This is a genomic window from Pseudoxanthomonas gei, assembly GCF_010119615.1.
Taxonomy (GTDB): domain Bacteria; phylum Pseudomonadota; class Gammaproteobacteria; order Xanthomonadales; family Xanthomonadaceae; genus Pseudoxanthomonas_A; species Pseudoxanthomonas_A gei.
The window spans coordinates 112,866-169,921 of record NZ_QOVG01000007.1 but is presented as its reverse complement, the minus strand read 5'-3'; the positions used below and the strand labels follow the sequence as shown (position 1 = coordinate 169,921).

Annotated in this window: 47 protein-coding genes, 1 tRNA gene, 1 pseudogene and 1 riboswitch (1 of these 50 only partly in view); of the genes and pseudogenes, 18 read left to right on the top strand and 31 right to left on the bottom strand. The window is 67.5% G+C overall.

Annotated elements, in window-relative coordinates; all coding sequences use genetic code 11:
• Positions 1-77 precede the first annotated feature (77 nt).
• The 6 genes from icd to DT603_RS11685 form a co-directional block, all read right to left on the bottom strand.
• The gene (icd, locus tag DT603_RS11710) at positions 78-1,406 is read right to left on the bottom strand and encodes an NADP-dependent isocitrate dehydrogenase (RefSeq protein ID WP_162350071.1); all 1,329 of its coding nucleotides are present in this window, start codon (positions 1,404-1,406) and stop codon (positions 78-80) included.
• 145 nt (positions 1,407-1,551) lie between these two features.
• Complete coding sequence (locus DT603_RS11705; RefSeq protein WP_162350070.1) at positions 1,552-2,034, bottom strand: hypothetical protein; 483 nt, start codon at positions 2,032-2,034, stop codon at positions 1,552-1,554.
• Positions 2,035-2,290: 256 nt separating this feature from the next.
• Entirely contained in the window at positions 2,291-2,773 is a 483-nt protein-coding gene (locus tag DT603_RS11700) for a hypothetical protein (RefSeq protein ID WP_162350069.1), read from the bottom strand.
• 50 nt (positions 2,774-2,823) lie between these two features.
• Positions 2,824-3,123 carry a LysM peptidoglycan-binding domain-containing protein gene (locus DT603_RS11695; protein WP_162350068.1) on the bottom strand — a complete coding sequence of 100 codons (300 nt, stop codon included), beginning with the start codon at positions 3,121-3,123 and terminating at the stop codon, positions 2,824-2,826.
• 109 nt (positions 3,124-3,232) lie between these two features.
• Complete coding sequence (gene queF / locus DT603_RS11690; protein ID WP_162350067.1) at positions 3,233-4,048, bottom strand: NADPH-dependent 7-cyano-7-deazaguanine reductase QueF; 816 nt, start codon at positions 4,046-4,048, stop codon at positions 3,233-3,235.
• A 170-nt stretch (positions 4,049-4,218) separates the two neighbouring features.
• A complete protein-coding gene (locus DT603_RS11685) occupies positions 4,219-5,535 on the bottom strand; it encodes an amidohydrolase (RefSeq protein ID WP_162350114.1) in 1,317 nt (438 codons plus the stop codon).
• Between the two features lie 150 nt (positions 5,536-5,685).
• Between DT603_RS11685 and DT603_RS11680 the strand changes: the two genes are divergently transcribed.
• Complete coding sequence (locus tag DT603_RS11680; protein ID WP_162350066.1) at positions 5,686-6,471, top strand: TSUP family transporter; 786 nt, start codon at positions 5,686-5,688, stop codon at positions 6,469-6,471.
• A gap of 8 nt (positions 6,472-6,479) precedes the next feature.
• Here the strand turns inward: DT603_RS11680 and DT603_RS11675 are convergent, their stop codons facing one another.
• Together DT603_RS11675 and DT603_RS11670 are read right to left on the bottom strand one after the other, a co-directional pair.
• Positions 6,480-7,811, bottom strand: a complete 1,332-nt coding sequence (locus DT603_RS11675; RefSeq protein ID WP_162350065.1) for an amidohydrolase — start codon at positions 7,809-7,811, stop codon at positions 6,480-6,482.
• Positions 7,812-7,860: 49 nt separating this feature from the next.
• On the bottom strand, positions 7,861-8,856 hold the full coding sequence (locus tag DT603_RS11670; protein WP_162350064.1) for an aldo/keto reductase: 996 nt from the start codon (positions 8,854-8,856) through the stop codon (positions 7,861-7,863).
• Positions 8,857-8,985: 129 nt separating this feature from the next.
• Here DT603_RS11670 and DT603_RS11665 point away from each other — a divergent pair, with 129 nt between their 5' ends.
• Positions 8,986-10,329, top strand: a complete 1,344-nt coding sequence (locus tag DT603_RS11665) for an APC family permease (RefSeq protein WP_162350063.1) — start codon at positions 8,986-8,988, stop codon at positions 10,327-10,329.
• A gap of 679 nt (positions 10,330-11,008) precedes the next feature.
• On the opposite strand, the gene purU is transcribed toward DT603_RS11665, so the two are convergent.
• The 6 genes from purU to DT603_RS11635 form a co-directional block, all read right to left on the bottom strand.
• A complete protein-coding gene (gene purU / locus DT603_RS11660; protein WP_162350062.1) occupies positions 11,009-11,860 on the bottom strand; it encodes a formyltetrahydrofolate deformylase in 852 nt (283 codons plus the stop codon).
• 145 nt (positions 11,861-12,005) lie between these two features.
• Positions 12,006-13,274, bottom strand: a complete 1,269-nt coding sequence (locus DT603_RS11655; protein ID WP_211368410.1) for a serine hydrolase domain-containing protein — start codon at positions 13,272-13,274, stop codon at positions 12,006-12,008.
• A gap of 96 nt (positions 13,275-13,370) precedes the next feature.
• Complete coding sequence (locus DT603_RS11650) at positions 13,371-14,921, bottom strand: S1C family serine protease (protein WP_162350061.1); 1,551 nt, start codon at positions 14,919-14,921, stop codon at positions 13,371-13,373.
• A 170-nt stretch (positions 14,922-15,091) separates the two neighbouring features.
• Positions 15,092-16,111, bottom strand: coding sequence for a ribonucleotide-diphosphate reductase subunit beta (locus tag DT603_RS11645; RefSeq protein ID WP_162350060.1), 1,020 nt, complete (start codon positions 16,109-16,111; stop codon positions 15,092-15,094).
• An 11-nt stretch (positions 16,112-16,122) separates the two neighbouring features.
• A complete protein-coding gene (locus DT603_RS11640; RefSeq protein WP_162350059.1) occupies positions 16,123-16,344 on the bottom strand; it encodes a hypothetical protein in 222 nt (73 codons plus the stop codon).
• A gap of 19 nt (positions 16,345-16,363) precedes the next feature.
• Complete coding sequence (locus tag DT603_RS11635) at positions 16,364-18,712, bottom strand: ribonucleoside-diphosphate reductase subunit alpha (protein WP_246191799.1); 2,349 nt, start codon at positions 18,710-18,712, stop codon at positions 16,364-16,366.
• Positions 18,713-18,964: 252 nt separating this feature from the next.
• Positions 18,965-19,172: riboswitch (cobalamin riboswitch) on the bottom strand.
• A 222-nt stretch (positions 19,173-19,394) separates the two neighbouring features.
• On the opposite strand from DT603_RS11635, the gene DT603_RS11630 reads away from it, so the two are divergent.
• Positions 19,395-20,831 (top strand): RNB domain-containing ribonuclease, encoded by a 1,437-nt coding sequence (locus tag DT603_RS11630; RefSeq protein ID WP_162350057.1) that lies wholly within the window; start codon positions 19,395-19,397, stop codon positions 20,829-20,831.
• 93 nt (positions 20,832-20,924) lie between these two features.
• Here DT603_RS11630 and zapE read toward each other — a convergent pair whose 3' ends face one another.
• From zapE to DT603_RS11615, 3 genes are read right to left on the bottom strand one after another with little or no spacing between them, the layout of a single operon-like run.
• Entirely contained in the window at positions 20,925-22,025 is a 1,101-nt protein-coding gene (gene zapE / locus DT603_RS11625; protein ID WP_162350056.1) for a cell division protein ZapE, read from the bottom strand.
• Positions 22,022-22,726, bottom strand: a complete 705-nt coding sequence (locus DT603_RS11620) for an alpha/beta hydrolase (protein WP_162350055.1) — start codon at positions 22,724-22,726, stop codon at positions 22,022-22,024. The genes zapE and DT603_RS11620 overlap by 4 nt, the downstream gene beginning before the upstream one ends.
• A 49-nt stretch (positions 22,727-22,775) precedes the next feature.
• Positions 22,776-23,525 (bottom strand): GntR family transcriptional regulator, encoded by a 750-nt coding sequence (locus DT603_RS11615; protein WP_162350054.1) that lies wholly within the window; start codon positions 23,523-23,525, stop codon positions 22,776-22,778.
• 136 nt (positions 23,526-23,661) lie between these two features.
• Between DT603_RS11615 and zwf the strand changes: the two genes are divergently transcribed.
• The 4 genes from zwf (at position 23,662) to DT603_RS11595 (ending at position 28,437) form a co-directional block, all read left to right on the top strand.
• Positions 23,662-25,155 (top strand): glucose-6-phosphate dehydrogenase, encoded by a 1,494-nt coding sequence (gene zwf, locus DT603_RS11610; RefSeq protein WP_170295412.1) that lies wholly within the window; start codon positions 23,662-23,664, stop codon positions 25,153-25,155.
• Positions 25,156-25,227: 72 nt separating this feature from the next.
• Positions 25,228-25,950 carry a 6-phosphogluconolactonase gene (pgl, locus tag DT603_RS11605; protein ID WP_162350052.1) on the top strand — a complete coding sequence of 241 codons (723 nt, stop codon included), beginning with the start codon at positions 25,228-25,230 and terminating at the stop codon, positions 25,948-25,950.
• 146 nt (positions 25,951-26,096) lie between these two features.
• Entirely contained in the window at positions 26,097-26,615 is a 519-nt protein-coding gene (locus tag DT603_RS11600) for a c-type cytochrome (RefSeq protein ID WP_162350051.1), read from the top strand.
• Positions 26,616-26,715: 100 nt separating this feature from the next.
• The gene (locus DT603_RS11595) at positions 26,716-28,437 is read left to right on the top strand and encodes an ExeM/NucH family extracellular endonuclease (protein WP_162350050.1); all 1,722 of its coding nucleotides are present in this window, start codon (positions 26,716-26,718) and stop codon (positions 28,435-28,437) included.
• A gap of 102 nt (positions 28,438-28,539) precedes the next feature.
• Here the strand turns inward: DT603_RS11595 and DT603_RS11590 are convergent.
• A tRNA-Arg gene (locus tag DT603_RS11590) sits at positions 28,540-28,616 on the bottom strand.
• A gap of 74 nt (positions 28,617-28,690) precedes the next feature.
• Between DT603_RS11590 and ubiA the strand changes: the two genes are divergently transcribed.
• Both ubiA and DT603_RS11580 read left to right on the top strand, forming a co-directional pair.
• Positions 28,691-29,584, top strand: coding sequence for a 4-hydroxybenzoate octaprenyltransferase (gene ubiA / locus DT603_RS11585; RefSeq protein WP_162350049.1), 894 nt, complete (start codon positions 28,691-28,693; stop codon positions 29,582-29,584).
• Between the two features lie 115 nt (positions 29,585-29,699).
• Entirely contained in the window at positions 29,700-30,137 is a 438-nt protein-coding gene (locus DT603_RS11580) for a hypothetical protein (RefSeq protein WP_162350048.1), read from the top strand.
• A gap of 50 nt (positions 30,138-30,187) precedes the next feature.
• On the opposite strand, the gene DT603_RS11575 is transcribed toward DT603_RS11580, so the two are convergent.
• Positions 30,188-30,892: a ComF family protein gene (locus DT603_RS11575; protein ID WP_162350047.1), complete on the bottom strand. Its 705-nt coding sequence runs from the start codon at positions 30,890-30,892 to the stop codon at positions 30,188-30,190.
• A 61-nt stretch (positions 30,893-30,953) separates the two neighbouring features.
• Here DT603_RS11575 and bioB point away from each other — a divergent pair, with 61 nt between their 5' ends.
• From bioB to bioC, 4 genes are all read left to right on the top strand, one after another.
• Entirely contained in the window at positions 30,954-32,006 is a 1,053-nt protein-coding gene (gene bioB, locus DT603_RS11570) for a biotin synthase BioB (RefSeq protein WP_162350046.1), read from the top strand.
• Positions 32,007-32,051: 45 nt separating this feature from the next.
• On the top strand, positions 32,052-33,251 hold the full coding sequence (gene bioF / locus DT603_RS11565) for an 8-amino-7-oxononanoate synthase (RefSeq protein WP_162350045.1): 1,200 nt from the start codon (positions 32,052-32,054) through the stop codon (positions 33,249-33,251).
• A gap of 10 nt (positions 33,252-33,261) precedes the next feature.
• A complete protein-coding gene (gene bioH, locus DT603_RS11560; protein ID WP_162350112.1) occupies positions 33,262-34,032 on the top strand; it encodes a pimeloyl-ACP methyl ester esterase BioH in 771 nt (256 codons plus the stop codon).
• Between the two features lie 94 nt (positions 34,033-34,126).
• The gene (gene bioC / locus DT603_RS11555; RefSeq protein ID WP_162350044.1) at positions 34,127-35,011 is read left to right on the top strand and encodes a malonyl-ACP O-methyltransferase BioC; all 885 of its coding nucleotides are present in this window, start codon (positions 34,127-34,129) and stop codon (positions 35,009-35,011) included.
• Between the two features lie 91 nt (positions 35,012-35,102).
• Here the strand turns inward: bioC and DT603_RS11550 are convergent.
• From DT603_RS11550 to DT603_RS11540, 3 genes and pseudogenes are all read right to left on the bottom strand, one after another.
• A pseudogene (locus DT603_RS11550) lies at positions 35,103-35,522 on the bottom strand (ketosteroid isomerase-related protein); the annotation flags it as partial.
• A 122-nt stretch (positions 35,523-35,644) separates the two neighbouring features.
• The gene (locus DT603_RS11545) at positions 35,645-36,271 is read right to left on the bottom strand and encodes a YdcF family protein (protein WP_162350042.1); all 627 of its coding nucleotides are present in this window, start codon (positions 36,269-36,271) and stop codon (positions 35,645-35,647) included.
• Positions 36,256-37,218 carry a pyridoxal-phosphate dependent enzyme gene (locus DT603_RS11540; protein ID WP_162350041.1) on the bottom strand — a complete coding sequence of 321 codons (963 nt, stop codon included), beginning with the start codon at positions 37,216-37,218 and terminating at the stop codon, positions 36,256-36,258. Before DT603_RS11540 ends, DT603_RS11545 begins: the two co-directional genes overlap by 16 nt.
• 149 nt (positions 37,219-37,367) lie before the next feature.
• On the opposite strand from DT603_RS11540, the gene DT603_RS11535 reads away from it, so the two are divergent.
• Positions 37,368-37,925, top strand: a complete 558-nt coding sequence (locus tag DT603_RS11535; protein ID WP_211368408.1) for a hypothetical protein — start codon at positions 37,368-37,370, stop codon at positions 37,923-37,925.
• Positions 37,926-38,336: 411 nt separating this feature from the next.
• Entirely contained in the window at positions 38,337-40,226 is a 1,890-nt protein-coding gene (gene mnmG / locus DT603_RS11530; protein WP_162350040.1) for a tRNA uridine-5-carboxymethylaminomethyl(34) synthesis enzyme MnmG, read from the top strand.
• Positions 40,227-40,370: 144 nt separating this feature from the next.
• Here the strand turns inward: mnmG and DT603_RS11525 are convergent, their stop codons facing one another.
• Positions 40,371-42,722 (bottom strand): Tex family protein, encoded by a 2,352-nt coding sequence (locus DT603_RS11525; protein ID WP_162350039.1) that lies wholly within the window; start codon positions 42,720-42,722, stop codon positions 40,371-40,373.
• A gap of 90 nt (positions 42,723-42,812) precedes the next feature.
• Between DT603_RS11525 and DT603_RS11520 the strand changes: the two genes are divergently transcribed.
• Entirely contained in the window at positions 42,813-44,138 is a 1,326-nt protein-coding gene (locus DT603_RS11520; RefSeq protein WP_162350038.1) for a sialidase family protein, read from the top strand.
• A gap of 71 nt (positions 44,139-44,209) precedes the next feature.
• Here the strand turns inward: DT603_RS11520 and DT603_RS11515 are convergent, their stop codons facing one another.
• The 6 genes from DT603_RS11515 to glyQ form a co-directional block, all read right to left on the bottom strand.
• The gene (locus DT603_RS11515; RefSeq protein ID WP_162350037.1) at positions 44,210-48,073 is read right to left on the bottom strand and encodes a translocation/assembly module TamB domain-containing protein; all 3,864 of its coding nucleotides are present in this window, start codon (positions 48,071-48,073) and stop codon (positions 44,210-44,212) included.
• On the bottom strand, positions 48,073-49,878 hold the full coding sequence (locus DT603_RS11510; RefSeq protein ID WP_162350036.1) for an autotransporter assembly complex protein TamA: 1,806 nt from the start codon (positions 49,876-49,878) through the stop codon (positions 48,073-48,075). Before DT603_RS11510 ends, DT603_RS11515 begins: the two co-directional genes overlap by 1 nt.
• Before the next feature lie 227 nt (positions 49,879-50,105).
• Positions 50,106-52,277 (bottom strand): glycine--tRNA ligase subunit beta, encoded by a 2,172-nt coding sequence (glyS, locus tag DT603_RS11505; protein WP_162350035.1) that lies wholly within the window; start codon positions 52,275-52,277, stop codon positions 50,106-50,108.
• A 112-nt stretch (positions 52,278-52,389) separates the two neighbouring features.
• Positions 52,390-52,755 carry a cupin domain-containing protein gene (locus DT603_RS11500; RefSeq protein WP_162350034.1) on the bottom strand — a complete coding sequence of 122 codons (366 nt, stop codon included), beginning with the start codon at positions 52,753-52,755 and terminating at the stop codon, positions 52,390-52,392.
• Positions 52,752-53,378 carry a glutathione S-transferase family protein gene (locus DT603_RS11495; protein WP_211368407.1) on the bottom strand — a complete coding sequence of 209 codons (627 nt, stop codon included), beginning with the start codon at positions 53,376-53,378 and terminating at the stop codon, positions 52,752-52,754. The genes DT603_RS11500 and DT603_RS11495 overlap by 4 nt, the downstream gene beginning before the upstream one ends.
• A gap of 11 nt (positions 53,379-53,389) precedes the next feature.
• Positions 53,390-54,313 carry a glycine--tRNA ligase subunit alpha gene (gene glyQ, locus DT603_RS11490; protein ID WP_162350032.1) on the bottom strand — a complete coding sequence of 308 codons (924 nt, stop codon included), beginning with the start codon at positions 54,311-54,313 and terminating at the stop codon, positions 53,390-53,392.
• Between the two features lie 73 nt (positions 54,314-54,386).
• On the opposite strand from glyQ, the gene DT603_RS11485 reads away from it, so the two are divergent.
• Together DT603_RS11485 and DT603_RS11480 are read left to right on the top strand one after the other, a co-directional pair.
• Positions 54,387-55,124 carry a glutamine amidotransferase gene (locus DT603_RS11485; RefSeq protein WP_162350031.1) on the top strand — a complete coding sequence of 246 codons (738 nt, stop codon included), beginning with the start codon at positions 54,387-54,389 and terminating at the stop codon, positions 55,122-55,124.
• 66 nt (positions 55,125-55,190) lie between these two features.
• Positions 55,191-56,069 (top strand): BPSS1780 family membrane protein, encoded by an 879-nt coding sequence (locus tag DT603_RS11480; RefSeq protein ID WP_162350030.1) that lies wholly within the window; start codon positions 55,191-55,193, stop codon positions 56,067-56,069.
• 44 nt (positions 56,070-56,113) lie between these two features.
• On the opposite strand, the gene tatC is transcribed toward DT603_RS11480, so the two are convergent.
• Both tatC and tatB read right to left on the bottom strand, forming a co-directional pair.
• Entirely contained in the window at positions 56,114-56,857 is a 744-nt protein-coding gene (tatC, locus tag DT603_RS11475; protein ID WP_162350029.1) for a twin-arginine translocase subunit TatC, read from the bottom strand.
• Positions 56,838-57,056, bottom strand: partial view of a Sec-independent protein translocase protein TatB gene (tatB, locus tag DT603_RS11470; protein WP_162350028.1) — the 3' portion only. It continues 195 nt past the right edge of the window; 219 of the gene's 414 nt are visible here — the last part of the coding sequence; its start codon lies beyond the right edge, outside the window — the gene reads right to left on this strand; it ends in the stop codon at positions 56,838-56,840. The genes tatC and tatB overlap by 20 nt, the downstream gene beginning before the upstream one ends.

Below are 57,056 nucleotides of genomic sequence, written 5' to 3'. Positions count from 1 at the left end.
GAAACATCGCACCTGCAAAAACACCAGGCAGAAAAAAGCCCGGACAAGCCGGGCTTTTTCCATCTCGCGGGGGGCCGTCAAAGCTGCTTGATGATCTCGTCGGCGAACTCGCTGCACTTCACTTCGGTGGCGCCTTCCATCTGGCGGGCGAAGTCGTAGGTGACGCGCTTGTTTGCGATGGCCTTGTTGATGCCGTCGATGATCGCGTCGGCTGCTTCGGTCCAGCCCATGTAACGCAGCATCATCTCGCCGGACAGGATTACCGAGCCCGGGTTGACCTTGTCCAGGTCGGCGTACTTGGGCGCGGTGCCGTGGGTGGCTTCGAACACGGCATGGCCGGTGACGTAGTTGATGTTGGCGCCCGGGGCGATGCCGATGCCGCCGACCTGCGCGGCCAGTGCGTCGCTCAGGTAGTCGCCGTTCAAGTTCAGCGTGGCCGACACGTCGTACTCCTTCGGACGCAACAGGATCTGCTGCAGGAAGGCGTCTGCAATGGCGTCCTTGATGATCAGGCCGGCGCCCGGCTTGCCTTCCGGGATCACCATCCACGGACCGCCGTCCAGCTCGACGGCGCCATAGAAATCGCGCGCCACCTGGTAGCCCCAGTCACGGAAGCCACCTTCGGTGTACTTCATGATGTTGCCCTTGTGCACCAGGGTCACGGACTTGCGCTTGTTCTCGATCGCATAGCCGATGGCGCTGTGGACCAGGCGCTCGGTGCCCAGGCGGCTGACCGGCTTGATGCCCAGGCCGACCTCCACGGTCATCTCGCGATGCGGCGCGCCGATGCCTTCCAGCGCCTTCTGCCACTCGTCCACTTTTTCCTGGGTGCCGAAGCGGATCTTGCCGAACGGCTGCGGGAATTCCTTGGCAATGAAGTCCAGCACCTTCTGCGACTCGGCGCTGCCGCCGGCCCATTCGATGCCGGCGTAGATGTCCTCGGTGTTCTCGCGGAAGATCACCATGTCCACGTCGCCCGGGCGCTTGACCGGCGAGGGCACGCCCTCGAACCAGCGCACCGGACGCAGGCACACGTACAGGTCCAGCATCTGCCGCAGGGCGACGTTGAGCGAACGGATGCCGCCGCCGACCGGCGTGGTCAAGGGTCCCTTGATAGAGACCAGGTAATCGCGGCAGGCCTGCACCGTGCTCTCCGGCAGCCAGGTGCCGTAGTTGTTGTTGGCCTTCTCGCCGGCGAACACTTCCAGCCAGTGGATCTTGCGCTCGCCGCCGTAGGCTTTCTCCACGGCCGCGTCGAGCACGCGCACCGAGGCGCGCCAGATGTCCGGGCCGGTACCGTCGCCTTCGATGAAGGGGATGATCGGGTGGTTGGGCACGGTGAGCTTGCCACCGGAAATGGTGATCTTCTCGCCGCCGGCCGGCGGGGTGAGGACGGGGTCTGCCATGGATTACTCCTGGATTTGCGGGGGAAGTCGCCGCGGAAAACACGGCTGGACAACCATTGTCGCCGCTAAGCACCTGCAGGGCAAAGGTGCTGGACAGCGCGGTAAGCGGGTCCGGGGATGTCTTCAGCCTGCCCGCCGACGCGCTTCATTGGCCGGAAGCGCAGTCGTTGGAACGGGTCTCGCAACGCGACGCCGCGCGTTGCAGTTGCGCCTCGTCCAGAGGCGATGCGCGCGCCACCGCTGTCTGGGTCTGTGGACGCATACCGGTGATGCGCTTGACACCCCACCAGGTTTTTTGCAGTCCCAGGTTGATGCCGTAGTTGATCAGTCCGCCATGCTCCAGCGAGATTTCCTCCAGCGAAGGGCCCGGCTTGTAGGCTTCGGCGAAACGGCTGGGCGCCACGACGACAGGATTCTGGAATCGGTACAGGTCGATGGCCTCTTCATCGGGCAGCTCGGCCTGCACCCGCTCCAGCGTGGGAACGCCGTCGGCCTCGGGCGTGCGGGCGTCTTCCTGCGCCTGCATGCCACCGGCCACGACCAGCAGCAATCCGCCCATGACCTGGGCGACGCGATGGGGCGCAGTGGGCTTCCTGGCGATGGACGCACAGCAGGCTGGCGCTGTCATGGGCGTGGCAGGCGATCAAATGAGCCGAAGGCAGAGGCCACGTTTCCCCCAACGCGATCTGAAGTAGAAAGGGCGCGGATTGCTCCGCGCCCTTGCTTGGTACCGTGCTGAAATCAAGAGCTGGATCCCCGCCCCCGACTACAGCACTCGAGGGCAAGCTCTTCGCGGGGATGACCCAAGATCAAAGTCCGTGGATCCCCGCCTTCGCGGGGATGACCCAAGCGCAAAGGCCCGCGCTAGCGCGGGCGCGCTTGGGTCACTTGACTTCGATTTCCTGGGTCATGCCGGCGGGCTGGCCGTTGACGGTGACGTCGACCTTGTACTTGCCGGTCGGCCACGGGGTGGCCTTGGTGAAGGTGATGTTGGTGGTGCCTGCGTCCTCGGCCTTGACGTTGGCGGTCTGCTGGCCGGCCACCTGGCCGTCCTGGTAGGTCAGCTTGGCGTCGATGGCCGCATTGGCCGCGGTGGCCGCGTCGGTCTTCACCGAAACGATGATCTTGTCCTGGGCGGCGAAGGTCGAAACGCCTGCGACCGACTTGTCGGCGCCTACGGTGTTGCCCACGGAAACGCTGGTGGCGGTGACCGGGGCCGGGGCCGGTTCCATCGGCGCCGGGGCCGGTGCGGGCTCGGTCACCACGGGCGGCGTGACCACGGCTTCTTCCTTCTTCTTGCAGCCGGCCAGCGCTACGGTGCCGGCCAGGGCGACGATCAGGGCGTAGGAAATGCGATTGAGCTTCATGGTGTCGATCCTTGAAAAGTATTGGGGATTTGAACGGTTGACCGATGCGGTCAGGCGCTGGTATCGGCCGGGGGCAACTTGATCACCTGGCCCGGGAAAATGCGGTCCGGATCATCCAGGACATCGCGGTTGGCTTCGAAGATCTGCTTCCACGCACTGGCGTGGCCCAGCTGTTCCTTGGCGATCTTGGACAGCGTGTCGCCCTTCTCGATCGTATAGGTGCGCTCGCCGATCACTTCCTCGGTGCTGTCGACCCTGGCAGTGACGTCAGAGAAATCCGCCGCCTTCTGCTCGGTGCTGTCGACCTTGGCGCTTACATCTGAAAAATCGGCTTTCTTTTCGGTGCTCATGCGTGGCTCCTCCCGAAGGGAGTTGGTGTTCTGGGAACCACAATCTACACAGGGGGTGTTAAGAATTCATGCCGTCCCGGTGAAGAGGGAACCGGGCCCGTCACCGGCTTTACTGGCGCAGTTCCCGCACCGCTTCGGGCACGTCACTGCCGGGTGTCGCGCGCCAGGGATTGATGTCCAGTCCGCCGCGCCGCGTGTAGCGCGCTTCCACCGAAAGCGATTGCGGGCGGCAGTACTCGAGCACGTCGCGGAAGATGCGTTCCACGCATTGCTCGTGGAAGCCGGCATGGTCGCGGAAGCTGACCAGGTAGCGCAGCAGGCCGGCACGTTCGATGCGTGGGCCGCGGTAGGCCAGCACCAGGCTGGCCCAGTCGGGTTGGCCGGTCACCGGGCAATTGGACTTCAGCAGGTGCGAGACCAGCGCCTCTTCGGCGATGTGCGCGCTGTCGGAGGACAGGTACTCGGGATTGGGCGGGCCGTAGTCATCGATCTCCAGGTCCTGGGCATCGATGGTTTCGCCGCCTTCGATGCGCTCCATCTCCGGCAACCCGAATGCGACTGCGACATCGGCGCCGGCGCGTACCGACAGGTCCAGGGCGATGCGCTCGCGCAGTGCCTCGTCGCTGTTGAAGCGCTCGGCGTTCAACGAGTTGAGGTACAGCTTGAGAGACTTGGATTCGATCAGGTTCGGCGACGTGCACGGCACCGCGAAAGTGGCGGTGGCCACGCAGGGCTTGCCGCGCGCGTCCAGCCAGCTGATCTCGTAGGCATGCCAACGGTCGTGGCCGATGAAGGGCAGCGCAGTGTCGAGCAGGCCGATCTCGGCGCGGCCGGCGGCGCGGGGGATCGGGAACAGCAGGCCGGCGTCGTAGTGCGAGGGATAGGCGACTTCGTGGCCCAGGCTGGAGTCTTCGACAGTATTCATGCGCCATATTTTAGCGGCGCGCAGGTTAGGGATTCGTAGGGTGGGCCCTGGCCCACCATTGCCATCGGTCGCCACCGACGCCAACAAAACGAAACCGCTTGGCCTGGTTGGTTCGCTTCGCCACCTGCCGAGGCGGCATTCGGCATGGCAATGGCGGGCCGGGGCCCGCCCTACGGCGCTGCGCCGTGCAGGTAGTCCAGGGTGACCTGCAGCAGCGAACGGAAACCGATGTCCAGCGACGACTCGTCCAGCAGGAACTTGGGCGAGTGGTTGCTGGGCGCGGTCGCCGGGTCGATGCCCTTGCCGGTCGAACCGACGAAGAAGAACAGCGACGGTACTTCCAGCGCATACAGCGAGAAATCCTCCGAGCCCATCTGCAGCGGTGGCTCGTACACATTGTCCTTGCCGACCACGGCCTGCAGGCTGGGCAGCATCCTGGCGGTCAGGGCCGGATCGTTGACGGTCGGAGGATTGCCGTCGTTTTCGTAGATGTCGGTCTGCGCGGTGGCGCCGTGGGCGGCGGCGGTGTGCGCGGCCACGTTGCGCAGGTCGGCGAATACCTGCTGGCGCATGGCCGGGTCGAAGGTGCGGATGGTGCCGACCATTTCCACGTCGTCGGGAATGATGTTGTAGCGGATGCCGCCCTTGATGGCGCCGAAGGTGACCACCGCCGGCAACCGGGCGATGTTGGTGCGGCGGCTGACGATGGTCTGCGCGGTGCCGATCAGGTCGGCCGCGGCCACGATCGGGTCGATGCCGTTCCACGGGGCGGAGCCATGGGTCTGGCGCCCGCTGACCTTGATCGCGAAGCGGTCCGAGGCCGCCATCAGCGGCCCGCCGCGCACCGCGATCTGTCCGGCCTGCACGCTGGAGAACACATGCAGCCCGAACACCGCTTCGGGCTTGAAGTCCTTGAACAGTCCTTCCTTCAGCATCAGCGCGGCGCCGCCTTCTTCCGGCGGCGGTGCGCCTTCCTCGGCCGGCTGGAAGATCAGCATCACCGAACCTGGCAGTTCATCCTTCATCGCCACCAGCGCCTCGGCCACGCCCATGAGGATGCCGGTATGGGCGTCGTGGCCGCAGGCGTGCATGACCCCGACGTTCTCGCCGCGATAAGTCGAAGTGGCCTTGGAGGCGAACGGCAGGCCGGTCTGCTCGGTGACCGGCAATGCGTCCATGTCGGCACGCAAGGCGATCTTCGGCCCCGGCTTGCCGCCGGTGATGATCGCGACCACGCCATGGCGGGCCATCGTGACCGGCTCCAGGCCCAGCGCGCGCAGGTGTTCGACCACCTTGGCGGAGGTGCGCTCCTCGCGGTTGGACAATTCGGGATGGGCGTGGAAGTCGCGTCGCCAGGCGGTGATCTTCGCGTCCAGCCGTTGCGCCGCGGCCGTGACCTCGCTGCGCTGCGACGGTGTTTCCTGCGCGTTGGCGTGGGAGGCAATGGCCAGCGCGGCGATCAGCGGGAGGATACGGACGGACAGCATTCCGGACGGCAAGGGCATCGAGGTACTCCAATGGGATGGCCCGATGCTAACCCGCGCCCGGGCTTGGCGTAGCGGGGCATCGGCTAACATCGGACCTGCATTCGGTGCGCGATCGGGCGCGCTGTCCCGTCACCGCCACCGGATGATCCCTTGGAAGACCCTGGCCTGTTGATCCTGCTGTTCCTGTTCGCAGCCGCGCTGCTGGCGGGCTTCATCGATGCCATCGCCGGGGGCGGCGGCATGCTGACCATTCCGGCGATGCTGCTGGCCGGCATTCCGCCGCTGCAGGTGCTGGGCACCAACAAGCTGCAGTCGTTGTTCGGTTCGGGCTCGGCCAGCCTGGCCTACGCGCGGCACGGCCACGTCGACCTGCGCAGCCAGTGGCCGATGGCGTTGACGGCTGCGGCCGGCGCCGCACTGGGCGCCCTGCTGGCCACGGTGGTGCCGGGTGACGCACTGAAGGCCGTGCTGCCGTTCCTGCTGATCGGCATCGCCGTGTATTTCGGCTTCAAGCCCGACGCCGGACACCTGGATCGGCACCGGCGCCTGTCCACCACGGCCTTTGCGCTGACCTTCGTGCCGGTGATCGGTTTCTACGATGGCGTGTTCGGTCCCGGCACCGGGTCGTTCCTGATGCTGGGCTTCATCGGCCTGGCCGGCTATGGCGTGCTCAAGGCCACCGCCCACACCAAGTTCCTCAACTTCGGTTCCAACGTCGGCGCCTTCGCGGTGTTCCTGGCCTTTGGCGCGGTGCTGTGGAAGGTCGGGCTGGTGATGGGCGCGGGGCAGTTCGTCGGCGCGCACCTGGGCTCGCGTTTTGCGATGAAGCAGGGCGTTCGCGTGATCAAGCCGTTGCTGGTGACGGTTTCGGTGGTGCTGGCGATCCGCCTGCTGGCCGACCCGGCGCATCCGCTGCGACTGTGGCTGGGGTTCTAGCAGCGCCGTCAGTCGCTACCTGCGCCCCACGTCCAACCCGGCGGCTGCTCCAGGTAATCCAGTGCCACCTGCAGCATCGCCCGGCTGCCGATCTGCAGTGCATGCTCGTCGAGCAGGAACTGCGGCGAATGGTTGATCGGTGCACTGGCCGGATCGATACCGGTGGCGGTAGAGCCGACGAAGAAGAAGAACGTCGGTGCGACCGTGGCGTACTGCGAGAAATCCTCGGCCACGGTGACCAGCGGCATCTCCACCACGTTACCCGCGCCCACTGCGGTTTCCAGCGACCCCCGTGCGCGTTGCGCCAGCGCCGGGTCGTTGACCGTGGCCGGCGCATTGTTCACCACCTGCAGCTCGGCGCTGCCGCCACCGGCATGGGCGAAGTCCTCGGCGGTACGCCGGAAGCGGTCGATGACGTCCTGGCGCACAAGCGGATCGAAGGTGCGCAACGTGCCCACCAGTTTGGCTTCGTCGGGGATGATGTTGAAGCGCACGCCGCTCTGGAACTGGCCAGCGGTCAGCACTACCGGGGTGGCCGCGATATTCACCTGGCGGGCGATGATCGACTGGGTGCCCAGCAAAATCTGCGCGCCGATGGTGATCGGGTCCACTCCGTCCCACGGCCGCGAACCGTGGGTCTGTTTGCCGCGCACGGTCAGCGTCCACTCGTCGGCGCTGGCCATCAGCGCACCGCTGCGGGTGCCGACCTGGCCCACCGGCAGCCCCGCCCATACATGCAGGCCGAACACGGCGTCGGGCTTGAAGTCGCTGAAGAGGCCCTGCTTCAACATCAGCGCGGCGCCGAATTCCTCGCCCGCGTTGGCGGGGCCTTCCTCGGCCGGCTGGAACACGAACATCACCTCGCCCGGCAACCCATCACGCATCGCCACCAGCGCCGAGGCCACGCCCAGCAGCATCGCCACGTGTGCATCGTGGCCGCAGGCATGCATCACCCCGACCGGTTGGCCGCGATAGGTGCCGGTGACCTTCGATGCGAACGGCAGGCCGGTCTGTTCGGTGACCGGCAGCGCGTCCATGTCCGCGCGGATGGCAATGCGTGGACCGGGCCTGCCGCCCTTGAGGATGGCGACCACGCCGGTGCCGGCAATCCCGGTCCGCGGCTGCAGCCCCAGGGCGCGCAGCTGGTCGGCCACCAGCTTTGCAGTGCGCACCTCATGCGTGCCCAGTTCGGGATGCTGGTGCAGGTCGCGTCGCCACTCGACCATCTTCGGCTGCAGCGCCTGCAATGCCTGCGCGGCATCGGCGGCGAGCGCGTTGGCGGGCGCAAGTGCGCAGGAGATGGCGGCAAGGGCGATCGACAGCAGGAAACCATGCTTCATCAGCGGCACTCGGTGGGCAGTGGCCGCGATGCTAACCCGGCGTCGCGATTCAACGCTGCAGCGCGCCCATGCCCGCGGCGGGATAGCGCGTGCCGGCGGCCGCGTCCAGGGGGAAGATCGCATCGATGCGCGCCAGTTCGTCCCGGTCCAGTGACACGTCCAGCGCGCCCAGGTTCTCTTCCAGGTACTGCCTGCGCTTGGTGCCGGGTATCGGCACCAGGTCATCGCCCTGCGCCAGCACCCAGGCCAGCGCGAGCTGCCCGGCGCTCACGCCCTTCTCGCGCGCCAGCGCGTGCACCTGCTCGACCAGGGCCAGGTTGCGGGCGAAGTTGTCGCCCTGGAATCGCGGCGAGGTGCGGCGATAGTCGTCGGCCTCGAAATCCTCCACCGACCTGATCGCGCCGGTGAGGAAGCCGCGCCCCAGCGGCGAGTAGGGCACGAAGCCGATGCCCAGTTCGCGGCACACGGCCAGCGAGCCGTTGCTCTCCGGCTCGCGCGACCACAATGAATACTCGCTCTGCAATGCGGTGATGGGATGCACGGCATGGGCGCGACGCACGGTGTCCGGCGCGGCTTCGGACAGGCCCAGGAAGCGCACCTTGCCCTGTTCCACCAGGCGCGACATCGCACCCACGGTGTCTTCGATGGGCACGCCGGGATCGACGCGATGCTGGTAGTACAGATCGATGTGCTCCACGCCCAGTCGCTGCAGGCTGCCTTCGCAGGCAGCGGCGGCATAGGCAGGGCTGCCATCGATACCGCGCGCGGTGGGATCGCCTGGATCCAGGCGGATGCCGAACTTGGTGGCAAGGAAGACCTGCGCGCGGCGATCGGCGATGGCCTTGCCGACCAGCACTTCGTTGGTGTGCGGGCCGTACATGTCGGCGGTGTCCAGCAGGGTCACGCCGAGGTCGAGCGCGCGGTGGATCACCGCGACCGCGTCGGCGTCGTCGCTGCGCCCGCCATAGAAGGCGCTCATGCCCATGCAGCCCAGGCCGAGGGCGGACACCTGCGGGCCGTTGGAACCCAGTCGTCGCATCTGCATCGGGCTGCTCCTGTGTGGGGGAGGCCAGGCTAACGCGGCGCGCGTTGCGGCCATGTGCTCATTCCATCCGGGCGCTCGCATTGTCCGCGATGGCGTGCGACGCTTCGGCGAATACTCCGGGAACACCCCATGGCAACGCAGACCGACCCTACCCCCAAGCCACTGGAAGGCGATGCGGCGCTGATCCGCGCGGTGGGCTCGTTCGCGCTGGCCGCGGCGGTGATGAACGTCATCGTCGGCGGTGGCATCTTCCGCATGCCGGCCGCGTTGTCGGGCCAGGTCGGCAGTGCCGCGCCACTGGCGCTGGTGGCCGGGGCGTTGGCCATCATCCCGGTGGCGCTGTGCTTTGCGGCGATCGGCAGCCGCGCCATCGCCACCGGCGGGCCGTACAGCTATCTGCGCGCCACCTTCGGCAATTTCGCCGGCTTCCTGGCCGGGGCGCTGATGTGGATCAGCAACGTGGCTTCCAGCGCCGGCGTGGCGGCGGCCTTTGCGGTGCAGATGGCCAACCTGGTGCCGTGGTTTTCCCAGCCCGGGCCGCGCGCCGGATTGCTCACGGCGCTGTACCTGCTGCTGTACGTGCTGAATGCCTTCGGTGTGAAGCTCGGCGCGCGCGCGATCACCCTGCTGGCGGGATTGAAGCTGACGCCGCTGTTCCTGCTGGTGGGCATCGGCCTGTTCTTCGTCGACTGGACGCTGGTGAGCTTCTCGCCCGGCGACGTGCCGTCATGGGCCGCGCTGGGCACCGGCATGGTGCTGGTGATGTTCGCCTACTCGGGCATGGAAACGGCGCTGGTGCCTTCCGGTGAAGTCCGCGACCCTTCGCGCAGCGTGCCCCGCGCGACCATGGTGGCGATCCTGCTGGTGGTGCTGCTGTACCTGGGCCTGCAGGTCGTAAGCCAGGGCTTGCTGGGTCCGGCGTTGGCCGGCAGCGGCGTGCCGCTGGCCGATACTGCGGGCGTGCTGTGGTCGGCGGGGCGCACGGTGCTGCTGGTGACCGCCTGCATTTCCATGGCCGGCTTCCTGCTTGGCAACCTGCTGGGTTCCTCGCGCCTGCTGTTCGCCTTGGGACGCGACGGTTACCTGCCGCATCACTACGCCCGGGTCAGCGCCCGCCATCGCGTGCCGCTGCTGGCCCTGGCCACGCATGCCGGCCTGGCCTGGCTGCTGGCCCTGGGCGGCACCTTCGACACGCTGGCGTTGATCTCGGGCGGTGCCGTGTGCCTGGTCTATGCCCTGGTCAGCGTCGCGGCCTGGCGCGCGCAGCGCCGCAACCTGCGCGAACGCGGTGATGCGCCGTTCGTGCTGTGGGGCGGCCCGCTGGTGCCGCTGATCGCGGCCGTCGCCATGGTGTTGATCGTGACCACGCTGACCGCCAAGGAATGGCTGGCGATCGGCGTGGCCCTGGGTGGGCTGGTGCTGGTCTATCTGGCCGTCACTGTCTTCAAGCGCACGGCCAGGCCAGCCTTGTAGCAACCAGGGTCGTAGCATCGGACCCGATTGGCAATCATGCGCCGCGTGCTTCGCGACTTGCGTCGCTCCTACGAAAGGGGCCGCGGATTCGTCCATGGGGCCGTGCTTGCGCGGTTGCCTTTCGACGCAGTTCAAGCAACGCCGGCGTGATCGCCTGGCAAGCGTTGTAGGAGCGACGCGAGTCGCGAAGCCAGGAAATCATGGGCCTCCTACCAACCGGCAATCACACGCTGCGTGCTTCGCGACTTGCGTCGCTCCTACAAAAGGCGGGGCCGCGGATTCGTCCATGGGGCCTTGCTTGCGCGGTTGCCTTTCGACGCAGTTCAAGCAACGCCGGCGTGATCGCCTGGCAAGCGTTGTAGGAGCGACGCGAGTCGCGAAGCCAGGAAATCATGGGCCTCCTACCAATCGGCAATCACACGCTGCGTGCTTCGCGACTTGCGTCGCTCCTACAAAAGGCGGGGCCGCGGATTCGTCCATGGGGCCGTGCTTGCGCGGTTGCCTTTCGACGCGCTTCAAGACGCGCCGGCATGGGCGACTGGCAAGGGTCGTAGGAGCGACGCGAGTCGCGAAGCCAGGAAATCATGGGCCTCCTACCAATCGGCAATCACACGCTGCGTGGTTCGCGATTTGCGTCGCTGCTACAAAAGCCAGGCCGCCTTCGCCCCCGGCGACGAGGTCAGCGGAACACCACCGTGCGGTGGCCGTTCAAGAGGATGCGGTGCTCCACGTGCCGCCGGACCGCGCGCGCCAGCACCTGCGATTCGGTGTCGCTGCCGACCCGCACCAGTTCCTTCGGGGTCATGGCGTGGTCCACGCGCGCCACGTCCTGCTCGATGATCGGGCCTTCGTCGAGGTCGCCGGTGACGTAGTGGGCGGTGGCGCCGATGATCTTGACCCCGCGCTGGTGGGCCTGGTGATAGGGCTTGGCGCCCTTGAAGCTGGGCAGGAAGCTGTGGTGGATGTTGATGGCCCGGCCAGCCAGCGTCTCGCACAGGGCCGGTGACAGGATCTGCATGTAACGCGCCAGCACCACCAGGTCGATGCGTTCGCTTTCCAGCAGCTCGCGGATCCGTTGTTCCTGGGCCGGCCTTGTCGTCGCAGTCACTGGCAGATGGTGGAAGGGCACGGCATAGGACGCGGCCAGCGCCGCGAAATCATCATGGTTGGAAACGATGCCGGCGATATCGACCGGCAGTTGCCCGCTGTGCGCGCGGAACAGCAGGTCGTTGAGGCAGTGGCCCTGGCGGCTGACCAGCACCAGCAGGCGCGCGCGCCGGCGCGCATCGTGGACCTGCCACTCCATGCGGAAAGTCTCGGCCAGCCCTGCCAGTCCTTCCTGCAGCAGGTCGGTCTCGCCCAGCGACGGCAATTCGAAGTGCACGCGCAGGAAAAAGCGCCGGGTTTCCTCGTCGCCGAATTGCTGGGCGTCCAGGATGTTGCAGCCCAGCTCGTACAGCAGCCCGGTCACCCGGTAGACGATGCCGGTGCGGTCGGGGCAGGACAGGGTGAGGATGTAGGCGGGGCGCATGCGGCGATACTAGCCGTTCCCCCGCGCCAATTAGCAGGGGCCGGGCTTGCCCGGTGCTGACAATGTGCGAGGGGCTTCAGCCCCGACGCTCTTGGCGAAGGGCCGTCGGGGCTGAAGCCCCTCCCACATGAGCAGGAGCGCGCGGTCAGAGGTCGTAGGACAGCAGGTCGTATCCCGTCGCTGCCCGCACGATACGCTGGTGGACGAAGGATCCGCTGCCGCCGTTGGTCAAGACCACGATGCCGCGCCGCCGTTGCGCATGGCCGACCGCGAAATTCTTGAAGATGTCGCCGTTGCTGCCCGAGTGGTAGAACACCGGCCCGTCCGCGGTCGCTTCCATGTTCCAGCCCAGGCCCTTCTCGGTCCAGCGCCCGGGCACCTTGATCTGCGGAGTGAGCATCGCCTGCCGCGTGGCTTCGGTGAGTTCCCAGGAAGCGCGCTGCCGGCGCGCCATCACCAGGGTCATGAAGGTCGCGTAATCCTGCACCGTGGTACGCAGGCTGGCCGCGGCGTTGGCGACGATGTCGCCCGGCCAGGTCACCAGTCCCGGCGGCGCCAGCGCCATCACTTCGGGCAACGCGCGCGCGGCATCTTCGTACTTCCATGCGGACAAGGGTTTGCCCCGGCGTTCCGCCACCTGTCCGGCGATGCTCCATTGCTCGCGGAACATCTGCGGCGGCATGCCGCTTTCCTGCTTGTCGTGGGCGCGATGTCCGTACACCGAACGCCCCGCCAGTTCCGCATTCCAGGTGTAGCTGCTGTCCTTCATCCCGGCCGGGCCGAAGAGATGCGCCTGCATCGCTTCGTCCAGGCTCTGGCCGGTGATCGTCTCCACCACCAGCTGCAACCAGAAAATGGCTTCGCCGGAATAATCGATGCGCGTGCCCGGCTGGACCATCGGCACCAGCTTCTCCGTCGCCGGCGACTTGCGCCAGTTGGGCAGGCCGGTGGAATGGCGCAACACGTCGCGCGCGGTGATCATCTCGATCCACGGATGATCGGCCAGGTAATCCGGGCGCCGGTAGCGCACCAGCGGAACATCGAGATCGATCGCTCCCTGGTCGACCAGTTGCAACACCAGGTAGGCGAACACCGGCTTGCTCAGCGACGCGTCCTCGAACACCGTGCGTGCGTCCACCGGCGTGCGGGTGAGCGCATGGGTCACGCCAAAGGGCCGGCTCCACACGACGTCACCGTCTTCAACCACGGCGATGCCCAGGCCGGGCACGGCGAAGGCTTCCATGAGCCGTGGCAGGCGCTCGAGGAATTCATCCGGAGGAATCCACGAAACCAGTCGGGTGCCGCAGGTGTCGGCCCATGCGGCAACCGGCGCCAGGCCGGACAAGCCCGCTACTGCGCCGGCAGCAAGAAAACGACGGCGTTCGGACGATGAAAGCGCGGGGCGGAAGGGCATCGCTGCATTGGATAGGTTTACGGCGCGGGCATCAAGTTTCGTGGGCCGATGCAAGAGGCGGATCGAACGGCCGCCCTCGTGTCGAGTCTGGCCGGCTCAGGGTGCAGCGGGCCACGGAAAGAGGCGCGCGTTGCCGCCATCGGCCTTGACCATGTCGGCCCAGCGATTGTCGATGGCTTCCTTCGAGGAATTGCAGAACTGCGCCGCCATCTGTGCACCGCCGAAGTGCTTGTAAGTGTTGCTGAAGCAGAAGGTCTCGCCGGCGAACACGCCGGAATTGTCGTGGCAGGTGACCGGCGGGAAGGCCGTCCACTTGGCGGGATGGGCCTGGATCACCGCGGCGATCAGGCGCGACACCGAGTCGCCCATCGCTGCCTGGCTGGCCTGGCTGGCGGGAACCTGCCAGACCGGCACGCGCAGCAGCAGCTGCTCCTTCGAGCGCGTCACGAACGCCGTGCAATAGCGGCCGGCGTCGGTAGTGGTCGCGGCAATCGCGGGAGCCGCAGGGAGCGCCGGAACAGGCAAGGCCGGGATCGTCGTCGCGGTTGGCGCGGGCACCATCCCGGGAATGGTCAGCGTGAGATCCTGCATCCGGCGTTGGCGCCAGACGCGCAGGGGCGCCTCGAAACCGGGACGCAAGCGGCCCACGATTGCAGTTACGTCCCCGTAAGCGTTGACCGCCTGGCCGGCGATTTCCACCAGTACGTCCATCGGCTTCAGACCCGCCTTCATCGCTGCGCTGCCGTCAGCGACTTCCACCACCCACGCACCTTGCGTGGAGGACAGGCCGAGGGCCTGGGCAAGTTCGGCATTGACGGCGCTTATCCGTACGCCGATGCCCTTTGCCGGCGAGGCGGCCTGGGGCGATGGAGCCGGTGCCGGCGTGGCCGGCGTCGCCGCAGCGGGGACAATCGCAGCCTCGCTCGGCGTCCATGCGACCTCGTCGAACTTCATGTTGAAGCCCTTGAAGTGCTTGCGGATCTGCTGCTGCTGGTACTCGGCTTCGGCCCGGGTGTCGTAGGGTGCGCAATCGCCGTTTTCCGGCAAACCGTGCGCGCGCACCTGCTGCTTGAACTGCAAGGTGTAGCGGGCGGCCATGTCGTAACCGGCCATCGGATCGCCACCAGGCAGGGTGCGCGCGAACACGGTCGTTGCCACGGTATGGCTGCGGCTGGGCAGTACGTCGGTGTCGACCTGGTAGCAGTAGAAGTAGCGGATCAGCTCCGCAGGCGCGGCGGCGGCCGCGGCCGGCGACCAGGCCGCGGGCTGCCACGCCACCTCACGCCAGTCGCCGATCTTGATGAAGTACAGGCGCTCGTTCCACGTCGCACGCTGTTCCTCGCGAAAGGCCGCCGCTTCCTCCCGGGTGGCCAGCACCACGCAGCTCTTGCTGCCCGTTCCCCCCAGGCTGGTCACGTGGGCCAGGAACTCGCCGGCCAGCTCCTGGCTGCGCTGGAAGCCGGCCGGGTCGCTGGACGCATGGGTCAGCGCGAACACCGGCGAGGCCCAGATCCTGGCCTGCGCGCTGCTGCTGTCGGTCACCGTGCAGAAGCCGAATCCCTGCGGCGCGGTGGTCGCGGTCTGTGCCTTCGCGCCCACGGAAATCAGACTGCCGGCGACCAGCGCCAGCCAGGCAAGACGGTGCATGGTGTTCCCCCTGTCGACGGCACCGGACCGGTGCCTGGCGTCGCCCCTGCCCCACCATAACGGACCGCTACATCCGCTGCCAATCGACCGGCAGTCGCGCCCGGCGCGACCTGCTTCCTTGCCTCCACCGTGATGGACCATGACTGCGCCCCAAGACCGGCGCAGGCAGATCAGAACGCGTGGTCGAAGCCGACCTCGCCCTGCACGCCGACCTGGTAGGCCGACACGCGACGCTCGAAGAAGTTGGTCAGTTCCTGCACGTCCTGCAGATCCATGAAGGGGAAGGGATTGCTGCTGCCGAAATGCTTCGGCATGCCCAGCTGGGCCATGCGCTGGTCGGCGCAGTATTCCAGGTACTGGCGCATGTCGCGGATCGACAGTCCGGCCACGCCGCCGCTCAGGGTGTCCTCGGCGAAGGCGACTTCACAGTCCACCGCCTCGGTCATCATCTGCACGACTTGGGCCTTGAGGTCATCGTCGAACAGGTCGGGCTCCTCCTCGCGCGCGGTGCGTATGACTTCGAAGGCGAAGGCCATGTGCGCGCTTTCGTCGCGGAACACCCAGTTGGTGCCGCTGGCCAGCCCGTGCAGCAGGCCGCGCGAACGCAGGTAGTACACGTAGGCGAACGCGCCGAAGAAGAACAGGCCCTCGATGCAGCCGGCGAAGCAGACCAGGTTGAGCAGGAACTGGCGACGCTGCTCGCGCGTCTCGATGCGCTGGATGCCCTGCAATGAATCGATCCACTTGAAACAGAACTCGGCCTTGCGCCTGATGGACGGGATGTTCTCCACCGCGGCGAAAGCCTTGGCGCGCTCGTTGGGGTCGGGCAGGTAGGTGTCCAGCAGGGTCAGGTAGAACTGCACGTGCAGCGCTTCCTCGTACAGCTGCCGCGACAGGTACATGCGCGCCTCGGGCGCATTGATGTGCTGGTACAGGTTCAGCACCAAGTTGTTGGAAACGATCGAATCGCCGGTGGCGAAGAACGCGATCAGGCGTTCGACCAGGTGCCGCTCGGCCGGGCCGAACTTGTTCTGCAGGTCGCTGGTGTCCAGCGCGAAATCCACTTCCTCCACCGTCCAGGTGTTGCGGATGGCGTCGCGGTACATCTCGTAGAACTGCGGGTAGCGCATCGGGCGCAGGGTCAGTTCGAAGCCGGGGTCGAGCAACAGTTGCCGGGGTGCGTGGGTCATGCAGGTTCCAGTTAGCGGACGTAATCGTCGGCGACGTGTCGGGAGATGTAGGTACTGAGTCCGCGGCCGGCCTGGGCCAGCCGCTTCATGGTTTCCACGTGGGCCTTGCCGGCGCTGGCATGGCTGTATTCGTAGAGGCGGTCGGAGCCGGCGAACTTCACCAGGATCGACCGGGCGGTGATGGCATAGGCCACCACGCCCGAATCGCCCGCCAGGTTTCCGTAGCGTTCCATCACCGCCTCCCGTTGCAGGTTATTGGCAGGCCTCGCAGCTCTCCGGATTCTCCAGCGAGCAGCTCACCGCTTCGACCGGCGTGTACGTCGGCGGCGCTTCGGCCGCCGCATTGCCCAGCGTGGTCTTGGCGATCCTGGTCGCCGGCCGCGAGCGCAGGTAATAGGTGGTCTTGATGCCCTGCTTCCAGGCGTACATGTACATGGACGACATGGCGCCGATGCTCGGGCTCTCCATGAAAAGGTTGAGCGAAGCGGACTGGTCGATGAAGGCGCCGCGGCCGGCGGCCATGTCGATCAGCGAACGCATCGGCACTTCCCAGGTGGTGCGGTAGATCTCGCGCAGGGCCTGCGGAATGCGGGCGATGTTCTGGATCGAACCCTCGGCCTGCTTGATCTCGTCGCGCACTTCCGGCGTCCACAGGCCCAGCTTCTTCAGTTCGACAACCAGGTAGCGGTTGACCTGCAGGAAGTCGCCCGACAGGGTCTCGCGCTTGAACAGGTTGCTGGTCTGCGGTTCCACGCATTCGTAGCAGCCGGCGATGGACGCGATGGTGGCGGTGGGGGCGATGGCGATCAGCAGCGAGTTGCGCAGGCCGCTTTCCTTGATGCGTTCGCGCAGGGTTTCCCAGCGATCGCCGTCGCCGGGCACCACGCCCCAGGCGTCGAACTGCAACTCGCCGCTGGCTGCGCGCGTATCGGCGAACGAAGGATGGCGGCCGCGTTCCTCGGCCAGCTCCACCGAGGTTTCCAGCGCGTGGTAGTAGATGGCCTCGGCGATCCTGGCCGACAGGGCGCGCGCACCTGCGCTGTCGAACGGCAGGCGCAGCTTGAAGAACACGTCCTGCAGTCCCATCACGCCCAGCCCGACCGGGCGCCAGCGCAGGTTGCCGCGGCGCGCGGTTTCGATCGGATAGAAATTCAGGTCGATCACCCGGTCCAGCTGGCGCACGGCCAGGCGCACGGTCTCGGCGAGCTTGTCGAAATCGAATGCCGGAGTTCTGTCGTCGAGGCTCTCCTCCAGGTGGTGGCTGAGGTTGATCGAACCCAGGTTGCACACCGCGGTCTCGCCATCGGAAGTGACTTCCAGGATCTCGGTGCACAGGTTGGAGAGGTGGATGACGTTGCCGGCCTTGGCGGTCTGGTTGCTGGCGCGGTTGCACTTGTCCTTGAAGGTCATCCAGCCGTTGCCGGTCTGGGCCAGGGTGCGCATCATCCGGCCGTACAGCTCCCTGGCCTTGATCGACTTCAGCGCCTTGCCCTGCAGTTCGGCCTGCGCGTAGGCGCGCTCGAAATCGGCGCCGAACAGGTCGGTGAATTCCGGCACCACGCGCGGATCGAACAACGACCAGTCGGCGTCGGCCTCCACGCGCTGCATGAAAAGATCGGGAATCCAGTTCGCCAGGTTGAGGTTGTGCGTGCGCCGTGCATCGTCGCCGGTGTTGTCGCGCAGCTCCAGGAATTCCTCCACGTCCGCGTGCCAGGGCTCCAGGTACACGCAGGCCGCGCCCTTGCGCTTGCCGCCCTGGTTGACCGCCGCCACCGAGGAATCCAGCGTCTTCAGCCACGGCACGATGCCGTTGGAATGGCCGTTGGTCGACCTGATCAGCGAGCCGCGCGAACGCACGCGGGTGAAGCTGACGCCGATGCCACCGCTGAATTTCGAGAGCTGGGCGATGTCGCCGTACTTCTGGTAGATCGACTCCAGCGAATCCAGGGGCGAGTCGAGCAGGAAGCAGCTCGACAACTGCTCATGGGTGGTGCCGGCATTGAACAGGGTCGGCGAGCTGGGCAGGTAGTCCAGGTTGCCCATGCGCCGGTACAGCGCCAGCGCTTCGGGCACGTCCTCGCTCAGCGCGCAGGCGATGCGCAGGAAGAACTGCTGCGGGGTTTCGATGACCTTGCGCGTATGCGGGTGGCGCAGCAGGTAGCGGTCGTACAGCGTGCGCAGGCCGAAGTAGTCGAAGCGCCGGTCCAGCGATCCATCCAGCGCATCGTTCAACTTGCGCGCGTTGGTCTGCACGAACTCGAGCAGGCGGTCGTTGATCAGGCCGACCTCGTGGCCACGCTGGATCGATTGCGAGAAGGCGTGGATTTCCTGGCCGGTGACTTCCTTGCCAATGGTGTCGGCCAGCAGGCGCGCGGCCAGGCGGCTGTATTCGGGTTCCTCGGCGGTCAGCAGCGCGGCGGTGCGGATGGAGAGTTCATCCAGCTCGCGCGTGGTGGCGCCGTCGTACAGGCCGGAGATGGTGCGCGTGGCCACGCGCATCGGGTCGATGGCGTGCAGGCCCTCGCAGTTGCGCTGCACCGCGCGCACGATCTTGTTGAGGTCGACCGGCTCCTGGCGGCCATTGCGCTTGGTCACGCTCATCGCGGTGGCGGTGGGCGGCGGGGTAAGCAGAAAAGAGGTGTCGTCAGTTGCCGCGGCGAGTGAATCGTCGTTGTGGGTCAAAGGGTGTCTCCCATCGTGATGCACGCAGCGGCCCGTCCCTCGCAGGCAGCGCAGGCCTCGTGCAATCGCAGGATGGGAAGACGGCGTCGCAGGCACCGCGACAATCGTCGCCATGCAGTGCGTCACCAGCCTTTCTCCCCCCGGAGATTCCGCGGCCGGCACCGCGCGGTGTGCTTCGCGCGGCTGTCGGCAGGTCTTCGGACTCGTGGACGCGAAAGGCCTGTGCCTTCCTCCTAGCCCGTCGCTTCCCAAGGTCGATGCCTCAGTGCCAATGACGGGTTCGTTTCCACATACCGCTGCGGGGCAGTGCCGGATTCGAACCGGCTTCCCTTTTCATCCGTTGATGCGAGCCAACAGAACCGACGACCACAACATAATGGGGTCGGCTGGATACGTCAACGCTACATATGGAAATAGCGCGGCTGTCCCAGATTCTGATTCCAAGGCCTGCGCCGGCCTTTCTGGTTTCACGCCAGCGTGCGCGCGGACCCTGGCCGTGGAACCGGAATGCGGCTCCAGTCTGCGGAGGTCTTGCCGGACCGCGACAGCGAAACCGGACCGCCCGACTAGAATCGAGGACAACCAGGAGCGGGACGCATCGATGACCACGACACGCCGGCTGCACCTGCCGACCCAGCAAGCGGCGCTGGCCAGCGGCATGGCCGGGCTGCAGCGTGAGCTCGGCCTGCCATCGGAGTTTCCGCCGGAAGTCGAGCAGGCGGCCGTTGTCGCTGCGGCCAACCCGCGCTGGCCGGACGAGGACCGCACCGGCATCGAGTTCGTCACCATCGATCCCCCCGATGCGATGGACCTGGACCAGGCCATGTTCGTCGAGCGCAGTGGCCAGGGTTATCGCGTGCACTACGCGATCGCCGATGTCGCCGCATTCGTCGCTGCTGGCGATGCGATCGACCTCGAAGCGCATCGCCGCGGCGAAACCCTGTATGGCGCCGACGCCAAGGTGCCGCTGCATCCCAGGATCCTGTCGGAGGACGCGGCCTCGCTGTTGCCGGACCAGGTGAGGCCGGCGCTGCTGTGGACCATCGAGCTGGACGCCAGCGGCGAGGGCGTCGCGGTCGACGTGCGCCGTGCGCGGATCAGGAGCCGGGCCAAGCTCGACTACGCCGGCGTGCAGCGGCAGATAGATGCCGGCACGGCCGGACCGATGTGGGCGGTGCTGCGCGAGATCGGCACGCTGCGCAAGCAGCGCGAACAACGTCGCGGCGGAGTCAGCCTGCCACTGCCGGAGCAGGAGGTCCGCGTGGAGGAAGGCCGCTGGACGCTGGAGTTCCGCGCGCGTCATCCGGTCGAGGACTGGAACGAGCAGATTTCCCTGCTCACCGGCATGGCCGCCGCACATCTCATGGTGGAGCACGGCGTCGGCCTGCTGCGCACCCTGCCCGACGCCGACCCGCGCGATCTGGCGCGGCTGCATCGCACGGCGCGAGCGCTGGGCGTCGACTGGCCGCAATCGCGCAACTACCCGGATTTCATCCGTTCGCTGGATCCGGCCAATCCGCGCGACGTGGCGATGATGACCGCATGCACCTCAGTGCTGCGCGGCGCCGGTTACGTGGCTTTCGACGGCGCGGTGCCGGAACACTCGCAGCATTCGGCGCTTGCCGCGCAATACACCCACGTCACCGCGCCGCTGCGGCGACTGGTCGATCGCTACACCGGCGAGACCTGCCTTGCCCTGTGCGGCGGCACGCCGGTGCCGCAATGGGTGCTGGACGCGCTGCCCGCATTGCCGGCGACCATGCAGGAATCCGCGCGCCGCGCCAGCCGCTATGAGAACGCGGTCCTCGATCTGGCCGAAGCAGCGGCGCTGGCTTCGCGGGTCGGCGAGGTCTTCGAAGGCGCGATCGTCGAGATCGACAGGAAAGAGCCTCGGCAGGGCGAGGTGATGCTGCGCGAGCCGGCGATCCTGGCGCGTGTCGATGCCACCCATGCGTTGCCGCTGGGCGAACAGGTCAGGGTGCGTCTGGTCGAAGCGGATCCGGCTACGCGCAGGATCCGGTTTGAACTCGCGGAGTGATTGCAGGCTCCCAAGGTTTTCCTTGCTAGGACCTGCAGCGAAGAAGAGGAACGCCGCGGGCAAGGCCCGCTCCTGCGTTCCGTCAGGGCACGCTCAGGCCTTGTGCTGCGAGGCCAGGTAGTCCGCGCTCTGCATCTCGATCAGGCGCGAGGAGGTGCGCTCGAAGGCGCCCTGCAGGCGCGCGCCGGAATACAGCGTGGTGGCTTCGTTGGCGGCGGTGCACACCAGGTTGACGTGGCGGTCGTACAGCTCGTCGACCAGGTTGACGAAACGCCGCGCGGCGTCCTCGTTGTTGCGGTCGAAAGCGGGAATTCCGCCCAGCAGCACGGTGTTGAACTCGCGCGCCACTTCGATGTAATCGCTGGTGCCGCGCGGACCCTCGCACAGGGCAGCGAAATCGAACCAGACGATGCTCTTGCCGCGCGCGCGCACCGGGATGCGGCGCGATTCGATCTCGATGTTGCCGCGTTTTTCCGCCAGGCCGCTGAGCTCATGCCAGCGTTCGCCCAGCCAGGCATCGGATTGGCCGTCCAGCGGCGTGCGATACACCGGCGAGCGGGTCAGCGCGCGCAGCCGGTAGTCTTCCTCGCCGCCGGCATGCAGCGGAACGCAATACTGCTGCAGCAGGGCGATGGCCGGTACGAAGCTCTCGCGCTGCAGGCCGTGCAGGTAGAGGTTTTCGGGTGCGGTGTTGGAGGTGGTCACCAGGGTCACGCCCTCTGCGAACATTTTTTCCAGCAGCCGCCCCAGCAGCATGGCATCGCCGATGTCGGTGACGAAGAATTCGTCCAGCACCAGCACGCGCAGCTCATCGCGCCAGTCCTCCACGATCCTGGCCAGCGGGTCGCTCTGGCCGGCGTGCTCGCGCAGGAGTTCGTGCACGCCGCGCATGAAGCGGTGGAAGTGGGTGCGGTACTTCTGCTGGATCGGCAGGCCGTCGTAGAACAGGTCGACCAGGAAGGTCTTGCCGCGTCCCACCCCGCCCCACAGATACAGGCCGCGCACCGGTCCGGGTTTCTTCCAGAAGGAAAGCCTTTCCCGCCAGCCCACGTCGCTGGCGTCCAGCAACGCCGCGTGGATGCGGTCCAGTTCGGCCAGCGCCGCATGCTGGGCCGGGTCGTCCTGCCACTCGCCGCGTTCCGCGCCCTGCGCATAGGCCTGCGAGGGCGTGGGCTGGCCTGCGGTGGCACTCACGCGAGCGGCAACCAGGGCCGGACGCCGTGCTGCAGCGCGCCGCGCAGGTCGATCAGCTTGCGATGGAAGAAATGGCTGGTGTCGGGCATGCGCACCAGTTCGGGTTTGCGCTTGAGCGTGTCGATCCAGGCATAGACGGCTTGCGGGTCGACGATCTCGTCGGTGTCGCCCTGGATCACCAGCCACGGGCAGGTAGGGGTGACGATGCTGTCGAAGTCCCAGCGGCCGGCCGGCGGCGCGATGGAAATCAGCGCATCCGGCTGCACGGTGTCGCTGGCCCGCAGCGACACGTAGGCGCCGAAACTGAAGCCGGCCAGCCACAGGTCGTCATCGGGCCGCTGCTGCCGTACCCAGGCGACCACTGCCAGCAGGTCGAGTTGTTCGCCATTGCCCTGGTCGAAGCTGCCTTCGGAGCCGCCGACTCCGCGGAAATTGAAGCGCACGGTATTGGCGCCCAGCTCGCGCAGGCTGCGCGCGGCCATGGTCACCACCTTGTTGTTGAGGCTGCCGCCTTCGGTGGACAGCGGGTGGCAGAGCACCACGGTCAGCGGTAAGGGCGCTACTTCGGCGTCGGGCCGGTCGACCGCCACTTCCAGGGCGCCGGCCGGGCCGGACAGGGTGAGGGTGGCCGAGGCGGTCGGGAAAGCGGCCGCGGCGGGTGCAGCCGGTGAAACCGGGGCGGGCGGAAGAGGGGAGGTCATGCCGGGATGATAACGCCGGCGCCCTGCACGCCCTGCGAGCGCCGCCGGCCTAGTCGCTGTGCAGTTCGGCCACGAAATCGTAGGCGTCGCCGCGATAGAACGAGCGGGTCGATTCCACCACCCGGCCGTCGCCGAGGAAGGCGCGCCGTTCGATCAGCAGCCCCGGGCTGCCGGCCGGCAGGTGCAGCAGCCGCGCGGTTTCCGCATCCAGGGCCACCGCGCGCAGGTGCTGCAGGGCGCGCACCGGGCGGTTGCCGTGGGGCTGCAGCGCCTCGTACAGGGAATCGACCACGCTGAGCGGATCCGGCAGCAGCGCATGCGGCACCAGGGTGCGCTCGACCGCCAGCGGCGAGTCGCCGCCATAGCGGACGCGGTGGATGCGGACCACGCCGCTGCCGGGGGACAGGTTCAGGGCCATGGCCTCGTCCGGGGTCACTTCGCCCACGCTGCGGTCGAAGAACTCCGAACGCGGATTGAGCCCGCGCTCGCGCAGGTCGTCGGTGAAGCTGGTCAGGCGCGAGAACGAGCGCTGGATGCGCTCGGCCACGAAACTGCCTGCGCCGTGGCGCTGGGTCAGCAGGCCCGCCTCGACCAGGCCGGACAGCGCGCGGCGTACCGTGACCCGGGACAGCGACAATTGCGTGCACAGGTCGCGCTCGCTGGGCAGGGCCTGGCCGGGCTGCAGCACCCCGCTTTCGATCAGGTTCTGCACCGCCTTGCGCAGGCGCACATAGGCCAGAGTGCGGGTGGTGTCGACGGCACCCAGGCGCTGGTATTCAAGGGAGAGTGGAGAGGTCATGTCGGGAAAGTACCAATGAAATACCACTTACGCAAGCACGGCCGACAATTGCCGCCAGCCATAGCGGTTGATGGCGAGCATGGTATTTCGGTGGTATTTTCCCTGTTCCGACCACTGCGCCTGCAAGAGACCTGACGTGACTGCCAAGACTGTCCCCGTCGAGACCTTTGACCTCGTTATTTTTGGCGGCACCGGTGACCTAGCGCTGCGCAAACTGCTGCCGGGTCTGTTCCGCCGCTATGCCGACGGCCAGATTCCCGAGGACAGCCGGGTGGTGGGCGTGGCTCGCGACACCCTGTCCGACGCCGAGTACCGGGCCCGGGTGAGTGAAGCGCTGGCTGCCGTCATCGGCAACGAGCCGGTGCTGCAGGCCAAGCTGGCCCCATTCCTGGCCCGGCTGGGCTACCACGCGCTCGACGCCACCAAGGACGAGGGCTGGCAGGGTTTCGCCGATGAGCTGCTGGCCCATGGCGACCGCATCCGCGTGTTCTATCTGTCCACCAGCCCCGGCCTGTTCGTGGACATCTGCAACCGGCTCAGGGCCCATGGCCTCAACGGCGGCAAGTCCCGCGTGGTGATCGAGAAACCGATCGGCAAGGATTCGGCCAGCGCCGCGGTGATCAACGATGCGGTCGGCAGCGCGTTCTCCGAAAGCCAGATCTTCCGCATCGACCATTACCTGGGCAAGGAAACGGTGCAGAACCTGATGGCGCTGCGCTTCGCCAACATCCTGTTCGAGCCGCTGTGGAATTCCAACTACGTCGACCACGTGCAGATCACCGTGGCCGAAACCGTGGGCCTGGAGAAGCGCGCCGGCTACTACGACACCTCCGGCGCCTTGCGCGACATGGTCCAGAACCACCTGCTGCAGTTGCTGTGCATGGTTTCGATGGAGTCGCCGGCGGCCATGCGCGCCGACGCGGTGCGCGATGAAAAGTTGAAGGTGCTGCGCTCGCTGCGCCCGATCACCGCCGAAGACGCCGCCGCACTGACCGTGCGCGGCCAGTACCGCGCCGGGGCCAGCAATGGCGGCGCGGTGCCCGGTTACGTGGACGAGCTGGCCGCGCTGGAGGCGGGCCGCACCGACTCGCGCACCGAGACTTTCGTGGCCCTGAAGGCCGAGGTCGACAACTGGCGCTGGGCCGGGGTGCCGTTCTACCTGCGCACCGGCAAGCGCCTGGCCGAGCGCGTGTCGGAGATCGTGATTGCCTTCAAGCCTGTGCCGCATTCGATCTTCGAACAGACCGCCGGCCCGGTCATGGCCAACAAGCTGGTGCTGCGCCTGCAGCCCGACGAAGGCGTGAAGCTGTGGCTGATGATCAAGGACCCCGGACCCGGTGGCCTGCGCCTGCAGCACGTGCCGCTGGACATGAGCTTCGCCGAGGCCTTCGGCGTGCACCAGCCCGAGGCCTACGAGCGCCTGCTGATGGACGTGGTCCGTGGCAATCCGACCCTGTTCATGCGCCGCGATGAAGTGGAAGCGGCGTGGAAGTGGATCGATCCGATCCTGGCGGCCTGGGAAACCATGCGCGATTCGCCGCGGCCCTACACCGCCGGCTCCTGGGGCCCAGGCGCCGCGGTGGCCCTGATTGAACGCGACGGCCGCACCTGGCACGAGGACGCGGCCTAGCGCGTCCACCGTTTCCATGTTCCGGAGCCGGCCTGCAATGCCCGCTCCTCCATCCCGTTCGGGGCAACCTAAATGACAGCATCCGAATCCTCCTCCCCCGTCGCCCTGCACGACTTCGCCGATCGCCTGGCGCTGGCCGGGGCCTTGGCCGCTGCGGTCGCCGCCGACCTTCGCGGCGCGCTGCTGGAACGCGACTTCGCCAGTGTCGCCCTGTCCGGTGGCACCACCCCGCGGGCGTTCCTGGAAGCGCTGGGGGTGCAGCCGCTGGACTGGTCGCGCGTGGTGGTGACCCTGGTCGACGAGCGCTGGGTGCCCGAATCCAGTCCGCGTTCCAATGCCGCCCTGTTGAAAGCGCACCTGCTGGACGGACCGGCCGCGCTGGCCCGGTTCGTGCCGCTGTACCGCCCCGCCGCCGGGCCCGAGGAAGCCTTGCCCGAGATCGAGCGCGCCCTGCAGGGCCTGCCCCTGCCGTTCGACGCGCTGGTCCTGGGCATGGGCGAGGACGGCCACACGGCCTCGTTCTTTGCCGGCGGCGACCGCCTGGCCGAAGCCCTGGACCCGGCCGGGACGCAGCTGGTGCTGCCGATGCGCGCCGCCGGTGCCGGCGAACCGCGCCTGACCCTGACCCTGCCGCCGATCCTGGCCGCCCGCCACCTGTACCTGCACATCGAAGGGGCGGCCAAGCGTGAAGTGCTGCGCCAGGCGCTGTCGGGCGAGGCCGCGGGCCTGGCCTATCCGGTTCATTCGGTGCTGGCGCGAACCGGCTCGCCGCTGCGCATTTACTGGACGGCTTGAGGCATCCACGCCCGCCCTGCTTATAATGGTGGCCTTGTCTGCGGCGCATGCGCCCGGATCCGTCCCTCGACACCGCATGCGGCAGCGCCGGGATCCCTGTTCTTCGTAGCCAAGCACGGCCCCGGCCGTGCTGCCAAAGGTGGAATGTGCGTAACTACGACCTTGAATTCCTGAAACATTTCTCCATGGTCATCGGCTTCCTGATGCTGGTGACCCTGGGCCTGATCGCCGGTGCCTTCTACCTGCACGGCACCATTCCGCCGGAAGTCTCGCCGGTTGCCGCGCGCAAGACCGAGGCGCGCATCGCGCCTACCGGCGCCGTCTACGCCGGCGCCACCGGGGCGGCGGCACAGGCCTCGGCCAAGGCCAGCGCACTGGCGGCCGCATCGGCGCAGGTCGCCTACGGCGGCACCACCGATGGCGCGGTGATCTACCAGAACCTGTGTGGCGCCTGCCACACCAATGGCGTCGGCAAGGCGCCGATGCTGACCGCCGCCGGCTTCGGCGCGCGCGCGGCCAAGGGCAAGGACACCCTGTACAAGCACGCCATCGAGGGCTTCGCCGGCCCGGACGGCGGCATCATGCCGGCCAAGGGCGGCAACCCGGCGCTGACCGACGAACAGATCCACGCCACCGTTGACTGGATGCTCGCCAACGTGAAGTAAGCTTCGGCCTCGCCGAAGCGCGCGACGCCGCCTCCGGGCGGCGTTTTTCATTGCAGCCCGATGCGTTCCGCGCGGATCGCTGCCTATCCTGGAGTCGTGCATGCCCGTATCCCGTTTCCACGTTTCGGTCGTGCTGGGGCTGCTCTGCGCCTGTGGCGCTGCTTCCACCCACGCGGCGGTCAAGCGCAGCGTGATTCCGATCGGGCGCGCGCAGGGACGTGGCGACCGCAGTCCGCTGGAAGGCCAGCAGGCGATCGTGCAGGGCGTGGTGACCGGCCAGTTCATCGAGGGCCTGGGCGGGTTCTTCCTGCAGGATGGCGGCGATGGCGATGCCGGGACCTCCGACGCGCTGTTCGTGATACCGGCCAGGACGCTGAAGACCAGGCTCCGGGCCGGCGACGCGGTGCGCGTGCAGGGGCGCGTGTTCGAAGATGCCGGCGACGGCAAGGCCGGCACCCTGACCACCCTGCAGGCGGACCGCATCGACAAGGTGGCGCTGCCCGCGCCCCTGCCCACCGTGCTGACCGGACCGCCGGAACGCTGGGAAATATTCGAAGGCATGCGGGTGGTGATCGATGCGCCGCTGAGCCTCAATGGCAGCGACACGCGCTATGCCGAAACCAGCGCCAGCTTCGGCGGGCGCCTGTGGACCCCGAGCGAAATCGCCGTGCCGGGCAGTGACCGCCTGCGCGAGGTCGAGACCTTCAACGCGCGCCGCCGGCTGTTGCTGGATGACGCCAGCAACCGTCGCGATCCGCCCGCGTTCTCCTATCTGCCCGCCGGCGTGCCGCGCAGCGGCAGCAGCGCCAGTGGCGCCCAGGGCATCGTCGACCAGCGCCACGGCAGCTATCGCCTGCAGCTGACCGCGCCGCTTGAACTGAAGCCCGCCACGCGTCCGGCCGCGCCGAAAGTCGCCGGCAAGCTGCGGGTGGCGGTCTTCAACATGGAGAACCTGTTCAATGGCGACGGCAGGGGCGGTGGCTTCCCCAACCTGCGTGGCGCCCGCACGCCGGCGCAACTGAAGGCGCAGACCGACAAACTGGTGGCCACGCTGAAGGCACTCAATGCCGACGTGGCCGCGCTGATGGAGCTGGAAAACGACGGCTACGGCCCGCAGTCCAGCCTGGCCCAGTTCGTGGACGCGCTGAACGCCGACGGCGGTGACTGGCGCTTCATCGATGCACGGCAAGGTCCGGGCAGCGACGAGATCCGGGTCGGCCTGGTCTATCGCGCCGGCCGGGTCATGCCGGTAGGGCAGCCGGCGGTGCTGGAGGGCGGGCCGTTCGGCGCGCGCAGCCGGGTGCCGCTGGCGCAGGCCTTCCGTCGGGGCAAGGGCGGCCCGGTGTTCGTGGTGGTGGCCAACCACTTCAAGTCGAAGGGATGTTCCGAAGCGACCGGCGCCGATGCCGACCAACGCGACGGGCAGGGCTGCTGGAATGCCTTGCGGGTGGACTCGGCCCGGCGCCTGGATGCATGGCTGAAGACCGACCCCACCGGCCAGCGCAGCGACAAGACCCTGGTGGTGGGCGACTACAACGCCTACGCCATGGAAGACCCGGTTCGGACCTTGCGCGAGCGTGGCTGGAAGGATGCCTTCGCCGTGGCCAAGGTCGCCCAGCCGTACAGCTATCTCTATGGCGGCATGCTCGGCCGCCTGGACCATGCGCTGCTCAGCCCGGCACTGGCCCGGCGCTTGCGCGGCGCGGCCGAATGGCACAGCAACGCCGACGAGCCCGAAAGCGAAGGCTACGCCGGCAGCGACGGCGCCGGTCCGTGGCGCAGCTCGGACCATGACCCGATGCTGCTGGGTTTCGACCTGTAACGGTGTGGCTGGCCCGCAGGCTGGCCACCGCGCAAGCGGAAACAACAACGGCGCCCAGGGGCGCCGTTGTCATGTGTGCGAAATCATGTAGCCGAAGTCTTGTGGTGCGCCCGGAGGGATTCGAACCCCCGACCAATGGCTTCGGAAGCCACTACTCTATCCGGCTGAGCTACGGGCGCACGGGACGCGCATTCTACCGGCAAACCGCGCCATCGTCTTTTTAACGCGGCAAGTGGCCTGCTAGGCTGGCGGCATGGGTTACGAACGCTTTCAATCAGCGCCGCACTGGCGCGAACGGCTGGGTCAATACTGGAAACTGGTGCGTGGCGACCGCCCGATCGGCGTGCTGCTGCTGTTGTGGCCGACCTGGTGGGCACTGTGGATCGCCAGCCAGGGCATCCCGCCATGGGGGACGCTGTTCGTCTTCACCGCCGGCGTGTGGCTGACCCGTTCGGCCGGCTGCGTGATCAACGACTACGCCGATCGCTGGCTGGACCCGCAGGTGGAGCGCACGCGTGGACGGCCGTTGGCGACGGGTGCGGTGTCGGGACGCGAGGCCCTGCTGGTGTTCGCGGTGCTGATGCTCGCCGCCTTCGCGCTGGTGCTGACCCTGAACCGGCTGACCGTGTACCTGAGCATCGTCGGCCTGTTCCTGGCCGCCAGCTATCCCTACCTCAAGCGCTACACCTACCTGCCGCAGGTCTACCTGGGCCTGGCCTTCGGCTGGGGCATTCCGATGGCCTTCGCGGCGGTGCAGGGCAGCGTGCCGCCGGTGGCGTGGGTCCTCTATGCGGCCAATATCCTGTGGGCGACCGCCTACGACACCTGGTATGCCATGGTCGACCGCGACGATGACATCCGCGCCGGCTCCAAGTCCACGGCCATCCTGTTCGGCGACCTGGACCTGGTCGCCCAGGGCGTGCTGTACGCGCTGGTGTTCGCGGCGTTGTGGATGGTGGGCCGGCAGGCGCAGCTGGGCCTGTACTACTGGGGCGCACTGGGCGTGGCGATGGTGCTGGTGGCCTGGGAATTCCACGTCGCCCGCCATCGCGAACGCGATGCCTGCCTGCGCGCGTTCCTGCACAACAACTGGATGGGCGCGGTGGTGTTCGCCGGCATCGCACTCCACTTTGCGTTGAGGGGCTGATGCGCGGCCGGCCTCGGTGCACGGTCGCCGCACGCGCCGCGGCCGGGCCGGGTGCAGCGCGCGTTCAAACCCCGGCAACTATGGTGGATCGGCTTTCCTTGCGCGCGGGCGTCCGATGAAACGAATGGTTGTGGCATTCAGCGGCCTGCTCTGCGCAGGCTCGGCAATCGCGCAGACGGCCGAGGCGCTGGACCTGCGCATCCCGGAACCTGCCTTCTACGCGGCCGAGCCGGCTTTGGCGGATCCGCCCGGCACCTACTACGGCGACACCAGCGGCACGCCTGCCCGCCGCGACGATGGTCATGAGCGGGGCGCCGACGACGGCAGGGCCAGGGTCTGGGGCAGCGTCGCCACCGGCATCGGCCACAGCAAGGGGTATGGCACCTCGCATTACAACGCCGCCGAGGTCAACGTCAGCAAGCCCTTAGGCGACGGCGATAAGCCCCGGAACCTCAACCTGCAGATCCGCGTCGAGCAGGGCGATGGTCCCGGTTTCGATGACCGCACACTGGATCCGCGGTATCGATCGGATCCGTATTTCCCGCCGCGTTAGCAGCGCGGGAAGCCGTTTTTCCCTTGTTCCACGGCACCTGCACCGCCCACTTACGGCACGCGTGCGCACACCCAGGCATCCACACGCGCCACCCCGGCCCGCCGCAGCGTGCTGGCCGCGGCCTGCAGGGTGGCGCCGGTGGTCATCACGTCATCGACCAGGGCCACGTGCGCCGGTAACTCCGCATTGGTGCCGACGGCGAAAGCACGCCGCAGGTTGCGCTGGCGCGCGCCGGCATCGAGTTCCGATTGCGCTGCGGTGGCCCGCGCCCGCACCAGCAGGTCGGGCAACAGGGGAAGCTGCAGCGTGCGGGCCAGCGGCCTGGCCAGTTCCAGGGCCTGGTCGTAGCCCCGCCGGCGCAGGCGCGAGGCGTGCAGGGGCACCGGCACCACCGCGGTCGGCAGGGTGACGGCGGCCAGGCCTGTGGCCATCAGCTCCGACAGCAGGCGTCCGGCGGCCAGGTCATGGTGGAACTTCAGGCGCGGCACCAACCGGTCGAGCGGAAACCCGTAGACGAAGACCGCATGGGTTTCGGTCATCGCCGGCGGCTTCTGCAGGCAGGCCCCGCAGGTTCCCGGAACCGGCAATGGCAGCGCGCAGCGCAGGCAGGCACTGTGGTTCCACGGCAAGGCAGCGACGCAGGCCGCGCACAGGTCGCGTCGATCAAGGCCGGGCTCGCCGCACAACAGGCAGCGCGGCGCAAACACCACGCGGGCGGCCTTGCGCAGCCACCCGTCAACTTGCAACGCATCCATGCGGTTGACAGCCTCGCTTCCGGTTTCCAGACTGCCCGGACTTTAACGCCGCGAGCCCCCGATGTCCGTATCCGCCACCCCTGCTGCCACCGTGTCTGTACCCGGCGCGCTTCGCCATGACTGGCAACAGGTTGAACTGCTGGCCCTGTTCGAGCTGCCGTTTCCGGAGCTGCTGCATCGCGCCGCCAGCGTGCACCGCCAGCACTTCGACCCGGCCGAAGTCCAGGTTTCCACCTTGTTGTCGGTCAAGACCGGCGGCTGCCCGGAAGACTGCGCCTATTGCCCGCAGGCCCAGCGCTACCACACCGGCGTGGACGCACAGAAGCTGATGAGCACCGAAGCGGTGCTGGAGAAGGCCCGCCAGGCCAAGGCCGCCGGCGCCTCGCGCTTCTGCATGGGCGCGGCCTGGCGTTCGCCCAAGGACCGCGACATCCCCAAGGTCGCGGCCATGATTCGCGAAGTAAAGGCGCTGGGGCTGGAAACCTGCGCCACCCTGGGCATGCTCAGCGCGCCGCAGGCCGATGCGCTGAAATCGGCGGGGCTGGATTACTACAACCACAACCTGGACACCGCGCCGGACTACTACGGCGAGATCATCCACACCCGCGACTACCAGGACCGCCTGGACACCCTGGGCCACGTGCGCGACGCCGGCATGAAGACCTGCTGCGGCGGCATCGTCGGCATGGGCGAATCGCGGGCCCAGCGCGCCGGCCTGCTGCTGGCGCTGGCCAACCTGCCCGCGCATCCGGATTCGGTGCCGATCAACCGCCTGGTGCAGGTCGAAGGCACGCCGCTGCATGGGACCGCCGAGCTGGACCCGTTCGAGTTCGTGCGCACGATTGCCATTGCCCGCCTCACCATGCCGCGCTCGATGGTCAGGCTGTCGGCCGGCCGCGAATCGATGAGCGACGAGCTGCAGGCGCTGTGTTTCGCCGCCGGCGCCAACTCGATCTTCCATGGAGAGAAGCTGCTGACTACCGGCAATCCGGACGTCGAACGCGACCAGGCCCTGTTCGCGCGGCTGGGCCTGCGGCCCATGGCCGTGCAGGTGGAAAGCGGCACGGTGCATGCCGATATCGTGGAAACTGCGGCCTGCGAACGCGCCGCCTGAGCCTGCGCGCCGCAGTTCCCATCGACCACGGAAGACCACGCCGCCATGCCACGTCCCGACCTGCACGACCGCGTCCATGCCCTGCGCAAGCTGCGCATTGCCCAGGGGCGCGTACGCGTGCGTCGCACCATCACCCGCCGCGATGGCGTGCGGGTGGAAGTGGAAGGACGCTGGCTGACCGAGTTCTGCAGCAACGACTACCTGGGGTTGTCGCAGCAGTTCGAAGTGGTCAGCGCCTTGCAGGATGCGGCCTCGCGCGATGGCGCCGGCGCCGGCGCCTCGCACCTGGTCAGCGGCCACCATGCCGCGCATGAGGCACTGGAGCGGGAAATCGCCGAGTGGCTGGGCTATCCGCGCGCGCTGTTGTTCGGCAGCGGCTTCCTCGCCAACCTGGCCGTGCAGCAGGCGCTGCTGCAGGAAGACGGCGATGTCTGCGTGCAGGACCGCCTCAACCACGCCAGCCTGCTGGATGCCTCCCTGATGGCCGGCTGCAAGCTGCGCCGCTACCCGCATGGCGATGCCGAAGGCGCGCTGCGCCAGCTCAAGAACGCCCCCGAGGGTGCCGCCATGCTGGCCACCGACGGCGTCTTCAGCATGGATGGCGATGTCGCCCCGTTGCGCGCACTGAGCCTGGTCGCCCGCATGCAGCAGGCGCTGCTGTACGTGGACGACGCCCATGGCGTGGGCGTGCGCGGGCCCGAAGGCCGCGGCAGCGTGGCCGAAGCCAACCTCGGCGTGGCCGAAGTGCCGCTGCAGCTGGTCACCCTGGGCAAGGCGCTGGGTGGCTATGGCGCGGTGGTGGTCGGCGACGAGGCGCTGATCCAGCACCTGTCCGAAACCGCACGTCCCTACATCTACACCACCGCCCTGCCGCCGGCGCAGGCCGCCGCGGCACTGGTCGCGGCCCGGCACGCGCGTCGCGACCAGTGGCGCCGCGAGAAACTGCTGGGCCTGATCGCGCGCTTCCGCAATGGCGTGCAGCGCCACGGCCTGGCCGCGATCGAATCCGATTCGCCCATCCAGCCCATCCTGTGCGGCGACGATGCCAGCGCGGTGGCCATGGCCGCGGCGATGGAGAGCGCCGGTTACCTGGTGCCTGCCATCCGCCCGCCCTCGGTGCCCGAAGGCAAGGCCCGCCTGCGGGTGACGCTGTCGGCCTTGCACCTGGCCGCCGAAGTGGACGCGCTGGTCGAGGCGCTGGCGCGCTCGCGCGATGCCATGCAGCGCGTACGCGGCGCGGCCTGAGCCGGTGAGCCTGCACATCGAGGTCGTGGGCGACGGCCCACCGCTGGTCCTGGTGCACGGGTGGGGCCTGCACGGCGGGGTGTTCGCACCGCTGGTCGATCGCCTGTCCGGCGCGCATGAATTGCACCTGGTCGATCTTCCCGGCCATGGCCACAGCCGCGACAGCGCGCTGCCGCTGACCCTGGAGGCCTGCGTTCCCGAAATCCTGGCGCGGACGCCCGCGGCGGCGTGGCTGGGCTGGTCGCTGGGCGGGCTGTTCGCGCTGCACGCCGCCGCCGTCTCCCCCCGGGTCCGTGCCCTGGCACTGATTGCCGCTACCCCGCGCTTCGTGCGCGCGCCGGCCTGGCCACATGCGGTGGAAGCGTCCGTGTTCGCCCAGTTCGGGCGTGACCTGCAGCAGGACTATCGCGGCACGCTGGAGCGCTTCCTGGCGCTGGACACGATGGGTTCCGACCATGCCCGGGCCGAGCTGCGGACCCTGAAGGAAACCCTTCACGCGCGTGGCGAACCTTCGCCGCAGGCCTTGCAGCAGGGGCTGTCGCTGCTGGAGCAGAGCGACTTGCGTGCAGTGTTGCCGGAGCTGGCTGTTCCCAGCCTGTGGATCTCCGGCCATCGTGATCGCCTGGTTCCGGCAGCGGCGCTGCGCGATGCGGCGGGCATGACCGCGCACGGCCGCCATCTGGACATTGCCGGCGGTGGGCATGCGCCCTTCCTGGGCCACGCCGACCAGGTCGCCGAGGCAGTGCGCGACTTCCTTGCCGAAGCGGTGGCAGTGACGTAGGTCGCGAACCGCAAAGAACGGCCAACCGGCAACCTTCCATCGTGATCGAGTCGCGACTCGTCTCGCTCCTGAGCCCCCAGCAACATCTATCGCCATGAATACCCCGTTCGACCACCGCCAGATCCGCCGCGCCTTCTCGCGTTCGGCCTCCAGTTATGACGCCGCGGCTGCCTTGCAGCATGAAGTGGAGCAGCGCCTGCTGGAATCACTCGAGTACCTGGGCGAACGCGTGCCGGAGGTCGTGCTCGACGTCGGCAGCGGTCCGGCCCATGCGGCCGCAGCGATGCGCAAGCGCTGGCCGCGCGCGCAGGTGATTGCCCTGGACCTGGCCCTGCCGATGCTGCGGCAGGCCCGCAAGCAGGCCGGCTGGTGGAAGCCGTTCGCCCGGGTCTGTGCCGATGCGCGGGCCCTGCCGCTGGCCGACAACAGCGTCGATGTGCTGTTCACCAACCTGTGCCTGCAATGGGTGGAAGACCTGCCCGCGGTGTTCGCCGGCTTCCGCCGCGTGCTCAAGCCCGGCGGCCTGCTGCTGTGTTCCACCTTCGGCCCGGAAACCCTGATCGAGCTACGCGATGCCTTTGCCCAGGCCGATGCCGTGCCGCATGTCAGCCGCTTCCCGCCCATCGCCCAGTTCGGCGATGCGCTGCTGATGTCGGGCTTCCGCGATCCGGTGGTGGACCGCGACCGCTTCACCCTGACCTATGCCGACCTGCCGGCGCTGATGCGGGAACTGCGTGCGATGGGCGCGACCAATGCGCTGCAGTCACGCCGGCACACGCTGACCGGACGCTCGCGTTTCGCCGCCGCCAGCGCGGCCTACGAAGCCTTCCGCCATGAAGACGGAAAATTGCCGAGTACCTGGGAAGTGATCTATGCCCACGCCTGGGCACCGGCGCCGGGCGCGCCCATCCGCGAGGATGGCCACGAGGTCGCCGCGGTACCGCTGTCGGCTATTCCGATCCGTCGCCGCGGGGGCTGAGCGCGGCGGCACCATCACCGCCGAGGGGCTGGCCCCGGGCGCCATCGCCCGATGCAAATGCAGCGGTCGAGCCCTGTTCGTCACAGCCACCCACCTGCGCCAGCCAGTCCTGCAGGTTGTAGTAATTGCTGACCCGGGCGATGCGGTCGTCGCGGACCTGGAAGAACGCGCCTCCCGGCAGTACGTAGCGCTGGCCACTGGCGGGCGGCAGTCCTGCGTCGGTGCGGAGGTACTCGCCGTGCACCACGTATTCGGCCGCGGCACGGTCGCCGTCGAGGGTGGCCATGACCACGATGTCGCGCAGCTGTTCGCGGTAGCTCGCCTGCATGCGTGCAAGGAAGGAAGCGAACCGTTCGCGCCCCACCTCGCGGCTTCCCTGGTTGAGGTCATGCACGACATCGTCGGCCATCAACGCCAGCATGCCGTCCCAGTCGCCCTGGTTGAAGGCGGCGTAGTAAGTCAGCACCAGTTCGGTGGCGCGGTCCTGTTTTCGGTTGCCATCGATCTTCATGGGCGGGCTCCCGTGTCAGCGTACTGAGCAGGTGATGATAGCGCTGGGAGCGCGGCAGGTTACAGGCTGCCCGCATCGATGCAGCGGGCGGTAAACAATACAGCTGTTGTAGCGCTTTACGACTATTTCGACTCGACGAAGAAATCGCGGTGGAAGAAGTACACCTCCTGCAGCAGGAAGCGCTTGCGCGTGTCGAAACTGCGGAAGCGACTGGTGGGCGTGGACGAGCCCAGCGCATCGATCCCCAGCCCACGCGCCAGCCGCAGGGCCCGTGCCATGTGCAACGGGTCGCTGACGATCAGCGCGCGCCGGTAGCCATTGGCCTGCATCAGCGCCTTGGCCTGCTGCAGGTTCTGCCGGGTGGTCCGTGAGCGGGTCTCGATGAGGATCGCCTGTGCCGGCACGCCCTGCTTCAACGCATAGCTGCGTGCGACCTGCGATTCGGCATAGCGTGCGCCGTTGCCGAAACCACCAGTGAAAAGCAGGTGGCCGGCCAGGCCGCGCTGGTACAGCGCGATGCCATGGCGGATGCGTTCCTTGAACACCGGCGACGGGTTGCGGTCATAGGCGGCCGCACCCAGCACGATGATCACGTCGGCAGGCGCCGCCTGGTCGCGCTGGCCCACCCAGACGATATAAGTGGCCACGCCGACCAGCCACACCAGCACTAGCAGCAACAGCCGCCAGGCCCATCCGAACAGCCCGGGCCGTGCCTTGCGCCTGCCGCGCGTGCTCATGCCGCGTCCCATGGCAGGGCATCCAGGTCCAGGTTGCCGCCGGACAGCAGAACGCCGACCCGCAGTCCGGCAAAGCGTGCCGGTGCCTGCAGGATCGCGGCCAGGGCGATTGCCGAGGAGGGTTCGACCAGCTGCTTGGTGGTTTGCCACAGCAGGCGCATGGCCGCCAGCGTGCCTGCGTCCGGCACCGGGATCACTCCGACCTGGTAGTGCCGCAGCAGGGCGAAGTTCGGCTCGCCAAGGGTCCCGCGCAAGCCATCACAGATCGTGTCCGCAATGAAGTCGATGCGTCGTTCGCCAGCGGCCAGCGAGCGTGCCGTATCGGCGGCCCCTTCGGGTTCGGCCAGCACCACCCTGCAGCGTGGCGCGAGTGCGGCCACGGTGATGGCCGTGCCCGCCGCCAGGCCGCCGCCGCCCACCGGGACCACCATGACGTCCAGGCGGTCGACGGCGTTGAGCAGTTCCAGCGCCGCCGTACCCTGGCCTGCGATCACGTGCGGATCGGTATAGGGGTGGACCAGGACCGCGCCGGTTTCGCGCTGGACCGCGTCACAGCCTGCCTCGCGAGCGGCCATGCCGGGTGCGCAGGCATGCACCTTGCCGCCATAACGGCCAATGGAGCTGATTTTCGCGGCCACCGCGCCGTCCGGCACCACCACGTGGCAGGCGATGCCGCGGGTCCTCGCGGCGAGCGCCAGGGCCGCGCCGTGGTTGCCCGAAGAATGGGTGACCACCCCGGCCCGGGCCGCCTCGTCGGTGAGCGACCACACCGCGTTGCAGGCGCCCCGGAACTTGAAGGCTCCCGTGCGCTGCAGGTGTTCGGCCTTGAAATGAAGCGTCGCCCCGGCCAGCGCATCCAGGGAGCGCGAGCTCAAGACGGGTGTGACATAGGCGTGGGGCGCGATGCGTGCAGCGGCGGACAGGACGTCTGCAAGGTCAGGCTGGGGCAACAAGGACATCTCCGAAGATTAACGTATCGGCCCGCACTTGCCGCGCGTTCCTGACGACAGGGCGCGGGCTGCGATGCCGCCACCGGGCCTGCCGGAAGAATTAAGCACATATTCAATGCAGCGGGACGATGCTCGGTATCCGTTACAGGGGCGCCACCATGAAGAAGCTGCGTTTGCTCGTCACCCTAATGGCTGCATCCGCCCTGGGCGGCTGCGCCACCTACGACTATGTCGGTGGCAATTCGCCAGGCGGTTACTACTCCGGTCGCGCCAGCACCGGAACCGGTTATGGCCCGTACTACGACGGCTACGGCTATCCCTCGTATCTCTACGGCAATTACGGCTATCGCAGCTACTACGGCCCCTCCTTTTACAACCCGTATTACTACGGCTACGGCGGCTACCCGTACTATCCGCCGCGCCCCCATCACCCGCGCCCGCCGCGACCGGACCACGAGAACGATGGCAAGCCTCCACCGTGGCGCAACCCCTTGGGCGACCGCCCGCGCGGTGGCGAGGGACGGCTTCAGCCCGGCGGCGGGCCTGTACCCATCAACAACCCCCGGTCGCAGGTGGGTCCGGAACGTGGCGAGGCGTCGCCGCAGATCCCCCGGCCGGCGCCGCAGCGGGGCGAGCGCTCCCGCCCACCACCGCAGCGGTCGACGCCCGAGCCCGGGTCCCAAAACCGTGACCGGGTGCGGACCCAGGAGCCCTGATCGTTGCTTTGCACGCCGTTACGTCGCAGGCTGACTTGTCATTGACCGGTAGCGTCGCTTTTTGACGTGAATTGGAATGACAAGCCTCTATGTCGACGTCCGGTGGGGAAATCTGGATCCCCCCTGTTCCGGCCCCGCCGGACGTCGGCACTCAAACAAAAGCCCGGCAATGCCGGGCTTTTTCGTGGATGGCCGAGGGCCGGGCAAAAAAATGGGGCCGATAGTCCCCCGACTATCGGCCCCGGCGCTCCCCCGCAGTGCACATGGCTGGCCCCTGTTCCAATTACCAGCCTGCGCCCCTGGTCGCTTGCCACGACGGGTGCAGAAGGGATACCGCAGAAACCGTGCCAATCTTTCCCGCCGGCTCGCCCCGGATTAGGCCGCCGGCCGCGGCGGTGCCAAAATAGGCCCATGAACGCTTCCTTCCACCATTACGAAGTCATCGTCATCGGTGGTGGCCACGCCGGCACCGAGGCGGCGCTGGCTGCCGCGCGCGCCGGTGCCCGGACCCTGCTGCTGACCCACAACGTGGAGACGGTGGGGGTGATGAGCTGCAACCCGGCCATCGGCGGCATTGGCAAGGGACACCTGGTCAAGGAAATCGATGCGCTGGGCGGGGTGATGGCGCATGCCGCCGATCTGGCCGGCATCCAGTGGCGCACGCTCAATGCATCGAAGGGTCCGGCAGTGCGCGCGACCCGCTGCCAGGCCGACCGTGCGCTGTATCGCAGCGCGATCCGCCGCATCGTCGAAGCGCAACCCAACCTCACCCTCTTCCAGGCGGCGGTCGATGACCTGGTCATCGATAACAACGCGGTACGCGGCGCCATCACCCAGACCGGCCTGCGCTTCGAGGCGCCGTCGGTGGTGCTGACCGCCGGCACCTTCCTGGCCGGCAAGATCCATGTCGGCGAGACCCAGTACGCCGCCGGCCGCGCTGGCGATCCGCCGGCCACCGCGCTGGCGCACAAGCTGCGCGAAGGCCTGTTCGTGGTCGATCGGCTGAAGACCGGCACGCCGCCACGCATCGACGGCCGCTCGCTGGATTATTCGGTGATGCAGGAACAGCCGGGCGACGATCCATTGCCGGTGATGTCCTTCATCGGCGAGGTGTCGCAGCATCCACGCCAGGTGTCGTGCTGGATCACCCATACCAGCGAGCGCACCCACGAGATCATCCGCAACGCCCTGCATCGCTCGCCGTTGTACAGCGGCCAGATCGAGGGCATCGGCCCGCGCTACTGCCCGTCGATCGAGGACAAGGTGGTGCGCTTCGCCGAGAAAGCCAGCCACCAGATTTTTGTCGAGCCCGAAGGCCTGGACGTCACCGAGATCTATCCCAACGGCATTTCCACCTCGCTGCCTTTCGACGTGCAGCTGGAGCTGGTGCGCAGCATCGCCGGCATGGAGAACGCGCACATCACCCGTCCCGGCTATGCGATCGAATACGACTTCTTCGATCCGCGCGGCTTGAAGTCGTCGCTGGAAACCAAGGCGGTGGCCGGCCTGTTCTTCGCCGGCCAGATCAATGGCACCACCGGCTACGAGGAAGCGGCCGCGCAGGGCCTCATCGCCGGCCTCAATGCGGCGCGACTGGTGCAGCAGAAGGAAGCCTGGTGCCCGCGCCGCGACGAGGCCTACATCGGCGTGCTGATCGATGACCTGATCACCCACGGCACCAAGGAGCCGTACCGCATGTTCACCAGCCGCGCCGAGTACCGGCTGCAGTTGCGCGAGGACAATGCGGACCTGCGCCTGACCGAAAGCGGCCGCGAGCTTGGCCTGGTGGATGAGTCGCGCTGGCAAAGGTTCGCCACCAAGCGCGAGGCCATCGCCCGCGAGAACGAGCGCCTGCGCTCGGTCTGGATCACGCCCGGCAACGCGCTGGGCCGCGAGGTGGAAGCGACGCTGGGCATCATGGTCGGTCGCGAGACCAGCGTGCTGGACATGATCAAGCGCCCGGAACTGGACTACGCCAAGCTGGTTTCGGTGCCCTCCATCGGCCCCGGCGTGCAGGATCCGAAGGTGGCCGAACAGGTCGAGATCGGGGTCAAGTATTCCGGCTACCTGGATCGCCAGCGCGACGAGATCGAACGCCAGCAGCGCAACGAGGACACGGCGATTCCTGGCGACTTCGACTATGCCGGCGTGCGCGGGCTTTCCTTCGAGGTGCTGCAGAAACTCGAGCGCGTGCAGCCGCAGACCATCGGCCAGGCCCAGCGCATTCCGGGCATGACCCCGGCAGGCATCTCGTTGTTGCTGGTGCACCTGACCCGCGCGCGCCGCAGCCGCGTGGCCTGATCCCCGATTCCGGATTCCGGATTCCGGATTTCGTAGGAGCGACGCGAGTCGCGAAGCTGGCTACCTCCCAGGCGATGGGAGCTTCGCGACTCGCGTCGCTCCTACAAGAGCTGATGCGCGCCTGGTTGTCTGGCGCGCCAAACGTCAGGACGATTGTTTAGCGCGGGCGAAGGCAGCGGCCAACGCGTTGTTTGCCGGTGGCCCGGCTTTTGCCACAACAGGTGCCGCCTTGCCGGGTCGGGGTGGCCTGCTGCTGCCGCGGGCGGGATCGGGGTCGCGCGATTCACTGCGGACAGGCTTGACCACCGGCACATCCTCCAGCCGTCGCGTCAAGGCGATGCGCTTGCGCGGGATATCGATTTCCAGCACGCGCACCTTGACGATGTCGCCTGCCTTGACCACGTCGCGCGGGTCTTTCACGTAGGTGTCCGACAGCGCCGAGATATGGACCAGACCGTCCTGGTGCACGCCGATGTCGACGAAGGCGCCGAACGCGGCCACGTTGGTCACCACGCCCTCCAGGATCATGCCGACCTTGAGGTGCTTGAGTTCTTCGACACCTTCGGCGAAGCGCGCCGCCTTGAACTCGGGGCGCGGGTCGCGGCCGGGCTTTTCCAGCTCCTTGAGGATGTCGCGCACGGTCGGCACACCGAACTTCTCGTCGGTGAAGGACTCCGCCTTCAATCCACGCAGGAAGCCGCTGTCGCCGATCAGCTGGTTCACCGCGCGACCGCTGTCCTGGACGATGCGCGCGACCACCGGGTAGGCCTCCGGGTGCACCGAAGACCCATCCAGCGGTTCGTCGCCATCGGCGATGCGCAGGAAGCCGGCGCATTGCTCGAAGGTCTTCTCGCCCAGGCGCGGCACTTTCAGCAATTCCCTGCGTCGCTTGAACGGGCCGTGCTGGTCGCGGTGCAGGACGATGTTCTCGGCCACCGAGGCGGACAGTCCGGAAACGCGCGCAAGCAGTGCGGCCGAGGCATTGTTCACGTGCACGCCGACGGCATTCACGCAGTCTTCCACCCGCGCATCCAGGGCGCGCGCCATGCGGTACGGGTCCACGTCGTGCTGGTACTGGCCCACGCCAATCGCCTTGGGCTCGATCTTCACCAGTTCGGCCAGCGGGTCCTGCAATCGCCGCGCGATCGACACCGCGCCGCGCAGGCTGACGTCCAGGTCCGGGAATTCCTTCGAGGCCAGCTCCGAGGCCGAGTACACCGAGGCGCCGGCTTCGCTGACCACGATCTTCTGCAGCTTGAGTTCCGGATGCCTGGCAATCACTTCGCCGGCGAGCTTGTCGGTCTCGCGCGAGGCGGTGCCGTTGCCGATGGCGATCAGTTCCACCGCGTGCTGCGTGCACAGCTTGCCCAGCGCGTGCAGCGACTGGTCCCACTGTTTGCGTGGCTCGTGTGGATAGATGGTGTCGCTGGCCACCAGCTTGCCGGTGCGATCGACCACCACCACTTTCACGCCGGTGCGGATGCCCGGGTCCAGTCCCATCACCGTGCGTGCGCCGGCCGGTGCAGCCAGCAGCAGGTCCTTGAGGTTGTCGCCGAAGATGGCGATGGCTTCGGCCTCGGCCTTCTCGCGCGCCTGGCTGAAAAGATCCAGCAGCAGGTGCAGGTGCAACTTGGCGCGCCAGGTCATGCGCGCGCTGTCCAGCAGCCAGCGGTCGGCGGCGCGGCCCTGGTCGCTGACACCGCCATGCAGGGCCACGCGGCCGTCGCCGTACAGATGCCCGGCTTCGGCGTCCTTGCCCGGATCCAGGTCCAGGTACAGGACCTCTTCCTTGCGCGCGCGGAACAGGGCCAGCAGGCGATGCGAGGGAATTCGCGCCAGCAGCTCGCTGTGTTCGAAATAGTCGCGGTATTTGGCGCCCGCCTCCTGCTTGCCTTCGGCGACGCGGGCGCGGATCACGCCCACCTCGCCGAGCCAGCTGCGCAACTCGCCGACCAGCGCCGGATCCTCGCCCCAGCGTTCCATCAGGATGGCGCGCGCGCCGTCCAGTGCCGCCTTGGTGTCGGCAATACCCTTGTCGACATCGACGAAATCCGCCGCAAACAGCTCCGGCATCTGCGACGGGTCAGCCAGCAGGCCGTCGGCCAGCGGCTCCAGTCCTGCTTCGCGCGCGATCTGCGCGCGGGTGCGGCGCTTGGGCTTGTAGGGGAGATAGAGGTCCTCCAGCCGCGCCTTGCTGTCCGCCGCCTCGATATCGGCGCGCAGTGCATCGGTCAGCTTGCCTTGTTCTTCGATGCTCGCGAGCACGGTGGCGCGGCGGTCTTCCAGTTCGCGCAGGTAGGTCAAGCGCGTTTCCAGGTTGCGCAGCTGGATGTCATCCAGGCCGCCGGTCACTTCCTTGCGATAGCGCGCGATGAAGGGAACGCTGGCGCCTTCGTCCAGCAGCGCGATCGCAGCCAGCGCCTGCGCGGTCTGCGCGCCGATCTCTTCGGCGATGGTGCGGGCGATCTGCTGGGCGAGTTGTTTGTCGTGCTGCATGCTTATTCAAAAATCGGGGAATCGGATCAGGATTGTGGCAATGTCGGTGGCGCGATGTAAGGCGTTGACAACTGGCGTTATCCTGAGGCCATGCGCCCATTCCCACTGTTGTTCATATTGATTCTGGCCGCCTGCAGCCAGCCCGCATCGACACCGCCGGCCACCGCTTCGGCGACCGCCACGGCGGCGGCCGAAGCAGCGTATGTGGTGAGTGACTGGGCGCTTCCTGTCGTCGCCACTGCCGCGCAACCCGACCTGGTGCTCGCTCCGGCGGTGACGGGCGTCGATGGCCGCCTGCTGCTGTCGTGGATCGAGGCCGGCAAGACTGGTGGCCATGCGCTGAAGTTCGCCGCCTTCAACGACAACGCCTGGAGCGCGCCGCAGGTGATCGCGCGCGGCCAGGACTGGTTCGTCAACTGGGCCGATACGCCACATGTGCTGGCTACCGCTGACGGCGCGCTGTGGGCGCAATGGTTGCGGCAATCGGCCAGCGCCAAGTACGCCTATGACGTGGTGCTGTCGCGGTCGGGCGATGGCGGCACCACGTGGTCGCAGCCGGTCACCGTCAACGGCGATGGCACGCCGACCGAACATGGTTTCGTTTCCCTGTGGTCGCAATCACGCGACACCCTCGGCATCGCCTGGCTGGACGGTCGTAGCACGGCTGCAGGCGAACACGGGGCGCATGATGGACAGGGCGGCGGGGCGATGACGCTGCGCGTGGCGCACTTCGACGCGGCGCTGGAAAAGTCGGCGGAAACCGAACTCGATCCACGCACCTGCGATTGCTGCCAGACCGCCGCGGCCATCACCGCGCGTGGCCCGTTGCTGGCCTATCGCGACCGCGACGGCGATGAAATCCGCGACATCGTCGGCACCCGCTTCGACAGCGGCGCTTGGAGCCTGCCGCGCAAGGTCCACGACGATCGCTGGAAAATGCCGGCCTGTCCGGTCAACGGTCCGGCGCTCGCGGCCCGGGGCAACGACGCATGGGTGGCGTGGTACACCGCCGCAGGCGAGGTGCCAAAGGTGAGGCTGGCGCATTCCTCCGACGCAGGCGACTCGTTCACCGCGCCGCTGGAACTGGACAGCGGCATGCCGGTGCAGGGACGGGTCGGCGTTGCTGCCACCGCAGGCGAGGCCTGGGTTAACTGGACGCGCGAGGATGCGGCGGGGCAGTCGCTGTGGCTGGCGCGTTATCGCGCCGACCTGGGCAAGGAACTCCAGCGCGTGCGCATTGCCCGCCTGCAGGGGCGCGGACGCGCTACCGGATTTCCGCAGATGGTCGTTCTCAAGGGCGTCGGCTACGTGGTGTGGACCGATGTGGTGGAGGGCAAGCCGGTCTTGCGTGGTGCGCGCGTTGCGGCCGCCGCGGCTGCAACGCGCCCGCAAGCCTTGCCTGGCTCGCTGCAATGATCCATCGCGAGGTTTCGCGACTCGCGCATGAATTGGCTTGTTGAAGAAACCTTGCCCCCGCCCGTCGCCGCTTATTTTTCCTTGCGCCAGTTCACCGAGCCACGCGTTTCCACCGTGCTCGATTCGATCTCCACGTCGAAGCCCTTGCGCAGCAGGTATTTCAGGGTCAGCGCAGAACCGCTGCCGACCATCGACACGCCGTAGCTCACGTAGAGTTTCGGCGACAGGTACTTGCCCACGCCGAATACCGAGCCCCCCAGCGTGCGCGATTCGAGCACGCCGGCATCGTCTAGGCCGATCTTCGCGCCGAGCTGCGAGGCCAGCAGGCCCGCACCGGCGGTCAGGGCCGACGAGGCCGCGTTGATCTTCTGGCTTTCATCGGTGCTGGCGGTGTTGAGCGAGCGACCGAGCACCAGGTAGGCCAGCGCCGCCGATTCTTCCATGGCCGGGTTCGACCAGATGGTGGCCTTGGGACTGCTGGCGCGCCCGCTGACATCGATGCCGGCGGTGACGCCGGCGCTGACCACTTCACGCTCGGCGCGGATGTTGATGCGCGGGTCGGAAACCACGGTATTGCTCCAGAGCAGCTCGCCGCGGGTGATCAGCAGCTTCTGCCCGTAGGCGGTGTAGCGTCCATCCACGTCCAGGCGCCCGGTCGCCACCATCTCGCGGCCCACGCGCGAACGCACGTTGAGGGTTCCGGCCAGCTTGCCGTCCAGCCCGTAGCCGTTCAATTGCACCGCATCGCCCAGGGTGATGGCCATGTCCAGGTCCAGCCGCGAGCCGGGCACGCGTTCGGGATCCACCGGGTCCAGCACCACCACATCCTCGGACACCGACACGCCGTCATCGAGTTTTTCCACGTCGATGGTCGCTTCCGGCACCACCACTTCGCCACGCACCTGGATGGTGTTGTTGGCAAAGGCCACGCGCAGGTTCGGTGAGGCCACCGCATGCAGGTCGGCGGTATCGGCGATCAGGAAATCCTGACCGCGCACGTTGAACTGCAGCGGCGCGCCTTCCACTTTCCAGTCCAGGGTGCCGTCCACGGCCAGGGTGCCGCCGTTGGCGGTGCCGCCGGTGGAAGACACCGACTTCAGCGTGCCGTTGATGGTGGCGCTGCCATCGGCCTGCGCATTCAGATTGACCGTGCCGTCGGTCAGGGTGATGCCCAGCGAAGGCAGTTCGCCCTTGAACTGGGTCAGCTGCGCGTCGCCCGTCAGCGCCGGGGTGCCACGCGTGCCGGCCAGGCCGACATGCCCGCGCAGGTCACCGGTCGGGCGCACCAGGTCGGGCGAGAACAGCTCCAGCCAGAACAGCCGCGAATTGTTGAAATAGATGTCGCCCTTCAGCGGCGCGAAGCTGTCCCAGCCGGTGGCGATGGTGGCATCGACATAGCCGTCACCCTTGAAGCCGGTGCCCAGGCGTCCCTTGATGGTCTGCGGGTTGAACTCGGCGTCCAGGGTGAAGTTGTCGTAGCGCACGATCTCGCCACGCGCGTTGGTTCCCAGCTTCAGCCCGCCCTCCAGCGAGGACAGGTGCACTTCGCCCAGCCAGGCCTTGCCGGCCGGCTTGACGAACGCATCCAGCTTGATCGCCCCGCGCAGGGTCAGCGGGCGTCCATTGGCCGGCGGCAGCCACGGTTGCACCAGGGTCAGCGGCAACGCGTCGGCATGCAGCTGCAGCCCTTGTTTCGGCCAGTTGGCCTGTGCGCAAAGCGCGCCGCCGCCACTGGCGGCCAGGCAGGCCGGGGTCAGGGTAAATGCGGCGCCATTCTGGGCAAAGCGCGCCGCCTGCTGCAGGCGCCAGCTGCTGCCTTTGGAAGGAGTCAGCTGCAGGGCATCCAGGCTGCCCTGCCAGTTGGCGCCGCGCTTGAGCGCGGTGCCGGCGAGTGAGACCGACCCCATGCTGTTGCCCGCGTCGCCGTCGAACTGCAGGTTTTCCACCGCGCCGCGTGCCTCCACGCGCACGCTGTCCAGGAGCATGCCCACATCCACACCAGAACCACGGATTGCCAGTGCGCCATTGCCGCCCTGCCAGGGCAGCGATCCGCGCACGCTGAGCGTGTCGGCGGCATAACCGCTCCACTTCAGGCCGCTGCCGGACAGGTCCGCGGCCACGTTCGGTGCATTGCGCTTGCCGGTCAGCCTGAGCGTGCCGGCAATGCGTCCGCTGGCGTCCGGCAACAGGTCATCCAGCTGCAGCGGCTGCAGGTTGGCATCGATGTCCAGGGTATCGCCGACCTTGCCTTTGGCATCGACGCGGCTGTTGCCCAGTGCAAGCGCCAGCTCGCCCTCGCCCTCGTTGCCGCGCAAGGCGAATTTTCCACGCCCGTCGAGTTTGCGTCCGCGCAGGCTGCCGCCGATGCGGGGCACGTCCAGGCTCGCGTCGTAGCCGCCGGTCTCGCGCGCCTGCCCCTTGCTGGCCAGGTCGCCGGACACGTTGCCTTTCCAGTCGGGCAGGAAATAGCCGGGGTCGAAGCCGACCAGTTTCGCGCCCAGGTCCCAGCGCAGTCGCGGCTCCCAGCCCACCACGCCGGTCGCATCCAGCGTGCCGGTCGGCATGCTCGCCAGCAGCTTGTTCAGGACCAGCTGGTCGGCATTGCCGCGGCCATCGAAATCGACCTTCGCCGTCTGCTGCTCGCGCACCAGCGTGGCCTTGCCGATGGCCGCCCAGTCCTTCATCTGCCCGGCAAAACCCAGGTCCGCATTGGCGACAACCTCGCCTTCGACCGCTTGGCCGGGACCGCTCGCGGTGCCGCCCCAGCGCAGGCCGCGCGCATTGGCGGAGAACTTGAACAGCGGGTTCTCCGGATCCTTGAAGTCGGCGCGCCCGCGCAATGTGGTCAGCCCGTCGAAGGCGCGCACCGCCAGCGGCTCGACGCTCAGCACTTCGTCGGCGATGCGAATTTTCGAAGGTTCCAGTACGGCAACGAACCCGCCTTGCTGCACGCGTCCCTGCAGGTCGGCCACGCCACCGGCGCCGCGCGCCTTCAGGTCGAAGGCCAGCGGCATGGACTCTTCCACCAGCCCCAGCACGGCAAGGTCCAGTGATTCGGTCTGGCCGCTGAAGCTCCAGGTCGGGTTCTCTTCTCCGCGCACGCCCAAGGTGATGCGCACGGGCGCGGGCGCATTGCCGGCCAGGCCCATGTCCATGCGCTGGCGGTTGCCGCGTGCCACCAGCCCAAGCCGCGCCGGCGTGCGTCCCAGCGCAGCGGGAAATACCGCCGTCACCACCAGGTTGGTGGCGTAGCCATCGTTGGGCTCGTAGCTACCGTGCAGGTGCAGGCGGCCACGGTCGCTGTCGATGGCCAGCTGCTGGGCCTTGAAATAGCCGTTGCCGATATCCAGTCCACCGCGCGCGCGCGCGATGTCGATCAGCGGCTGGGTGCTCTGGGTAATGCGCAGGCCGTCGATTTCCAGCGTGTCGGCCTGGATCGCCAGCGGCATCCCGATCTGCGGCAGCAGCTCGGGCCAGGTGGGCAGCTTGAAGGGTTCGTCACTCCTGGGGATGTCCAGCGTCGCATGGGTCAGGTGCAACGCATCCAGGCGCAGGCGCTTGCCCAGCAGCGGACGCAGGTCGGGGTCCAGGTACACGCGTTCGGCGGTGAAGTGGATCTTGCCGTAGCGGAAATCCACGCCATGCAGCGTCAACGGTCCGGCCAGCGGGCCTTCGGCTTTTGTCCAGGTAAAGGAAGAACCCGCCGGCAGCCGCGCGATGATCTGGTTGAGCAGTACGTCGCGCCCGGCCACCGTCTGCACCAGCCAGTACAGCGCCACGGCCAGCAGCACCAGCAAGGCAGTCGAGGCGATGCCGCTGCGTATGGCCAGCACGCGCATGCGCGCGCGCCGCTGCGCACGCAATTCGGCGATGCGCGCGTCGCGCTCCTCGGGCGACAGGTCGTCGGCAACTTGCGGGCGGCGACGTCGGGCCATCAGAATTCCGCTCCGATGCCCAGGCCGATGGTGAAGGAGGAATCCGGAGCATCGAGCCCGCGCGCCAGGTCGACGCGCACCGCGCCCACCGGCGATTTCCAGCGCAGGCCCACGCCCACGCCGGTGCGCCACTGCAGGTCATTGCCGCTATCGAAGGCGCTGCCACTGTCGACGAACACCGCGCCGCCCCAGCTGCCGTTGAAGTAATGCTCGTACTCGGCGCTGGCGGTCAGCACGTTCTTGGCGCCGACCGAAAACTTGCCTTCGCCGGTGTCCACGCGCGGCCCGACTTCACGGTACTGGTAGCCGCGGATGCTGCGGTCGCCGCCGGCGTAATAGCGCAGGCTCGGCGGCATGGCGTTGAGGGCATCGGTGAAGGTATGGCCCAGCTCGCCGCGCGCGATGAAACGGTCGCTGGCGCCGATGCCCTTGAACCAGCGCGCCTCCAGGTGCACCTGGGCGAAGTTGGCGTCCGAACCGGCGCCTTCCAGGCCACCGCGCAGGGTCATGGTGCTGGCGATGCCGCGCCGCGGGAAGGTGCGGTTGTCCACGTCCACGTAGCTTGCCGACAACTCGGGATAGGTAAAGGTGGCATAGCGGTAGTCCACCGGCACCACCACGCCGCTGCCATCGTCGGGCAGGGAATAGGCCCAGCGTTCGCGCACCGCGTTGAGCGAGGCGTTGGCGGTCAGGTATTCATTGATTTCGCCACTGCGTGCCACGCTGAGCTTGAGCAGGCGGGTGTCGATGTAGTCGGTCTGCTCGTCATAGCCCTGGGCCAGCACCGTGTACCAGCCGTCCAGCCATTTGAACGCGGGAATGCGGTACTGGGTGACCAGGTTCTTGCGCTTCTGGGCGTAGTCCAGCTGGGTGGAGAGCTTGTGGCCGCGCGAATTCACGTAGCGCCGCTCCAGTCCCAGGCGCACGCCGGCGCCGCTCTCGGTGCCATAGCTCACGCCCATGGTGTAGACGTCGCGCTTGGCCAGGGCCAGGGTCACGTCGACGGGTACCTGGCCATCCACCGCGTCCTCGGGCTTGGCCTGGATGTCGATGCTGGAGAAGTAGTCCAGCCCGGCCAGCGACTGGCGCAGGCGATCAAGCTTGCCCTGGTGGAAATAGCTGCCTTGTTCCCAGTACACCAGCTTGTCCAGCAGGCCCTGGCGGAAATAGGTCTGGTGGAAAGTGGTCGGCCCCATGTCGTAGCGGATGCCGCTGGCCCAGGTCAGGTCGATGTCGGCGGCGTGCTCGGCGCGGGTGACTTCGACCCGGCGATTGACGAAGTCGGCATCGAAATAGCCGCGCTCGGCCAGCCTGCGCACGATCCGGGTCTTGCTGGTTTCGTAGGTGGTGTGGTCGAAGATGTCGCCGACCTGCGGGATGAAAGCAGCCAGGTCTTCCTTGAGATAGCGATCCTTGCCGCCGGCACCTTCGATGCTCAGGTCCGATCGGCGCACCCGCACCGGCTCGCCCTTGTCGACGCTGACCACCACGGTGATGCGTTCGTCCTCGCCACCGGGCCGCGCAGCCTCCACGCTGATCTCCGGCGAGTAGTAGCCGAACGGCTCCATCGCCTCGCGCGCCTCGGCCTTGGCCTCGGTCATCAGGTACTCCAGCCGCGACTCGCCCTGGCGCCGGCCGACCACGTCGTTCAGCGACAGCGCCACGTTGATGTTCTCGATCATCAGCGCTTCGACTTCGTTGTCCGCGTTCAAGCCGCGGATCTCCACCTTGTCGATGGTGGAAGCTGCGTGCGCCGTGCCGGTGAGGGTGAACAGGGCGGCGGCGAGCAGGGGGGATAAGCGCATGCGCACAGGATACCGGGCGTGGCCTGGGCCGGGTTAAAGGCGCGTGACCTGCAATCGCGCAATACGGCCATAGGTGCCCTCGGCAGCCATGTCCTTGTAGGAGCGACGCAAGTCGCGAAACTCTTAACCCCTCAGGCGAGCGCTATTGCGATCGCACGGCAGGCGCGAGGTGTTGGCATTGTCAGCTTCGCGACTTGCGTCGCTCCTACAACGCCAGCGACTGCACCTCAGCTGGAGAGGTGCTCGATCGCGGCCACGGCGCGGAAGCGATCGGCCAGTCGCTTGAGCAGCGCCAGGCGATTGCCACGCACGGCCACGTCGTCCACGTTCACCATCACGCTGTCGAAGAAGGCATCGACCTGCGGGCGCAGCAACGCCAGGCGGCTGAGCACGCTGATGTAGTCGTGGCGGTGCAGGGCTTCGTCGGTGTCGCCGATGGCCGCTTCCACGGCTTCGGCCAGCGCGCTCTCGGCCGGATCGTTGAGCAGGCCGCGGTCGATGGCGTGCGGGATTGCCACGTCAGCCTTTTTCAGGATGTTGTTGATGCGCTTGTTGGCTGCGGCCAGGGCCTCGGCCTCGGGCAACGTGGCGAACTGGCCGATGGCGTCGAGGCGGGTGTCGAAGTCGTAGAGCGAATGCGGACGCAGCTCGGCGACCGCATTGAAGTGCGAGGCGGGCGCGCCCTTGTCGGCGTAGTAGCCGCGGAGGCGGTCCAACACAAAATCATAGATTTCATCGACCTGAGAAATGTCGATGCTGCGAGTGGAGAACTGGGCAGTTGGGATCTCAGCGCCTTGCCCTTTGGCTGATTCAGCGGCGGCCACTTTCTTGCCGAGTTCAGTTAGTGAAACAGCACCTGCGGATTCGACTACCGCATCGCGAAGCAAGCCCCAGAAGTCCAGATTGAACCCGCTCTCAATGACCGTCCGCGCCAAGCCCAAGGCATTACGACGCAAAGCAAACGGATCCTTGTTGCCAGTCGGCTTCAGCCCGGCCGCAAACCCGCCGGCCAGCGTATCCAGCCGCTCCGCAATCGCCAGCACCTTGCCCACCGGCGACAACGCGATGTCGTCACCGGCGAAGCGTGGCTGGTAGGACTCATCGATCGCCAGCGCAATCTCGTTCCCTTCACCCGCGGCAACCGCGTAGTGCCGGCCAGCGATGCCCTGCAGTTCCGGAAACTCGTTGACCATGCGCGACTGCAGGTCGTTCTTCGACAGCTCCGCCGCGCGCCGGGCCAGGGCCGGGTCCACGCCAATTTCCTTCGCGATCGTTTCTGCCAGCGCCGCCACGCGCGCGACCTTGTCAGCGACCGAGCCCAGCTTGGCCTGGTAGGTGACGGTCTTCAGGCCCTCGCCCATCGACACCAGCCCCTGCTTCAGGTCTTCGTCGAAGAAGAACTTGGCGTCGGCGAAACGCGGGCGGATCACCCGCTCGTAGCCCTTGCTGACTTCACGCACGTCCTGCGATTCGATGTTGGCGATGCCGATGAAGTGCTCGGTCAACCTGCCGCCTTCGCCCAGCACCGGGAAGAACTTCTGGTTCGCCTCCATGGTCGCGACCAGCGCTTCCTGCGGCACCGCCAGGAATTCAGGCTCGAAGCTGCACAGCACCGCCGACGGCCATTCCACCAGGCAGTTGACCTGTTCCAGGTTGTCTTCGGTGATGCGGGCCACGCCGCCAGCCTTTCCTGCGGCTTCCTGCACCTGCTGCTCGATGCGCGCGCGGCGCTCGTCGGCATCCACCAGCACGTGGGCGCCGCGCAGGGCGTCGATGTAGTCGCCCGGTGTGCCGATCCACACCGGCTTGGCGTGCTCGAAGCGATGGCCGCGGCTCATGCGGTCGCTGCGCACGCCCATGATCTCCAGCTCCACCACGTCCTGGCCCAGCAGCACTACCAGCCAGTGCACCGGGCGGGCGAAGGCGTGGTCGTGGTTGCCCCAGCGCATCGGCTTGGGGATCGGCATGGCGGCCAGCGACTCGCGCACGATTTCGCCCAGCAGGTCCGCGGTGCGGGCGCCCGCTTTGCTGGAACGGTGCACGAAGCGCTCGCCCTTGGCATCACTCGTACGCTCCAGCTGCGCCCAGTCGATGCCGGCCTTGGCCGCGAAACCCTGCAGCGCCCGGGTGGGCTGGCCTTCGGCATCCAGCGCGATGTTGAGGTAGGGCCCCAGCACTTCCGAGTTCTGCTCGGGCTGCTCGGTCGCCACCGCCGGCAGCAGCACCGCCAGGCGGCGCGGCGTGTACAGCGGCCTGGCGTTGCCGCGATCGAATTCGATACCGCGCTTCTGCAGCGCATCGATGACGCCATCGAAGAACGCCTGGGCCAGGCCGGGCAGGGCCTTGACCGGGAGTTCTTCGGTGCCTAGTTCGATCAGTAGGGGTTTCATATCAGTCATGTTTCGAGCCTTCGTTTATTTCCCTTCTCCCCTTCGGGAGAAGGTGCCCGCAGGGCGGATGAGGGTGCGGCGGAGGTAATGGGGTTGGAATGCCGATGGTTTCGCCGGACCCTCACCCCAACCCCTCTCCCAATGGGAGAGGGGCTCTTGATTGTTCGCCACCCTCGGGACCATAGAAGATCACCCAGGCGGCGAAGTCGTCGCTGAAATTCTCGAAACGGTGTTCGACGCCGGCCGGCACGAACAGCAGTTCGCCCGGTTCGAAAGGCCTGCGCTGCCCATTGTTGACGAACTCGCCGCTGCCTGACGCCACCACGTAGACCTCGTCGCGCGTATGTGGCGCCTGCAGGTCCTGGCCCAGCGGCTGGTACATCTCCACCGACAGCGAGCCATGCTGGAACAACTCCACGAAAGGCAGGTTGTCGGCATTGCGCGCCAGCATCGCCAGCGCGTGTTGCGGGGTCAGGCGTTCTTTCATGGTGGCGGCGGGGCCGTCGGCGGATCGAACGGAATGTGGAATCGCTGGAACACCGGCAAGGCTTCGCAGCGTGCGACGTGCGCCTGCAGGCTGGGGTATGCGGCAAGGTCCAGCGGCACCGCTTCGCCCACGTAAGTCGCATCGCAGGCCACGGTGATGTCAGCCAGCGTCATCGCCTCGCCGACCAGCCACTGGCCAGGGCGCGCGGCGCATTGTCTGTCCAGCTCGGCCAACGCGCCCCGCAGCTGCACCAGGCAACGATCGGTCCATGGCGCATGGCGTTTTTCCTCGGGCCGGAACACGCGCTCGATCACGACCATGATGCCCTTGTCGGCCGCGCCGGTGGCCAGGCCGATCAGGCGCAGCGCCTGCCGGCGCGCCGCGCCTTCGACCGGCAACAGCGCGCGCTGCGGGCCGACCAGGCTGTCCAGGTAATCCAGGATCATCGCCGACTCGGCCAGCACTTCGTCCGAGTCCAGGACCAGTGCCGGCACCCGGCCGATCGGGCTGTACTGGCGGATGCGGTCGAAATCCTTGCCGACCGACCAGTTGCGATGCTCGAACTCCAGCCCGAGCAGGGTCATGGCAATGGCGACGCGCCGCACGTAAGGCGAATCGAACATGCCGATGAGGATCACGCGGCGACATCCCTGTTGTGGAGCTGCCTGGTGTTGCGCAGGCCCGGGAAGCCCAGCTTCTCGCGCTGGGCCAGGTAGGACTCGGCCACAGCCTGGGCCAGCTTGCGCACGCGCAGGATGTAGCGCTGGCGTTCGGTCACCGAGATCGCGCGGCGCGCATCCAGCAGGTTGAAGCAGTGGCTGGCCTTGCATACCTGCTCGTAGGCGGGCAGCGGCAGGCCGGCCTCGACCAGCTTCTGCGATTCGGCCTCGCAGGCGTCGAAGCGATGCAGCAGCTCGGCCACGTCGGCGATCTCGAAGTTGTAGGTGCTCTGCTCCACTTCGTTCTGGTGGTAGACATCACCGTAGGTCACCACACCCTGCGGGCCATCGGTCCAGACCAGGTCGTAGACGTTGTCCACGTTCTGCAGGTACATGCACAGGCGCTCGAGGCCGTAGGTGATCTCGCCCAGCACCGGGCGGCATTCCAGGCCGCCGGCCTGCTGGAAATAGGTGAACTGGGTGACTTCCATGCCGTTCAACCAGACTTCCCAGCCCAGCCCCCAGGCACCCAGCGTCGGCGATTCCCAGTTGTCCTCGACGAAGCGCAGGTCGTGCACGCGTGGGTCGATGCCCAGGGCCTTCAGCGATTCCAGGTACAGTTCCTGGATGTTGTCGGGATTGGGTTTCATCACCACCTGGTACTGGTAGTAATGCTGCAGGCGGTTGGGGTTCTCCCCATAGCGGCCGTCGGTGGGGCGGCGGCAGGGCTGCACGTAGGCGGCGCTCCACGGCTCCGGGCCCAGCGCGCGCAGGAAGGTTGCCGGGTGGAAGGTGCCGGCGCCTACCTCGATGTCGAGCGGCTGGATCAGCACGCAGCCCTGCGCTGCCCAATAGGCATTGAGGGTCTGGATCAAGGCCTGGAAGGTGGGTCCGGTCATCGGCATTTATTGCACTGCGGAAAAGCGGGCTAGTATAAGGGCGCAAGCCACTGACCGGCCTCCATTTCCCGTAGTGAAGACCTTCCACCAAGCCCCGTTCCTGATCGTCGAAACCGGCCAGCCGGCACTGCGTCTGCGAAGGTATGGGCGCTTCCCGCACTGGATTCGCGTGGCCGCCGGCCTGGAAGCCAGCGAGGCGGTAGTGGTGAACGTGGAACAGGGCGACGCGCTGCCGCGGCGCGAGGGCTTCGCCGGCGTCATCGTCACCGGCTCGGCGGCGATGGTCACAGACAAGGCCGAATGGAGCGAACGCAGCGCCGACTGGCTGCGCGATGCGGCCCACGACGGCATGTCGCTGCTGGGCATCTGCTACGGGCACCAGCTGCTGGCCCACGCGCTGGGCGGCGAGGTGGCCTACAACCCGGCCGGTCGCGAGTCGGGCACGGTCAACATCGACCTGCATCCGCCGGCGCACGAAGACCCGCTGTTCGCGGGCATGCCACTGAGCTTTCCCGCCCATGCCACCCACGTGCAGACGGTGCTGCGTCCACCGGACGGCGCCACCGTGCTGGCGAAATCCGGGCAGGACGATTGCCATGCCTTCCGTTGGCGCGACCGGGCCTGGGGCGTGCAGTTCCATCCCGAATTCGCCACCCACCACATGCGTGGCTACGTCGCTTTCCGCGGCGAAGAGTTGAAACAGGCCGGCCGTTGTCCCGCCAGCATCGCGCGCGAGGTGACGGCGGCGCCGCAGGCGCGCAAACTGTTGCGGCGCTTCGTCAAGCACGCACGCGGCCTGCACGCGCGCTGATCTATAAGGGCTGCGTCGGGACGCAGCCGCACCCACCTTTCACCAAGACCATCGGAAAAACCCTGGATGTCGACGATCAACAAAGTGCCGGCGGGTGCCGGCGCGGAATGGCTGCTGGGCGCGTTTGCGCTGCTTCGCAAGGCGCCGCTGGCGCTGGCTCTGCTGGGGGCGATCTGGGGATTGCTGTCGATGGTGGCCGTGCAGGCCATGGCCTTGAACGTGACCCTGGGGCTGTTGCTGCAGCTGGGGCTGGCGCTGGTCGGTCCGTTGTTGTTCGCCGGGTTGCTGTGGGCGGTGCACGAGGTCGATGAAGGCAGGCCGGCGTTGCCTTCGCACCTGCTGCATGCCTTGCATGGCGACAAGATCCCCGGCCTGCTGGCCACCTTGCTGCCCCAGCTGGCGGCCGCCTTGCTGCTGGGCCTGCTGCTGATCGTGATGGTAGGCCCCGGCGAGCTGCAGCACCTGGCCGAGGTGATGGCCAAGCTGCAGGAAACCGCGCAGTCCGGCGGCCAGCCCGATCCGGCGCTGGTGCAGGCCCTGCCGGTCGGACGCCTGCTGCTGTGGGTGCTGATGCTGTTTGCCGCGGTGATCGTGGTGAGCCTGATCACGTTCGTGGCGGTGCCGGACATCGTCTTTGGCGGCAACGGCGGGCTCACCGCCATGCGCAACAGTTTCCGCGCCTGCGCGCACAACCTGCTGGCAATGGCCGTGTTCTACCTGCTGCTGCTGATCACCCTGTTCGCGCTGAGCATCGGCATCCAGTTGCTGGCCATGGTGGTGCAGCTGCTGGCCGGGCCGATGGCGGCCATGTGGGTGTCCAACCTGCTGCTGATGGCCGTGCTGATGCCGGTCATGGCCGGAGCCGTCTTCTATGCGTGGCGGCAGATGCTGGGCAGCGGCGCTACGGTGGATCCGTCCGCGATGGCCACCCACTTCGAGGCCTGACCGCATCTTTTTTCGTTGCGCCGGGCAAGCTCGGGTCTACGCGGTCATTCGGCTTCGCGCGGTCTGACCCATTTCGAAGCGATGATGCCGGCCTCGTACAGCAGGTACATCGGGATCGCCAGCAGCAGCTGGGAGACCACGTCGGGCGGGGTGATGATGGCCGCCAGCACGAAGATGCCGACCAGCGCGTAGCCACGCGCTTCCTTCAGCTGCGCTGGCGTCACCCAGCCCAGCAACACCAGGATCACCAGCGCCACCGGCAGCTCGAAGCTGGCGCCGAAGGCCAGGAAGATCACCAGCACGAAATCCAGGTAGGCGCTGGCGTCCGGCGTCACCGCGATGACATCGGGGGTGAAGTTGATGACGAACTTGAACAGCGACGGCAGCACCACGAAGTAGGCGAAGGCGCAGCCCGAATAGAACAGCGTCACCGCCGAGGCCAGCATCGGCAGCGCCAGTTTCTTCTCGCGCTGGTACAGCCCCGGTGCGACGAAGGCCCAGGCCTGGTACAGCAACCACGGTGCCGCCACGAAGATCGCCGCGAACAGCGCCAGCTTCACCGGCGCGATGAAGCCGCCGGCCGGATCGGTGGCGATCATGGTCTGCCCGGCGGGCAGGCGCCCGATCAGTGGCTCGGCGATCCAGTTGTAGAGCCTGCTGGTGAAGGGAAGCAGTGCCAGCAACACCACGAATACGCCCGCCAGCCCGCGCATCAAGCGCGAGCGCAGCTCGATCAGGTGGCTGAGCAGGCTGGATTCGGCCTCGGAGTCAGGCGTTGCGCGGTTCATCGCCCGGGTCCTGTGTCGGTTGCATGCCCTCCGGCGATGCTTGGGCGGCCTGCGCCTCGCTTGCAGGACCGGCCACTGCCGGACCGGCGGCCGCTTCAGGCCCGTCCTGCACCGAAGCACGCATCTGTTCGAACTCGCGGCGGGCCTCGTGGCCGCTGTCGCGGATCTTCTGCTCGGTATCGCGCAGCGCCGTCTGTGC

What these genes read in the sequence shown, in the direction of transcription:
- DT603_RS11545 (WP_162350042.1), bottom strand. Translation starts at nt 36,271, where the DNA reads ATGGGACGCGGCATGAGCACGCGCGGCAGGCGCAAGGCACGGCCCGGG.
- mnmG (WP_162350040.1), top strand. Translation starts at nt 38,337, where the DNA reads ATGAACGCTTCCTTCCACCATTACGAAGTCATCGTCATCGGTGGTGGC.
- DT603_RS11700 (WP_162350069.1), bottom strand. Translation starts at nt 2,773, where the DNA reads ATGAAGCTCAATCGCATTTCCTACGCCCTGATCGTCGCCCTGGCCGGC.
- DT603_RS11510 (WP_162350036.1), bottom strand. Translation starts at nt 49,878, where the DNA reads ATGCGCTTATCCCCCCTGCTCGCCGCCGCCCTGTTCACCCTCACCGGC.
- DT603_RS11685 (WP_162350114.1), bottom strand. Translation starts at nt 5,535, where the DNA reads ATGCTGTCCGTCCGTATCCTCCCGCTGATCGCCGCGCTGGCCATTGCC.
- DT603_RS11695 (WP_162350068.1), bottom strand. Translation starts at nt 3,123, where the DNA reads ATGAGCACCGAAAAGAAAGCCGATTTTTCAGATGTAAGCGCCAAGGTC.
- icd (WP_162350071.1), bottom strand. Translation starts at nt 1,406, where the DNA reads ATGGCAGACCCCGTCCTCACCCCGCCGGCCGGCGGCGAGAAGATCACC.
- glyQ (WP_162350032.1), bottom strand. Translation starts at nt 54,313, where the DNA reads ATGACCGGACCCACCTTCCAGGCCTTGATCCAGACCCTCAATGCCTAT.
- DT603_RS11500 (WP_162350034.1), bottom strand. Translation starts at nt 52,755, where the DNA reads ATGAAAGAACGCCTGACCCCGCAACACGCGCTGGCGATGCTGGCGCGC.
- DT603_RS11580 (WP_162350048.1), top strand. Translation starts at nt 29,700, where the DNA reads ATGAAACGAATGGTTGTGGCATTCAGCGGCCTGCTCTGCGCAGGCTCG.
- pgl (WP_162350052.1), top strand. Translation starts at nt 25,228, where the DNA reads ATGACAGCATCCGAATCCTCCTCCCCCGTCGCCCTGCACGACTTCGCC.
- DT603_RS11480 (WP_162350030.1), top strand. Translation starts at nt 55,191, where the DNA reads ATGTCGACGATCAACAAAGTGCCGGCGGGTGCCGGCGCGGAATGGCTG.
- DT603_RS11615 (WP_162350054.1), bottom strand. Translation starts at nt 23,525, where the DNA reads ATGACCTCTCCACTCTCCCTTGAATACCAGCGCCTGGGTGCCGTCGAC.
- DT603_RS11535 (WP_211368408.1), top strand. Translation starts at nt 37,368, where the DNA reads ATGAAGAAGCTGCGTTTGCTCGTCACCCTAATGGCTGCATCCGCCCTG.
- DT603_RS11630 (WP_162350057.1), top strand. Translation starts at nt 19,395, where the DNA reads ATGACCACGACACGCCGGCTGCACCTGCCGACCCAGCAAGCGGCGCTG.
- bioB (WP_162350046.1), top strand. Translation starts at nt 30,954, where the DNA reads ATGTCCGTATCCGCCACCCCTGCTGCCACCGTGTCTGTACCCGGCGCG.
- DT603_RS11515 (WP_162350037.1), bottom strand. Translation starts at nt 48,073, where the DNA reads ATGGCCCGACGTCGCCGCCCGCAAGTTGCCGACGACCTGTCGCCCGAG.
- DT603_RS11645 (WP_162350060.1), bottom strand. Translation starts at nt 16,111, where the DNA reads ATGACCCACGCACCCCGGCAACTGTTGCTCGACCCCGGCTTCGAACTG.
- purU (WP_162350062.1), bottom strand. Translation starts at nt 11,860, where the DNA reads ATGCGCCCCGCCTACATCCTCACCCTGTCCTGCCCCGACCGCACCGGC.
- DT603_RS11495 (WP_211368407.1), bottom strand. Translation starts at nt 53,378, where the DNA reads ATGTTCGATTCGCCTTACGTGCGGCGCGTCGCCATTGCCATGACCCTG.
- DT603_RS11705 (WP_162350070.1), bottom strand. Translation starts at nt 2,034, where the DNA reads ATGACAGCGCCAGCCTGCTGTGCGTCCATCGCCAGGAAGCCCACTGCG.
- bioC (WP_162350044.1), top strand. Translation starts at nt 34,127, where the DNA reads ATGAATACCCCGTTCGACCACCGCCAGATCCGCCGCGCCTTCTCGCGT.
- DT603_RS11655 (WP_211368410.1), bottom strand. Translation starts at nt 13,274, where the DNA reads ATGCCCTTCCGCCCCGCGCTTTCATCGTCCGAACGCCGTCGTTTTCTT.
- DT603_RS11540 (WP_162350041.1), bottom strand. Translation starts at nt 37,218, where the DNA reads ATGTCCTTGTTGCCCCAGCCTGACCTTGCAGACGTCCTGTCCGCCGCT.
- glyS (WP_162350035.1), bottom strand. Translation starts at nt 52,277, where the DNA reads ATGACTGATATGAAACCCCTACTGATCGAACTAGGCACCGAAGAACTC.
- DT603_RS11520 (WP_162350038.1), top strand. Translation starts at nt 42,813, where the DNA reads ATGCGCCCATTCCCACTGTTGTTCATATTGATTCTGGCCGCCTGCAGC.
- ubiA (WP_162350049.1), top strand. Translation starts at nt 28,691, where the DNA reads ATGGGTTACGAACGCTTTCAATCAGCGCCGCACTGGCGCGAACGGCTG.
- DT603_RS11665 (WP_162350063.1), top strand. Translation starts at nt 8,986, where the DNA reads ATGGCAACGCAGACCGACCCTACCCCCAAGCCACTGGAAGGCGATGCG.
- DT603_RS11640 (WP_162350059.1), bottom strand. Translation starts at nt 16,344, where the DNA reads ATGGAACGCTACGGAAACCTGGCGGGCGATTCGGGCGTGGTGGCCTAT.
- DT603_RS11575 (WP_162350047.1), bottom strand. Translation starts at nt 30,892, where the DNA reads ATGGATGCGTTGCAAGTTGACGGGTGGCTGCGCAAGGCCGCCCGCGTG.
- DT603_RS11635 (WP_246191799.1), bottom strand. Translation starts at nt 18,712, where the DNA reads ATGAGCGTGACCAAGCGCAATGGCCGCCAGGAGCCGGTCGACCTCAAC.
- queF (WP_162350067.1), bottom strand. Translation starts at nt 4,048, where the DNA reads ATGAATACTGTCGAAGACTCCAGCCTGGGCCACGAAGTCGCCTATCCC.
- tatC (WP_162350029.1), bottom strand. Translation starts at nt 56,857, where the DNA reads ATGAACCGCGCAACGCCTGACTCCGAGGCCGAATCCAGCCTGCTCAGC.
- DT603_RS11675 (WP_162350065.1), bottom strand. Translation starts at nt 7,811, where the DNA reads ATGAAGCATGGTTTCCTGCTGTCGATCGCCCTTGCCGCCATCTCCTGC.
- DT603_RS11620 (WP_162350055.1), bottom strand. Translation starts at nt 22,726, where the DNA reads ATGACCTCCCCTCTTCCGCCCGCCCCGGTTTCACCGGCTGCACCCGCC.
- DT603_RS11670 (WP_162350064.1), bottom strand. Translation starts at nt 8,856, where the DNA reads ATGCAGATGCGACGACTGGGTTCCAACGGCCCGCAGGTGTCCGCCCTC.
- DT603_RS11650 (WP_162350061.1), bottom strand. Translation starts at nt 14,921, where the DNA reads ATGCACCGTCTTGCCTGGCTGGCGCTGGTCGCCGGCAGTCTGATTTCC.
- DT603_RS11595 (WP_162350050.1), top strand. Translation starts at nt 26,716, where the DNA reads ATGCCCGTATCCCGTTTCCACGTTTCGGTCGTGCTGGGGCTGCTCTGC.
- bioF (WP_162350045.1), top strand. Translation starts at nt 32,052, where the DNA reads ATGCCACGTCCCGACCTGCACGACCGCGTCCATGCCCTGCGCAAGCTG.
- DT603_RS11525 (WP_162350039.1), bottom strand. Translation starts at nt 42,722, where the DNA reads ATGCAGCACGACAAACAACTCGCCCAGCAGATCGCCCGCACCATCGCC.